Origin of the sequence: Saccharicrinis aurantiacus, from assembly GCF_001660705.2 — a bacterium.
GTDB classification, from domain to species: Bacteria; Bacteroidota; Bacteroidia; order Bacteroidales; family Marinilabiliaceae; genus Saccharicrinis; species Saccharicrinis aurantiacus.
In genome coordinates, this window is sequence record NZ_LYBV02000020.1 from 57,672 (window position 1) to 115,342 (window position 57,671).

Consider the following 57,671-nt stretch of genomic DNA (forward strand, 5'->3'; position numbering starts at 1 on the left):
AATAAATGTAAATTATTGCTATTAACAGTTGTATTAGGGGCATTTATGACCTTACATGCTCAAAATCTTGAAGATTTTATATCAAAGTATACTTCAGAGAATGGGCAAAAATATATGCAGCCCTTTGCTGATGCTTTCTCCGCTAATCTTAATAGTGGACTGTACCATAATTCGAGTATTGAGAAATGGGGTTTCCAAATGTATATAGGAGTTGTTGCTCAATCAGCAATTATTCCTACCAAATCAAAGTATTTTATGGCCAAATATGACGATCCATCTTCAGGACTATCAGGTGAGATTGAAGCGCCAACTGTTTTTGGACCTGCTGAAGGACCTACTGTGACACACCCGGATAATGGATTAAGTTATGTTCTCCCAGGAGGATTTGATGTAGATCATATGCCCTTACTGATGCCACAACTCACCATAGGGTCGGTATATGGTACAGACTTAACAATTCGTTATACCAAAATGAATATTGAAGATGCAGGTGAGTTAGATGTATTTGGTTGGGGAATTAGGCATAGTATTAATAATTATCTCGATAGTATTCCTGTTGATATAGCAATTGGTTATTACAATCAATATTTTAAAGTAGGGGAGTATCTTGATGCAAGTTCTAATATCATTAGTTTGCAGTGTAGTTACAATACCTCGTTTGTTACTTTTTATGGAGGTTTATCTTATGAAACAGGAAAGGTAAAGGTTCAATACGATTATAGTGGAATAGAACCAGAAGTGAATTCTGAGTCTACAGAACCTGGAGATAAGGTGGAATTTGATATGGATGCAGCTAATACCATTAGAGCAACACTTGGTATAACCTTAAATATGGGGCCTTTTAAAGTTAATGGAGATTATAATTTTGCTAAACAGAATACTGTTAACGTAGGAATAGGGTTTGGAATAAATGAACGGGAAAGATATAGGAAATCTAAGGAATTAAAATAACTCCCGATTTTCACGGGGGTAAGTATAATTAGTTGAGTTAAATAATTTGTAAAATATAATGCAATGAAAAAGTTAGTAAACTTATTTATAATTTCCATCCTTTTAATTGCTTGTGATGAAAAGGAGATAAAGCTATACCCAACAATTGAGCATGACGCAACAATTATAGTTGCAGATAACGGAAACTTTGAAAAACAAGCTATAATTTATGCTAGTACTATTAATGAAAGTATTCAAGATTTGGAGTTTGAAGATGCAGGAATAGAAGATGTTTACATTGAAGGTGTATGGATTAACGTAAAAACACTAGGTATGAATGAGGCTGATACAATAGCATTAGATCTTACGATTAAAGAAGACAATCAGCTTAAGTACTTATTAGATAATTATGAATTAGTTATTCCAGATGATGAGGAAGAAATATTTCTACCCGACTACCTTCAAAAAGAAGGGGTGGATGCATTACATAATTTATTGAAGGATATTGTGGTGAGCGGTGCCGCAGATACAGATATTGAATTTCTGGCAATGGGCAAAGCAAGTCCTGAGGATAGTTATATTAATGTAGAATTAGAGATTCATATTAAGGGAACTGTAGTTTTCTCGCAAACAATTGGATTAGAGGAATAGTCTCTGATATTGAGTATTGTCAAGTGTAAGTGATTCATTTGCAGGATTAGGTTTAATCTAAGTAATTCGAATATTATGATTTTAGGTGTATCTGAATGGCTAAGTGGTAAATTGGGTTGGAATGTTAAAGGCATACGTATTGCATTTATTTTATCGGTATTAATTTTCGGAGCAGGAATTGGCTTGTACCTAATGCTTTGGATTGTTAAGATGTTTTCGAAGTAGTGCTCTTGCAGGATCAATACAGCCTAAATTAATTGTATATCATTACCAATAATTCCATGGCAAATCTATTTTTATCAAAATAAGTTATGGATAAAGATTGCGGATATAAAAAATATTCGTATATTGCGGTGGGTTAGGTTTGGTTAAAGATTGAAAAGCTGCTATCGTTCTCACGATAGTGGCTTTTCTTATTTTATACCCATCAGTGAAAATAGGTTCATTAGCAATAGTTTTGTTAAAACTTAATTTTAGCCTTAAATATATTTGAGTGACTCGCCTGTTGAATATATAGCTCTCTATCAACACCATGTATGCCAAGGTCTTCTGCTTTATCTTCTTTGCGTAAATATCTTTTTGATTCCTTAACAAGTTGTTTTCTTTCTTCTTCAGTCATCCTATATTCTGGAGCCTTTTGATTAGCAGTAGTAGTGGATAATAATATCTGATTTTGATTAAGGGTATCTGATACATTTAGATTTGAATAATAGAGTATCAGTTTTTCTATATTTTGCTTATACTGATTTAGAATGGTTGAATCTATTGATAAGTCATATGCTCCTTTATATTTTTCAATAATATTCACCTTAAGAGCTGAATCCTGATAACAGATAACTCCTTGTACATAACAAGAATCACTTATTTCAGGGAAGAGATAGAAAGCGACTTTCTCAGTATAGCTAATAGTATCTCCAATTAGTGGGTGCAGTTGAACGGGTTTCTGCGAATTTGCGCTATTGCTTACACATAATAATGAAACGAATAACGATAATTTTAAAAATAGATGCTTACGCGGATAATTGCAAATTTTGTGTGACACATTGAAAAAGCGCCTATCTTTTCTTGTTTCGTTGATTTTCATAATGTTTGATGTTTAGGTTTTAGGGGATTTGTATAAAAAAATATTACCACATCAAAAGTATTAATATTATGTACGTAATCAAATTATGAGATTTTATTAAATAAAGTATCAATACACAAGTTCCAATATGATTTAAAGCTTGGTTTGTTCCAGCGTTATAATTAAATCAGCAGGCCTGATTTTTTTCGCTTATATATGTTACTATCTAGATTTTTTTACTATATTTGTGTGGGTTAGGTTTGGTTAAAGATTGAAAAGCCGCTGTCGTTCTTATGACAGTGGCTTTTTTTACTTGGATCCTTTAATAAAAGAGTTTAGACTTATTACGAACCCTCAGAGTATGGGGTACAAGTGAGTTAACACGAGATTTTTATGCTTATATGAGGCATTAATTTGTTAAATAGCACATGTCTGTTTTTGAGGTAATTAACTCTATTAAACTAAACAAATCCCTTTCGGAGAGGTTATCTAAGAAGAATAACTGAAGTTATCTTGTCTTTCAATCGAATATATTTTAAGAATTTTAGTATGTGTATTAAAGATACTATCCTCTTAAGATTGTCCGAGGTGGTGTCTGCAATAACCACTAGTATTATTGGTTTTAGATTTGCAGCGGTTGCCTGTGCTCTTGGCAATGCCTTTACATTGCATGGTTGATGTTTTTTTCTTTACTGTTTTGGATTCTGTTGTGTTAGATTTACGTTGCCAATCGTCGATATTGCCTAACTGACTTTCAAGTTGTACTTCTAAGGTGTCATCTAACTGAGAGAAGAAATTGATACCAGTTAAGGTTTCAATGCTGTCTACTGAGATAATGAATTGAGTAAGTTCTTTGTCTGATTTTTGGTTAGGTAACACAAAGCCTATCATTTTTTGTGTTGATGGTTGATATATTACTTTGTAATAGTGACTAGGTACAGTTACTTTATTTGCACCAATACTTCCTTTGTTGTCTTTAAATATTGGCCCTGATACAACATGGGTTTTAGTGTTCCATCCCCACTCTCTTACTAATACTTCTAGGTTTTTCCAAATACCCCTATTAAAATTGGGTTCTTGAGGGCTTATATTGGACATGAAGAATGTTTCGCTCATAGAAGTGTGGTTTAACTTCATGGTTGCAGCTGGACATAGATGACCACGGTCGTATCCTGAGTTTTTATAGTCAGCCAATGTAGCTGATTTTGTGGATACTTTTGGGTCGGGTCTGAAATCATCAGTCCGTGTTTCATTGCCTGCATGGATTGTATAATATACCCATTCGGCTTGTTCGTGGGCTTCAATATATGAAAGTGAGTAATATTGGTGTTCTATTAGTTCTCCGTTAGAGGAGGGATGATATTGCGCAAAAAGAATAAAGGAGTAAAGGCTTAATACAATGGATAGAATATACTTTCTCATAAACATAACTTTTAGAATTGTGTTATGAAGAGTTATGTTTGTATTTCATAGTGTGTTTAGGAACCGCGAAAGTAACAGAATTATTGGAAGGGGGTGCTGTTGTTTGTCATGATGGTGGTTTGTATCTAGCACTCAAGTATGAGGTGAAGTGTTCTGAGGTTTTTGTGTAGATTTTTTCTTAATGGATATATTACTCTAGGTAGTAATTCGATGTTTTTATGATTAAACTTAATAAATATTATTGATGAAGCGTGTTGTGGTTTGAAACTAGTTTACCAACAGTTTGGTGGTTTAGCACTGAGGCTGAAGTGGTTTGTGGTTTTAAGATTTGTAAAAAGTAGCCCCAACAGGACTCGAACCACCACATGTAAATCGCAGAATATCAATGAATAAAGAAAAATTATTTTTCTATAATTCCCGAATTACTCACCAATTATTTGGTTAATATTGAGTTCAATTATAATGCTTTGAATATTACAAAGATACGAAAAACCATACGCTTTGTATACTAAAATGTATCAAATTAAATGGTTTTAGTTATTAGAATATTACCTGGTAATAGTTCTGAAAGCACTTATGAAAATGATAAATTGCCTACTTATTAAGCAAGTTGACAACTGGCATTCCGATCAATTCATAATTCGTACTTCTTCCTCCTGAAGCTTCTTTTTGTAGTATTTCTTTATCTATTAAATCATTAATATCTCTTACCGCAGAATCTTTTGAACACTTTGCAATTTTCGCCCATTTTGAAGAAGTTAATTTTCCATCGAAACCATCCATTATTCGATTAAGAAGTTTCTTTTGTCTTTCGTTAATGATTGTTTTTGCATGCTTTTGCCAAAATTCAGATTTAAATAACACCATGGTCAGTACCTCATTTGTTGATTTGAGTGCATTTATTAAACAGTCCAAAAACCATGTGATCCAATCTGTAATATCAAGATTCCCCTTTTGTGTTTTTTCCAGTAGCTCATAGTATTGTTTTCGCTCATTTCTAATTTGTGCTGACATACTATAAAATCTTTGAGTTGTTTTATCTGATTGTGCTAAAAGCATATCAGTTAAAGCTCTCGTTATTCTACCATTACCATCATCAAATGGATGTATTGTTACAAACCATAAATGAGCAATTGCTGCTTTAATTACTAAATCTAGCTCATTACTATTATTAAACCACTCGAGAAATCTTGTCATTTCCTTTTCCAATAATTCTGAATCAGGAGCCTGAAAGTGCACCTTTTCTTTTCCCATTGCTCCAGAAACTACTTGCATTGGACCTGTTGTGTCTTTTCTCCAATCTGCTACAACAATTTTATACATTCCACTTCTTCCCGTTGGAAATAAAGCTGCATGCCAATCGAACAATCTATCTTTGGTTAATGGCTCAAAACAATTCTGCGTTGCATCCATCATCATTTCAACAACGCCTTCCACATTTCTATCAGAATACACAGACCCTGCTATTTCAATTCCTAATCTTCGTGCAATTGAAGAGCGAACTTGATCGGTATTTAAAAACTCGCCTTCTATTTCAGAGGATTTTATCACATCAAGCGTCAGCGTATCAAGCATAGCTTCACTTCTTAAATCGAAACCTAAAGTCTCCATTTTTCCAATTAGTCGGCCTTGTAAATTTCGCGCTTCACTTAATTGGCTCAAGAATATATTACTGTTCCAAGTAAACTCAGGCCATTTGTCTTGTTGATGTATAAATGCTTTCATTTGATGCATATTTTGCAACGAATATAAAGCTTAATCATCGCAAATAAAAATTAATCGTCGCTATTATTGCATCGATTATGACAGTTATTCGACGCAGCTTCTCATTTTTGCTTGCTAGTATTTTAAAAATACGTACTATAAAAAGATCAAAATGATACAAATTGTATGGGTGAAAGGTGTGTTTATTAATAGGGAGTTGTGGCTTCTTTTCTTAATCCTAGAGATAGTTTTGGATTAAGTGAGCTTCTATTCCTGTATACTTGGCAAACTCCTCTGTAGTGATGTATTGATGAGGTTCTTTACCAAGGCTCTTGCGTATTTTCTGAAGTAACCTCCTGGAGGTCTTCTCACTTTTACCTGTTATGCGCTGTACATCTTTAGGGTAAATACATATGCGTGATAATTTCATCATTGCTTTTATACACTATCTATACTTTATCCATACTTCTAATATACTTAAAGTATACTAAATACGGACATAATTTCCTTTGGGGGTCATATGGGACAGGGATATTTGAAATGCTCTAAAACAGCTATTACATTAGTTCTTATTCATTAAAAAAAGGGATTATGGCAAGGCAAAAGGGAGTTATTAAGTTGGAAGGACGCGTTGGCGATTTGTCTTTTTACAAGAGTGGTGGCGATTATTTAGCACGCACCAAAGGTGGTGTTGATGGTGACAGAATTAAGAAAGATCCGGCATTTGCGCGTACTCGTGAAAATGGGGCTGAGTTTGGTAGAGCTGGTAAAGCCAGTAAATTATTGCGTGGTGTTTTTAAGGCTCCAATAGCAATGACTGCTGATAAAAAAGTAGCGAGTAGATTAACTACTCAGATGTTAAAAGTAGCTCAATCGGACACTACTAATGGTAGAGGAGAACGAACAGTTGCTAAGGGTGACTTAGGTTTGTTGCTTGGTTTTGAGTTTAATGGGCAAGCTAGCCTAGATGAGATTATGTCTGCGAGTTCATCTGTTAATTTTGACCGAACTACTGGGGCTGTTACTGTAGATACTGAGTTTACAAATCCAAAGTTAGAGCTTATTGCCATTGAGGGTGCTGATGTGGCCCGCATGACTGTTGGTATTGCGGCTGTTGATTTTGAGAGTGCAGAATTTGAAGTAAATGTGGCACAGTCTGATGCTATTGATATTACTTCGAAGGATGCTTTAACTTCATCTGTATCGGCGAATATTTCTGCTGATAGTACGCTTCCTGTTTTTATTGTTTTAGGTATTGAGTACTACCAGAAGGTGAATGACGAATTATACCTCATCAATAACCAGGAGTGTAGAGCTTTGACAATTGTGGCGGTGGATACTGTATAGGCGTTAGGTTTTAGTTATTAGTAGCTAGGTTTTTTATTTTATGGAGGATACGGCAATTTCACGGAATGGGAAAGCAGGATTTTTAGGAGGCACTTTTGTGAGTGTGTTGCATGGCGTTTCGATTGGGGGCATGGTGGAAACTATTGTGTATACCGTTTTGGGAACCGTGGTGAGCTTTGGCGTATCGTGTCTTCTGAAATACATTGTTAAAAGGTATCTCAAAAGAGGAGTTTAAAAATTTGATTGTTTGCTTAGGTTGATTCGGTGGTAATGACTACTGATGGTGTTTGGTGTAGCCCTTGGATTCTCAGTCCGGGGGCTGTTTTATTTAGTCAGAAGTTTTTAGTCAGTGGTGAGTAGTAGTTTAGGCTGAGGGCAGCAGGGATTTACAGCTTGGTTATTTAGTATCAGGTATCAAGACACAAGTATCAAGATGATTTACAGCTTTTAATTGTTCATGACGCCTTGAGATTGCTTTGCTGCGCGCGCAATGACGCAATAACGTGGATTTGCAGCTTGGGGCTTTTTTTGTTCTAGCTCTTAGGACGCTAGTCTTTAGGTATGATTTTAGAGTTTTTAAGGTTTGATTATGAAATTATTTGAGAGGATAAGTGCTTTGTTGGGCGGTGGATTGGTGAAGGACGTTGGAGACCTCATCGATAGGTTTGTGACAACGGGTGCTGAAAAGCAAGAGGCGAAAGCGTTGCTTTTGGAACTGCAGCACAAACAGGAAATGGAAGCTTTGAAACTCTCTTTGGAAACGGAGCAGGAGTTTAACCAACTAATAAAAGATTTGGAGGGTACTGCGAGTGATTTAAGCCAATCGGGTTGGTTAGGAAAAGTAGTGCTTTTCTTGCGTGGAGCGCAGCGACCAATGTGGGGTTACTTTGTGGCTTTTATGGATTACATGGTATTTGCAGGACGTTGGAGCTTGAACGAAAATGAGCGTTTGGAATCAGCTTTTTGGATTATCAACTTTTTGGTTCTGGGCTTTTTATTTGGTGAGCGTGCCGTGAAGAATGTGGGACCATTGGTGAGTAAGATGATGAAGAAGTAGGTGCTAGGACGCTGCGCTTTAGGTGTTAGGCTTTAGGTATTAGGATGCTTTACGGCTTGCCTTGAGATTGCTTTGCTGCGCGCGCAATGACGCAATAGCGTGGGATTTGCAGCTTGGTTAATTAGTATCAGGTATCAAGGCACAAGTATCAATAGATTTTGCTGCTTTAAAAGAACACGTGAGGACACGTGCACTAGCGATACGCTGAAGGCAGAAGTGGATTGAAAAAATTGTGTGTTATGGAGTTAAAGGTTTTACGATATAGTGATTCTAGGGGAAGTACATTGGGACTTTTGTTTATTGATGGTTTGTTTGCTTGTTATACTTTGGAGGATGAGTATAAGGCTGTAAAGGAATACGGTAAAACAAGGATTGCTGCAGGCAGGTATCCAATCCGATTACGTTGTTTTGGTGGGCACCATTGGAAATATTTGAAACGCTTTGGTGCAGTTTTTCATAAAGGGATGCTGCAAGTAATGAATGTGCCGTTATTCTCAGATATCCTCATCCATATTGGTAATGATGCGGATGATACAGCAGGTTGTTTGCTCCTAGGAAATGTGGCCAACAATAACCAGGTAAAGAATGGGTTTATTGGAAGTAGCACAGCTGCTTATTTACGTGTTTATCCCATTATAAGAGATGCTTTGCTTAAGGGGGAAGCCGTTTATATTAGTTATGTTGGTGAAATATGAAAATAAAAACTAGACTACTATAGTGCTCTTGACTAGGATTAGTAAATAAATTGAAAGTACTGAGCTATTCTTAGTTTAATATCTACAACGTATAGTGCTATGAATAGTTGCCGCTTTCGGGTTGTTTCCCTGTCCAGTTACTCCGAACTTAATGCGAGCTACAACCCTTGAATAATCAACAAAACGGCAATTATTTATGAGTATGTGTTAGCTTTTGTTATTACAATTTTAAAGCAAGTCCTATACTTGTTACATCAATATCCTCAAAATTAGGAGACATCGAACCGTTCTTATATTCAAAGTTTAAACCTAAATGTTCAATTAAAAAGAACTTAAAATTAATTTTTATATAATTTATTGATTCATTGGATGTAACTCTTTCATCTTGTTCTAGAAAATTATAATGAATATAATTAGCACCAAAAGAAAATCTATAAAAACCTTTATTTAAAAAAACAGGATTTGTCTTGTTTTTAATTGGAGATGTCCAACCAAAATCCCAATTCAAACTTGGACTAATTACTATTCGAGAGATTTCTTCATTTTTATTTTCAATTATATTCACTCCATAATTGTAGTTGAGACTTAAAATAAAATTAACATTTCCAATACTTCCTTTTTCTAGCATCCATTGATAATAAGTAAAGCCTATTTTGCCTAATATTTGACTCATAACAAAATCTTTGTCTGATGAAAATTCAGGCGAAACTATGTTATATTGAATAGTTTGTTGGAAACCTTTAATTTCTGTAGCCTTAAAGCTTAATTTTTTTTTGATAAATGATTCTGCTTCAAATTGTATGTTGTTTTCTGATGTTTTAGTTCCTGAACCAAAATGAGATTCAAAGCTAGGTTTTATGTAAAAAGGAGAATTTTCCTTGTTATAGAAATATTTATATTCTTCTTTGGGATCTGAACCTTTTGTTTTGTTCAAATTAATATCTAAAGTTCCTTTGCCTTCAGTAAAATTGTAATTATAATTCACAAAAGTTGATTGACTATATATTGCAATATTTGATAAAGCAACCAGCCATAAAAAGATAAATCTTTTTTGTTTCATAGGTTAGGCTAATTTTTTAGTTATATAGTTAATTAATTTTTCGACTGTTTTGTTTTTTGTAAACATTGTTATTTCTAAATCTTTTTGATTCAGTGTTGTAAATTCAATACATATCTCTTGACTCAACACATTAAAGTGAGATGATAAATAAATATCTGATAAATTTAGTTCTGTATCATCTGAATAGTCTATGAATTTTGCCAATTTCTCTTCAGTGTAAGCTGTGTTTTCGGCCAAAACTTTCAGCAATTTCTTTCTTACCTGTTCTTTTGTCATAATTATTTGTTTTAGGGTGTTAATTTTTAATAAAAGCTAACTATTCTGTATCCCATCAAATATGAGAATACATATATTACTTTTAAGTCATTTAAAGCTAAGTTAGAATAAGTCTTAGAAAAAGTAAAGTAGGTTATTTAGACATTTACTATACAAATATCCCATGTAATTAAAAAAATCTTGTTTGTACCAGAAGAGAGCATCGTAAATAATATGTGTTTCTTCGAAGATATAGGGAGTTTGTTTTCTATATATCTAAATATTATTTTGAGCTTAAAGGCTTAAACAACCCCTTTTTACAAGTTGATAAATTGAGTCAAGGTTGGAGGTGCTATTTTTTGATGCCCTAACAGGGGTTAGTGCATAGATGGTGGCTATTAGGGGTTTTACAGTTTGCTTTTAAAAAGTTGCCGATGGCTTCAATAAAATGGTATCTGCACCCGCAGGGCTTGACCTTTACTATTTATCGGCTTGGGAGAATTTTGTGAGAGGATTTATGCTTTTGGTTTAGTCTGTATTTAGAGTCAGTAGGTTGTTTTTAGTTTGAAAGCTGAAGAAATTTGCGGCTTTGTCTATGGTATTAGGTTTTAGTTGTTAGCTATTGGGGATTTAGGTTTAATACAACTGTTTGTTTGCGGAGTTACCCGAAGGGCCAGGTGCCTACAGCTAGCGGAAGGAATGGAAGCGCAATGAATGGAGTGCAGCGGAATGGGTTGCGGCGGAATTGTGCGTCGAGCCGGCTGCGAGTGGAGCAAGGGTGGCAGATTGAGAATGACCGCAGGGAGTGGGAAATGGCATATGTTGCCGCGTTAGTTGGCGTGTGTTTTTGTTTGAATAGTTGCTGGTTAGTAGTTATTAGCTGTTAGGGATTTACAGCTTGCTTATGATTTTATTATTACCACACAAAAACCATGACAACTAATGCGAGCCACACGAGGGGTACAATAGTTTGAAATACAATGGAGGCTAATGGAGCTGCCCAAAATATAAAAAAGGGTGTTTTTTCACGCTTTTGTTTTGGGATGCTGAAAGCTGCTGAGAATAAGTGAAACGTAGTGGTAATGATGCTTGCGTTAGCAAAGTATGATTATCATGGAGTAGAACGTTTAGAAGCGACTTGAGGCATGAACAGTGGAATAGCAGGAATGTAGTTTAAACTATTGTATCACGAAGCCCGCAGCGACTAGCAGGCGAGCCTATATGGGGTAGCGATAAACTGGAGGCTTTTGTTTTGGGAGTTTACGGACAAAGCAAGTGCCTACTGGATAGAGTTAGCTACCCGTGAGGAAGACCGTGGGAACGCAAAAGGCATGACAGGCTAGTTTTTTAGTGCTTAGTTTGAAGGCAGAAGCCAGTAGTTGGATTTATGGCTTGCTTATGTGAATATACTACTTTAGTGAGCAGCTTTATTTAAGTGCCTTAGGGTATGGACTTTTTAAATAATGCTGCGAAAGCCTGGCGTGACCTTTTGCTGACGAGGGATGAGGAACACCGATGGACCTTTTTTTATTTTTTTTAGTTAGTTGTATATGTTACTATCTAGATTTTAATTATATTTGTTAGGGTTAGGTTTGGTTAAAGATTGGAAAAGCTGCTGTCGTTCTCATGACAGTGGCTTTTTTTTGTTTTATGTAGGAGGATGTTTTTTTATTCGCTGTTATTATCAGTATTTACTTTAACAAAATCAATAATGGAGTATTCGCCATTGTATTTCCATTGGTTATCTTCTTTAGATGGAATATCTTTTTCTTTAAGACCTACTATAACCTCTGATTTTAATACCCGAAGGATTAAGGCATCAGTTGGCAGATAGTTTATTAAATCGTCAGTTGGTGTTAAGCAATCCCACATTCTATCATCTACTAATTTACGGTAGTTTAAATCACCTTTGAACACTAATAAATCTGATTTACTCAATTCCTGGCTTAAAGCTTTTGGCATCTCTCTAAAGAGTAGGCCGCTTGACCAAAATTCATCATTAGTAAGTATTAATTTATTATTATTCACAAGCATTTCAATCTCACTTGCAAATTGGCTTAAGCCACTATTGCGCTTCAGAGAATTAATGAGATAATCGTAATCTGAGATTTGTGCATCGGAAACAAAGTATGGCATTGTTTTAAAGTGCAAAACTACCTTTTTAGTATTAGCTGTAGTAAGTAAGCAATGTGCCAATAAGAGGTCGGCAAAGAGTTCTTCTCCCGAATTATCCAAGATAATATCCACTTGTTTTAAATTGGGTAATTGGTCGACTATATTTTGTGATTTATTAATAAGTATGTGATGCTGTTGTTTCTGAGAATAGGTATCTGTACTTTGACTTAAATCAGCTTTATTACCCATAAGGTTAAGTTGTAATAACAGCGGTAAAGATTTAAGTTTGGGCAGCTTGCATATGTTATTATACTCGCTATAAGTTGCGAGCATAGTTGGCATAGAGTTATCTACTGCAGCATTTTTAGTATTTGCAAAATAGTCACCTTTTATTTCATCTTTGAAAGCTAACTCTGCTAATTTATGGTATAGATAATTTTCGAGGAATAAAAAGGGTGCATTATCCCAGGAGTAATTATTAGCACTTAATTCCTCATTGATAGCTCCAATATAAATACTCCTTTGATTTGGACAACTATTGTAAGATTCAATGGGCACTATTGGCCCATTGGATATGCTTTTTATAAATAGACCAAGGGCTGAGTTAGATGGCAAGTCGTAATAATTTATTACCTGCTCTACAATTTGTGGTATCCGATTTACCAAAGTAAAGTGAGCAAAGGATAATTTATTATTAGTGCTAATTAGTGTTGACATCTTTTATTCCTAATTGTTCCATGAAATATGTATCAATATCCTCATTCCTAGAACTTGTTATTTTACGAATATCGTTTAAGGTAATAGCGTAAGGCACACAACTAAGCACTACCTTTATAAGCTTTTGTATTTTTATATTAACTTCTTCAATCTCTTTACGTGATAGATGCATTTTAGGGCTAGATAATGATTCGTTATTTAAACACCTTACATCATAAAAATCTTTTAAAGCTCTTCTTATTTTACCTTCATCTAATTTATCAGATTTGATATTATTTTTCTTAATAATTTTTCCCAAATCATTGGCTAAATCTGATTTTATTTCTAGATCTACTTTAGATATATCATTAGCTTTGGCAATCTGATTTAAAATACTTATTTTTTGTTTAACCGTAATTCCACTTAATTGTTTTAGATTTTTTTTAGATATAATTTTGTAAAAATAGCTAAGAAGTTCGTCTTGGATTTTATCGAATATTTCACCAAGTTCACCCTGTATTAAATCCGTATAATCAGCAGTAAAATCTTCTTTACAAATTAGTTTTAGGTATTGTTTATAAGATTTTGTCGCCCAACCTAAAGCCCATATAAATTCATCATGTTTAAGCAAAAAGTAGGCATTCATCCTGTTGTCATGCGCTTCAGTTTTTAGTATTTCAATATCAATATCATTTTTATCATAATCAAGTTGATCTTTCATTTTATTAACCTCATCTTTAACCGTTTGCTTAAGCGTAAAACGCGGCAAGAATACTGAGGTTGCTACAAAGATGGCATAAGATGTAATTATCAATGTAAATATTGCTATTGCGTTAGGTTCAGGTGGCTTATCCGTATCTTCTAGCTTGCCAACTACCTCATTTGAATCAGCAACAACTATTTTACTTGAAGAGTTCTCCCAACTATTTATTGTTCGAATAGAGATCAGAAGCAATGAACCTATTAAAAGAATTACGCAAATAGAGATAATTGCTTCCCAATTTACCTTTCCTTTAGACCTTTTAATGGTATATTGAATTAACTCTATTGTGAATAGAGAAATAAGTATTAATTCATAATTTAAAATATCTTTTAAACCTAGATAGGTAATTAGTATAGCTGTTACAGAATAGATTACCAAACGTAGTTTAATATTACGCAGAAGAACAAAATGATCTATATTTTCGCTAGCTGAATGAAAAATGTTCCTAAATTTAACTTTAAGATTTTTCTTCTTATTATCGGCCTTTGATATGAATTGAGACTTCTTATCTATTGATTTATGGATAAACTCAATTAATGACACTGTGAGAATCAGAATAATAAAAATGATGATAATGTTCTCAGTAATAAAATCTATCATAACTAGGAATTGAAATTTACACTATTGTAAAAATACTTATTAAGTTAAACTAAGCAAATAGAAATGCTCTTGATTTATGAATAATATTGTCCTAAATAACTTTTCACTCGAGCCGTGTAGGTTCTTCCTTTTTTAGTTCACACAAATTCAATTTTATATTGTGTTCATGATTTTTCAATTCTTCAGTCAAAAAAGGAAGCAAAAAGACCGTCGACTGCACCCACTTAGTTCACGAAACTAAACTTTTGAGAAGTGGTAATGATTTCCGCTATACTCCAATTCACTCAAAAAACTATAATGGTGATGAAACAATTAAGAATACTCAATTTTTAAATTGTTCCGATGTTTTAAACTCACCCTTTTTCGTGCCTTAAAGGACTCAAACAAAAAACAATTCTTAACCGTCATTTCAATCCTGTTTTTTTGGTTCACTGGCTGAGGTCGAGACTAAACAAGACGTATAGATCATTACTCTAAAACTTTTAGCACGCTATTGATTTATGAAAATACAATTGCTTTAATTAGTTTTGGATGAGAATAGAAGAAGTATGATAAGATACAATAAGACAGTGCTGGTTGGTATGCCAGGTTCAGGAAAAACAACACTGACAAACCTATTGGCTAAGCGACTGGATAAGAAGATTATCACTGGTGATCAGTACTATGATTATATACTACAAAATCCACAGTTGACTATATCCCGTTTGTTTTGTAAAGAAAGCAACTTAGGTAAGGATCAGTTTATCCCTTGTCTTGGCTCGGAAGAATTTATTAAAAACTATGGTGAACAGTTATTTAGGGATTTTGAGGCTTGTGTAAATATCGACTTACTGGAAAAAAATAGGCTGGGGAAAAGTTTATTGGATTTAGGAGGTAAGGTATTTATAAATACAGATGTGCGCAAAAAATTAAAAGAGCTAAACTACACCTCTGTATATTTGCATGTGGATAAAGATTCACTTTTGGAACGGCTTATAGTAAATGATAACTGGAAGAAACGCTCTGTATATCGAATTGCTGAAGAAGAAGGGTTTGGTTGGAAGACGCGTTTTTTAAAGGATTTTGAAGAACGGAATGTTTCCTATAAGATGGCAGATATTATCTATTCTATAAATAGCAGTGAGCTAGCTGAAAAAACATTATCGAATATTCTTAAACTTATAAAGTAAAGGTATTAACAACAATCCTTATGAACTATGAGATTTTTAACTACTATTATAGTAATTCATGTTTGTATACAAGCAGTTTGTTCTAGACCACTTAGTGGGTGGTACGATTTTGAAGGCAGCATTGGTGGTGTAAAAGTATCGCTTACACTATATCCGGATAATGAGGGTAAACTTAAGGGTAGTTACTACTATAATAAGTATGAAACTAAAATTGACCTAAGGGGAGAACTAGATGGTGGTGACCTAATTCTTGAAGAATCGATTAATCAAGAGATTACAGGTTTTTTTATTGGGACTGTGTCAGAACGTTTCTCATCAATAGAGGGTGAATGGATAAATGCCAATAGTGCTAAGTCACTTCCCTTTAAACTGAATTCAACAGGATATTATTACGGATCAAAAGAGTGTCGTTACTCGCCTGCTTTTTATGATACTACCGAGGAAGTAGAGCAGTTTGCCGCTGCCATAAAAAAAGCTATTGTGGATGAAGATTATAATTGGATTGCTGAAAACATAGCATACCCTATTACAGTGCATCTTGAAGGGACGAAAGAGCATACTATAAAGACTGCAGATGAGATGCTTCGGTATGCCGGTAAAATATTTTATTCTGAATTTATCGCATACATTAAAAAGCAAGTTACCATTAATATGTACTGTAAAACTGAGGGTGCCATGATAGGAGCAGGGATGATCTGGTTTTCGGGTTATTTTGATATGGATACTGAAAAATATAGTAAAAAAATAATAGCCATTAACAATGCAGATATATATTAGTAATGGTATTTTACTCCTATACTTTTTGATTTAGTTCAGCACCATTAGATGAATTTAAGATTACAATATTATTGGTTACATGTGTTAGGCAGGTTAAAGATTGGAAAAGCTGCTGTCGTTCTCATGACAGTGGCTTTTTTTTGTTTTATAGGATAATGAACATTATGGTTTTTTCTTTACTTGCATTAGTTCTGATAGTGTTGCTGTGAATGGTTTTGCTGCAGCATTTTTTGATTGATAGTTATTGAGTTTGCTAAATATCCAATGGTGTGCAGTAAGTTCTGGTTCGTCCACTTTTTCAATGTTTATTACCAAGTAACTTTTTTCGTATTCTTTTGGGTCTTTTGGGTCTTTTGCTTTTGGGTATCCTAACTTTTCAAGATTTCTTCGTGTGAATACTCTGGGTCCCTTGCTGGTGATTTTCCAAATGTCGTTGCTTGTTTTATCTTTATGGGTATGTAATAGTAGGTATCTTGCAGATACTGTTTCGGTATCTAATATCAGTGAGCCATTACCTGATCCCATTCTAAAATTATACTGACCTTTTTTTATCCAATCGTATTGTTCTTTTGTATTATAAAATCCTACTAAAACCTGAATATCATCCGGAATTAGATTGCGATTGTTACCGTACACTTCGGGTAAAAGATCGTTTACCTCATCACTTGATTTTGGTTTATCTTTATAAACATCAAATGTACGATAGGCTATCTTCTCGCGTTGAGATGCTCTATTGATAAAGTGATTGATTACTTCTAGAATAAAATTCTTTAGTTCACTAATGCCGTCGTCTGTTTTAGAAGGACGAACAGGAAAGGCTCCTAGTCCGGGTATAATTTCGTGAAAGCCTTTTTTGTTAATTGAGGTCTCACCTGGATAAAGAACATATGCCCCACCTGTTCTTCTGATTGCATCTTTGTAGGCATGCATCTTTAATAGGTCGGCATTTTTATAAATACCTTTGCGGTTATTTTCTTTTTCTGTGGTAAGATCGTCTTCTGAGGACTTATTGAGCATATCCGTTAGGTTGGCAATTTTATACTTGGCATCGAAATGAATATGTACAATGAGCTCTTGTGTTTCGGCTTCACTTTCGGAAATACCGAATGGCCAAAACGATAAGGTATAATCAGGGCGCATTGTTGTTGTCCAACTGCCTGATTGTGGGTAATTATTTTGCCCCCTGAAGGATCTGTTATAATTAAAACGGATATTTAATTTACGTGTGCCAGTATTATAAACTCCCCGTAATGCAGTATGTGCACCCTGTTTTAGTTGCAAACTCAAACCATCGGAGGTTTCCTTTATCAGTTCAGAAATATCTTTGGGTGTAATTTCGAAAGCCGACTCAAATAGATCGAGCAACTTAAAGAAAAGCCAATACTCATAAAGGGTAGCAATATCTTTCTTCCCTCCTTTGTAAATATCGTCTCCTCCTTCCCAAACCAATTTAGCCGCTAGGTCGAACATTAACCAAACTCGCAGTACTTCGCGATAGCCTTCTTTACGTTGTAGAACAGGACTGTTTAATTTTAAGGTATTTGGACGTGAAACCTCTTTAAATATGGTATGGTGTAAAAATGATTCTAGCTCTTTTTCAAGCTGATCTGATTCTTTCCATAAGCGTGAACCATATTTTGCAGACTTATTAATGTCTGAGGCAAACTTTAGGAAGCTTTCAAGCGCAAATTTAACGAACCTATTTTCGGCGGTATCAACAGTATCTACTTTTCGATTCGAAGACACTTTACCTGGTAAACTATTTAAGCCATAAGTTTGCAGATAATGCTTGTTAGATAATGGAGTTCTGTTGCTCCCTGCAATAAGTTCCTTGATATTGGAATTTTTAAATCGCCTGATATTTCTTATGTCTTTTTGCTCAGACTTCTCTTTCCATTGTGTAACGGGTGAGGAAACTATGCGATGTACAGATTCTGCAAATTCATCTGTTGCTAATATTGATTTTATGAAAGCAAACTTTTGATATAGGGTTTCATTGTCCTTTTCAAAGTCGGTTTCAAAATTCTGAGAAACGGGAGCGTTGGCTTGCATGAGCAAGTCGGTACATTTTTCAGTAATCAACTCCAACATATCACGATAATCATCACGGTATCCAGTTTTGACAGATTGTACTTCGACAAATATTTCTTCAGTAAAATCGGGTTCCGAGAGTTTCTTGATATATAGACCTAATGTACCTACATATATATTTGGAGAAATAGTACCCGTACATTGGTTGCGTTTATGCGGAACTACATGACTTTCTTTCTGCAAGGCATAGGCGCTTGCAAAATTATTATTGAGTAGAAAAGTATAGTCGTAGGAAAAGCCCTCCACTAATTGAAAACGTGCCTCTCCGTATTCTTCTGCATCTGAATCTTCGAATAATGTGTTTTCACATTTTGCGTCGATGCAAAGTTGAAGCCCCTCTTCTATGTGATTGAGGTTGATATTTACAAATGATTTATTTTCCATTGCTTAAGCTTCTGCATAACTGGCAAATCCATTTTCAATAGCTCCTTTGTACATTCTTGTGATTTTCTCGAGTGATATGGCGTATTTAATTCCATCTGACTCGAAATCGAAATCGTCTTTGGCGAAGATATCCTTTTCAATATTCTGAAATTTTTCTTTGTCTACGCAAAAGCTAGCTAGTGTAATGAGTACTGGGCATAACTTACGGCGTGAGCCGTGAAGCTTTGGTAATAGTTTTTGCATAATGGCTATATCAAGCTTTTGATTATTGCTTAAACTAGGATCAATTACCGTTAATTGATTAATGAGACGAACAATTTCTGTCGCACTGCGGTAACCAAATTCTGCACCTGTTTTTTTGAGTTGTTCAAAAAAGTTGATTAGCGTTTTATGGGTTTCGTTTAAATCTTGCTTTGTAAATTCCTTGTTTGCTGCTAGTGAGAGAAAACTTTTCGCCATGGATGCTCCCTTGGTTTGTAATTTACTCATATCAACATCTTGTTGATTGGCAAAGAACGACTCCATCTCGGTTTTTGTTACCCTAAATTCTATTGCATTTGCACGATCGAGTACTTTAGGACTGAACATATAAGTGGTTTCGTCGATATTAACGGTGCCAATAATGAATAAGTTATCGGGCAAACTCAAGGTTGCAGGTACGCCATGGCATTCTGCTCCTTCGGCATAAAGAGAAAGTTTACCTTTGGATTCCATAAGGCTTAAGAAATCGGCAAAGTAACGCTCCACATGACTTAGGTTCATTTCGTCTAGGATAAGGAAATGTGGTAAATCGGGATTGTTATTAGCACTAATAATAAGATCAAGTGCCCCATTATCGGGTTTTACATATTCGTCAGTTTTTAATGCGTTGGGGTAACCGAGCAAGGGCTCTCTGTTTGTCCAATCGGCACCAACGGGTACAATGCAATATTGACTCTCGTCTTGACAGATCCATTGGGTAAAAGCTTGTGCTAATTTTGTTTTTCCGGAACCGGAAAGGCCAGAGAGTATAACAAAGGGCTTGGTGAGTAAGGATGCAACGAAGCGGGTTAGTAGTGTTTTGCTAATTAATAATCCGGATGTTTGAATTCCCCTAATTAGCGAATCAATATCAAAAGAGATATCGGAATTTACATTACTATCATTTTTAGATAATTCACCAATATTTATAGGACGCATAACTTTATTGCTCAAAAACGATTTATAAGAATTTAGTGCTGCAGAGAAAAACCCTTTCTCTATATAGCTTTTGGTAGACAAATCATTAAATTCTCCATAGTCTTCTGAAGAGGCATTTGCTTTAACCCAAGCTATTATTAGTTCTATGTGTGAAGTTTGATAAACCGTATAAATATTTTCTAATTCAGCAATGTTCTGTTTTTTACTTTGTGGTATATATGTGTTTAAAATTTCAAGTGATCTTATATAAGACTGTGCCTTACCACTATTCTTTTTATTTTCTGAATTAATGTACTCTGCATATGCCTTTTCAAGATGTCTGGGCTTTTTAATTATCTGAAAGTCATTCTCCATTAATAAGCCAAAGCATGGTGTATTGAGTCCGCCCTCAAAAGAGGTTCTCTCTAACTCTTCATTATTTCTGAAATAGTTGGCATAGGAAACTATAAGCTTTGGAGGTAGTAATTCATTTTTATAGAATACATCGTAAGTTGTGGATTGGGCTCCTTTGGGAATTCCTTCTTCAATTATTTTATCGGCTGCCTTTATCAGATCAGCCTTTGTAATATTTTGAGGGATTTTCATTTCAATTTTGCTTAGTATTTGTTTGACTCCTTAAACCTATACGAAATTAAAAAAAACAATCACTAAACCACTATTTTAAAGAAAGACTGGTTGGTTTGAGTTTAGTTTTTAGGCTGAAGTGATTTGTAGGTTGGTTGTTTTGTATAAAGCTGTCATGCAGCTTGGGCGTCCAGTTAGATATGTTTTATTACCAAATAACTAACAGTAGCTTTTTAAATCATTGACTCTTGTTTTTAGTCAATTCCAAGTTCTTTGTTCTTCTCCCACTCTTTTTTACAGAAATCTATATATTCCTGCACTTCTTTTCGTTTTTCTTCTGGTAAGCATTGAATACAAGTTGGGTATTGAATTCCTTTGTAATGACTCTTACATTTTGGGCACAGCTCCATATTATTTAAGTCAAAGTTAGAGGCACATTTCTTACAAGCAGTAATTGTATCTTCAAAAGAAAGGTATTTAATATTGTCGTCTAAATAAAGTAGGAAAGCTTTTTTTTCAATTGTTTCAGATTCCATCTTCTTTAATTGTTCTCTTTGAAACCAATATTTAATATTTGCCAGCTTTTGTTTATTACGCCATTTGTCTTTTGTTATAAAGCACTTGTCTTGAACCTCGTACCTATATTCATCTTCAAAAAAAATAGTAATGAGTTCGTTCGCTGATTTGTACATTGGTTCTTCAAATTCAAGTTTACAAGTTGTGCACCTAAATTTCGGGATTTTTGTTACTCTCTTACTAGGTCTTTTATTTTTACAATTTGGGCAAGTTGGGACCGGCACATAATCGTGGTTTTTAAGCACATGTTCCGTAAATTCTGCTTTATTAATTTGGTAATTATTATCAATATAATTTTTAGTAAACTCTGTTGTTAACTCACGGGAATATTCTGAAAATTTCTTTGGATGAGATAGGTGTTGCAGAGTTAGTGTATCTTTACTACTACATATTTCACATTTCTCTTTAATGATCTTTACTCTTCTTTCTTTCCAATCTTTTGTATGCCACGAACGTTGTCCTTTCTTAAAGTCTTTCCAACATTCATTTTTCGCTTCCTCTATTCCAATCTCATTTTTTATGAGTTTGTTTTTTAATTCTATAAGTTCATTGTACGTTAACATTTTAATCATTACTTATGGATAATAATTTATTTTTCTCTTATTCGCAGTGTTCTTTTAGAGAAGTAATTATAATCATTATTTCGCACATTTGTCAGTGATGTGTTGCTTAGTTTTAATTCCAAATAACTTGTATGGCGCTTTGAGATTGCTTCTTAGTACCTCATCACAATGACGCAATAGCGTGGGATGCGAAAACAAATTACTTTCTTTTATCCGGTGCTTCCTTCGGAAAGGTGATTACATTCATCATTTCGCGCATGCGGCTTCGGACGCGTTGGCCGTAGAGTTTTTCGATGTCCTGGGCATTGAGATTGGTGGTGGCGTGGGTAATGAGGCGATTGTTGATGAAGAGATCATAACGACTGAGTAATACTTCGGCCAACACATTACACTCGGTACCGAAGTGCTTGATGTTGGATTCTGCTCCTAGATCGTCAAGGCATATGGTTTTGGGGATTCTTCGCCCAGGAACATTGGTGAAGCTTTTTTTGCTGTATCGGTGAATGGCTTCGAATCCATCTTTTTGAAATTCGAAGGTGATATCACGACATGCCTTGAGGGCATAGCGTTGGTGTGTCTGAAGTATAGTTTGCATGAGTTTCATCAATGCTGTTTTGCCACAGCCTACTGGTCCGATGAGGAGGATTCCCTTGCGGGGATCCATATTGTGTTGTTGGCAGCCACTATGGTCGTTAATGAAATAGACGAATAGTTTTTTGATGATGTGCATGTCTTCATCGTGCAAACGGAAATGTGAACCGTAGGTGAGCTTGCCTTGATTGGTGATGTGGGCAAGGGACTTTTGGAAGTCGTAGATGATGGTGTTGTTTTGGATGGTATAAAATTTCATTTTAGTGATAAGTGTTAAATGATAAGTTATAAATGGGATTTGCAGGTTCGTTTAGTATCAGGTATCAAGACACAAGTATCAAGATGATTTACAACTTGGTGTTTGCTCTAGCCGCAAGGCTTTTACATTTTAGCTCACGCTATTTTGTTTTGATTGGTGTTCGTGATTTACGCTTCGCTTCAATTGTCAACAGCAAAAAAAGTAAACAAAAAATGCCGCCACTGTATCGAAAAACTAAAGATTCGTTTCACTGTGCTAAATAAAAAGAACTCGTTTTACTCAAACAACTTTTTATTCTTAACGCTCCATTCACTAATCTTCTTAACGTTTTTAGACGCTAGGTGGGAAGAGTGCGTAGTTTAGTTTTCAGGCTGAAGACTGAAGTGATTTACAGCGTCGTTTAGTATCAGGTATCAAGACGCAAGTATCGAGATGACTTACTGCTTTAATTGATCGTGGCGCCTTGAGATTGCTGCTGCGTGCAATGACGCAATGGCGTGGGATTGTGGCTCAGAACAGCTATTGCTAACACGTGGGGACACGTGCACGAGCTCTTCCTTCAGAGGGGGTCATCGTAGTTGTTGGATGAGGGCGGTGGTGATATGGGTCGGAGTTTTGCTTTTTGGGTGCCGTTTGGGTTTTTATTTTGGTTTAGGAAGCGTTGTTGGGCTACTTCCTTGGCTTTGGTGGCGAACTTTTGAATATTGAGTATCCAATTGCGTGCGGATGCTTTCCAGTCTTTCATGGGTGATTTGCCTCCTACTAACCATCCGTTACTTTCGTAATGGTTGAAGAAGCGTTCGGCTTCGGAATCGGATTGTGCTTTTTGTTGGAAATAGATTTTGATGTGCTCTAAAGGCGGTGGTGTGAATGGTTGTTTTTTCATATCGGTATTTTCTTTTTGTTCTGCTCCATCAGAAATAGAAACTTCATTTTCTTTAATAGAGAGTGTATTGTTTATATGTTTATTAAAAGGTATCACTTTTGATACAGCGAGTGTACAGGTACCTGTATCAAAAGTGTACATGTCGACCTTACTTCCCAGACGTGCATCGAAGGATGGATGATAGCGTATAAAACCATACAACTGGAGCTCTTTAAGTATTTTTGAATAGGTATTTGGAGAACCGATTTTAGACATTTGCATCATCTCTAAACGGGTAATGGTTATGGGGTTCACAAATCGGTTCCGATTCCAAATTCTAAACAAAGCCAGGTAAAGGCTAATGTGTAATGGTTTTATTTTGGCATTGGCATCCATCAAAGCGAAAACGTGATTTTGATGCTTGATGTAGTTCATGTTTTCTTAGTATCAGGTATCCAGATGCAAGTATTCATTATTCGCTGGGTAATTCCCTGATTTATTGTCGGCCAATATTTTTTGGATTTCACTATGATCGTAGTATATCGTACCACCAATTTTGGTGTAAGGAAGAATGCCTGATACGCGTAGGTGTTGAAGTGTTCCTGGAGAGATGTTTAATAGCTCTTTAACCTCATAGGATTTGAGCCATTTTTTTTCTGTGCCACTAGCGTTCAGTTTGAGTAGTTTTTTAATTTCGTCTAAGAGCTCTATTTTGAATTCTCTTAGGTCGTCTGTTGTGATTACTTCTAATGCCATAATTTTTGATTGATATTGATTTGTGACAAAGGAAAATAGAATATCAATACAAAAACAGTGGTAGGGGGTGGTACCACCCCCGAACCACCCCATGATTATCAGTCACTTATATGGGGTAATTATTTTTTCATACTATCTGCATTAAACGATTTGTAGAGGTTTAGTATCAAATCTTTTACCACTTGCGCGGAGTTATCATCAATATTATAATACTTCTTATAAAGGCTCTTTTCTGAGACTTGAGAACTGGATGTTGAGCTAAGTATTTGTGAAAACATCTGCAGGGTGTGCTTCTTGGTTTTACCTTGAATAACATTGGCTTCGATAAATTGTCGCAACAGACATGCTAATTGTGGAACAGAAAGGTTGGTTTTAATTTTGTGCTTTATTGGTTTGTGATCTACTTTGTTGGGTATTGGAGTAGATACCATATTCATTTTATAGACATTGTATTTTAATTCTTGTTGTACCCATTTTAATACGTTTGATTTTAAAGATTTGTATTTATTAGAGTATTGCTCGGTGGTACACTGCGGTAATTGTTGGATTCTTGTTTCATATTTCTTTAGTTTATTGATTTTGCTTTGAAGTGAATTTTCTTCCTCCAAACGCTTTGTCATTTTATCTGTAATAAAAGTATAGCAGGGCGGATAGTTGTAATTGTAAACCAGAAAGGTTTTTATTAACTCTTTAAACAGCTGATCCTTCTCAGTATATCTATACAACACTTTTTTAAGCTTGGTAGCTAAGGTATTTAGGTAAGTTATTCTATTGTCAGTAAACTTATTATTCTCACAATCATTTAGTTGAATGAATGGCTTTAATGAAATTTGTAAATCGTTATAGTACTGGTTGTTAATGATTAACCAATTTTTATCAATTACACTCTTACTCAGCTCGCGTTCTACGATAATATTGGGCAACTTTAATTTTGCATCAAAGTAGTTTGGAAATCGGCTTTTGATAAAGTCAAATAGCTTTATCAATATTTCGAGATGGGGGTTCTTTATTAAATCAGCACACAGTGTTTTATACTTACAATTGCTTTGGCTGTTAAAGAGATTATTTAATGTATCAATAATGCTCAGTTGTAGTACTCTCATTTGCTGCTTTACATTCCCAGTATTGTCATTCTGCAATACGTAATCAAGAATCAATTTTTTCCAAAATGAAATACCGGGAATGTAGTTGTGTAACTGCGTTTCGTAATCTTTGGTCTTCAATAATAAGTAAAAATTACAAGCATTATTTACACATGATGAGCAAGTTAGTTCTTCTAAGTGATGTAATAATTTAATCATATTGAGTTTGGCTTTGTACAAACGTTATACAACTAAATTAATATTATCACATAAATATTGTATCGATTCGTTACACTTTAACTAGTGTTTAACCTTCTGATAATTATTTTCTTCAGACTTATTATTGAGCCTATTTCTAAGTTCTTTCATATCATCACTAATCTTATTTTCTACTACTCGTGCGTAGATTTGTGTTGTTGAAAGCTTGGTGTGGCCTAGCATCCTGCTTACCGTTTCAATAGGTACTCCATTACTTAGGGTTATGGTAGTGGCAAAAGTATGTCGCGCTAAGTGGAAGGTGAGGTTTTTATGGATGTCGCAGCGATCGGCAATTTCCTTTAAATAGCTATTGATTTTTTGATTTGAGATGGAAGGAAAAATTGTTCCTCTATGCACCGCTTTGGGATGCTCTCGATATTTATTAACGATGCTTAAGGCTTCTGGGAGCAGGGGGATGCTATAGGTCTCGTGTGTTTTTTGTCTCTCATTTTTTATCCAATTTTCACCATCAATTCCTAACACAATATTATCGGGCTTTAGTTGGTGCATGTCGATATAGGACAAGCCAGTGTAACAGGCAAAAATAAATAGGTCGCGTACCAATTGTAGGCGCTCCATTCGGAGCTTTTTGGTCATAATAACCTTGACTTCTAAATCGGTTAGGAATCCTCTGTTCACTTTGGTATAGGATATTTTGAAACGATCATATGGGTTCTTTTTAATCCAATCGAGTTTATGGGCCAGGTTAATAAGTTTTTTGAGTTTTGTGAGGTGTTTCATTACTGTATTGTTGCTCATCTTTCGTTGGTGATCGACAGGTTGGAAGGCTCTTAAAAAGGCCTCAAACTCGGTTAGGAATTTGAAATCGATTTGATCGATGTAGATTTCATCTATTGATTTAGATTGCTCCATAAATAGGTATAGGTAGCGCCTCAGGGTTTTATATTGCTTAAAGGTGGCTTCGCTAAGTATGTCGGCTTGTGTCTGATTATGATAATCGATGAGGTAGCTCAAGGTCTTGCGATCGTTAGATTTCCCTTGGAATATGTTCTTGATGATTTGTGGAGAGGATATCTTTTTAGACAATACTAATTCACGATGTATCTCGGTGATTCGTGCTCGAACTTGTTCGATATAGAGGTTCGATTTTCTGAAGTCGGGATAGCTTGAATTGAGCCTTTCTTTGGATGGCATCCATGCGCCTATAGGTATATTCTTTACTACGGAGAATTCAGTACGTACTCCATCTACTGTAATCCTGCAGCAGATGGTCACTTTCTGTTTATTTCCTTTAATTACTCGTGGAGTAAAAATAACGCTAAATGTTGTTGTTGGTGTCATGCTATTTGTTTTTGATTGTGAATAATTGCTTCAATTCGGTGTGTTTTTACTCACCTTTTAGCATTAAAATTCAATCAATATCAATCAAAAAAAACGGCCTCATTTCGGATTTTGACCTCTGTAACACATTGTATTTGTGTTGTTAAGGCTTCCATTCGGGAATCAAATGTAATGATAAAAAATGATTCCCGAATTACTCCCGATTGAATTCAATATATATTGGTTTATATTGAATTGCTAAAAAACACAAAACCCTGTAAATCATACGATTCACAGGGTTTTGTATTCTTCCTTTTGGGTAAAAAGTAGCCCCAACAGGACTCGAACCTGTATCTAGTGTTTAGGAAACACTTGTTCTATCCCTTGAACTATGGGGCCAAACAATTATGGCTGCAAATATATAAAAATTGACTAAAAAAGAAATTGGTAGCTTAAGGTTTATGTAAGGGTATTTTAATTAATAATAACATTAACTCTTGCTAGTTATCATAAAATATTCCGTTCCTTTGCACTCATGGCAGACATTATCAATCCATTACAATCAGATTGGCTTACTTGGGGTATCACTCTTTTTTGTGCTTTTGTTAGCGGTATTAGTAAAAGCGGCTTAAAAGGTTTTGCTATGATTAATATTCCTATTCTAGCCCACTTATATGGGGGGATGGCATCGGCAGGTATTTTGTTACCCTTCCTGATTTTTGGCGATCTTTTTGCTCTAATAGTTTACCGTAAAAAGATGGAATGGAGTTATATATCTAAACTTCTGCCATGGGCATTAATCGGCATTACTGTCGCAACCTTTACGGGTAAATATGTTTCTGATGATCAATTTCGCTTTACTATTGCCATAGCTATATTGGTCTGTTTGGCCATCATTATTTATAAGGATATTAAAAAAGAAGAAGGTGGATTTACTGAGAAAAAGTGGTTTTCTACTTCCTTAGGATTATCGGGTGGTTTTGCCACTATGATAGGAAATGCAGCTGGCCCAATCTTTAATTTGTATTTAATGACGATGCGTTTACCTAAAGAAACGTTTATCGCTACAGGTGCCGCTTTCTACTTGTTATTAAATACTTTAAAAGTACCAATCCATGCTTTTTACTGGCATTCTATTACATGGCAAACTATACAGCTTAATTTTGTATTGCTACCGGCCTTATTGGCTGGTGCATTTTTGGGCAAACGTTTAGTAAAAATAATACCAGAAAAGGCTTATCGCAGATTTGTGATTGTGGTAATTGGGCTATCAGCTATTATGTTATTCTTTTAATAGGCGCGTAAAAAAAGCATCCTGTAAATAGAATGCTTTAATAATTATCGTATTTAGGATTATTCAATCACAGTAACCAAATCCTTTTTACTTTTTCGAACTTTAACTAGGTTAGCTAGCCAATCATTCTCAGCATCTCTATAGCCAATTGGTAATAGCAGAGTGCTTCGTAAGCCTTTTTCGCGCAAGCCTAAAATTTTATCTAATGCATCCGGATCAAAACCTTCAACAGGTGTAGAATCTACTCCTTGGAAAGCAGCAGCATTTATCGCGTTAGCAAATGCAATATAAGTTTGTTTAGCAGCATGATTAAAGTTGGTTTCTTCATCGCGTTGTGGGTAAGTACCCAATAACATCTGACGATAGTCTTCCCAACCTTGATTTTTAAAACCACGTACATCGTTTGTTAGGTCAAACATTTTGTTGATGCGCTCTGGCGTATAAGTATCCCAAGCAGCAAACACTAATAGGTGTGAACAATCTGTTATAACTGACTGATCCCAGGCAATAGCTCTTATTTGCTTTTTTATTTCATCGTTAGTAATAACTAACAATTCAAATGGCTGTAAACCGCTTGAGGTTGCCGATAAGGAAACTGCTTCAATAATATTATCAATTTTCTCTTGTTCTACTTTTTCGCCATTCATGGCCTTTGTTGCATAACGCCACTTTAATTTATCTAATAATTCCATTATATCTTATTTTTATTATTTACTGAATGTTCATTCTTTTTTTAACCAAACACAAAATATCTAATTAGGTTTAGTGATTTGCAATAAATTTTATTTCATCCGATTCAATTATTGTATGATCTCCTTGAGAATTGCTGAGTTTATACATACAGTTTGCAATATCTTCGGCATTTATTGATCTATATTTTTTTAATTTTCCAATCATTAAAGGAGCCATAATACGCATAACAACCGACGCAAATCTTTCTCCTAACCTAAATTCAGAGCGTTTACCAACAATTAAAGATGGTCTGAGAATATAAGTGTTAGTGATTCCGGCTGAAGAAACGACGGCTTCCATCTCGCCTTTTGTTCTATTGTAAAATACACTGCTATTTGAATCAGCACCAAGAGCAGAAACTACCATAAAGGTTTTTATATGATTCTTTTTAGATAATAATGCAGCCTTAGCCGGGATACCATAATCAATAGCTTTGTAAATACTTTGGTCTTTTGTTTTTGCTTTGGTGGTTCCAATACAGCAGAAAACAACATCTCCCTTAAAGTCACTCTCGTATTGATCAAGATTAATAATCTCTCCAATAAATTCTTTAACTTTTGTGGATGAATGATTTATAGATCTCCTCGAAAATAGTTTTATGGATTCATATTGATCGTCTTCAATTAGCTTTTGCAGTAAAAGTCCTCCTGTTAAGCCACTTGCCCCTATTATTATTGCCGTTTTCTTTTTCATCGTTTTAAACTTTAATACTGTCCCACGCAGCCTGAAAAGCTTGTGTTAGTTCTACCTTATTTATTTTACACAATGATCGTTGCTCAATATTTGTTAAGAAAGATTGAGGATATATGGTAAAAGCATAAATAATATATGGCGAAACATCTTTGATAATTCCCTCATTTTTTCCTTTCTCCCACAAATCGAATAATGGTTGCAGAAAGCTCAAACCTTTTTGCCTCGTTTCTTCTTCAATAATAGGTGTATTATCGCATTGAGATAGAAAGGAGGATTCTTCAGGGTTGTCTTTTTTAAACTGAATCATGTTTAACCATATCTGCTCATAGCTTTTTTTAACTGGCTTGTCAGCGATATAGTTTTTAAAAGCAACAGTAGCATAGTGTTCTTTTACAGATAAGTATAGCTGGTTAACCATATCTTGTTTATTCTCAAAATACAGATAGATTGTAGCAGGAGAGACCTGTGCCATTTTAGCTACCTTGGCAACAGAGGCCTCTTGTATACCTCCGCTATTCACCAAGCAGAGTGTCGCTCTTAATAAGGCGTTTCTTTTTTCAATACTTTTCTGCAGTTTAGCCATATTGTTTAATTTATCGTACTTCTATTTTGAGTGATAATCGTTTATCAAATTTGCGATAAACGAATTCTCAGACTATAAACCACAAATAAAAGTGAATGTTCATTCTCTTTTTGATTTATTTAAATATTTATTGATAATTGTTGAGTTCAATATTTACAATATTGAATTACAGGGATTCTGTTCTTTTTGATTAGATTTGTGCTGAAATAAATAATTGCTAGAATATAGATATCATGTACAAAAGAGTATTACTTAAACTGAGCGGAGAATCGTTAATGGGCGACCAAAATTATGGCATTGATCAGAATAGATTAGATGAGTATGCAACTCAGATTAAAGAAATTGCTGAATTGGGTGTTCAAGTTGGAATTGTTATCGGTGGAGGTAATATTTTCAGAGGTTTAAGTGGTGCTGCTAAGGGTTTTGATAGATATCAAGGCGACCAGATGGGCATGTTGGCAACCGTAATTAATAGTTTGGCATTAAAGTCGGCTTTAAATAATAATAGTGTAAAAGCACGCGTTTTAACGGCTATCAGAATGGAGCCTGTTGGAGAGTTTTATTCTCAACCTAAGGCGATTGAATGTTTGGAGTCGGGTGAAGTGGTTATTTTATCAGCAGGTACAGGAAATCCTTATTTTACTACAGATACAGGTTCTTCATTAAGAGGAATTGAGATAAAGGCAGATGTGATGCTAAAGGGTACACGCGTGGATGGTATTTATACTGCCGATCCAGAAAAGGACCCAAGCGCTACAAAATTTGATGAGATTACTTTTGATGAGATTTATAATAAGGGATTAAAGGTGATGGATTTAACAGCCACAACGATGTGTAAAGAAAACGATTTACCAATTGTAGTTTTCGATATGGATACTCCAGGAAACCTTGTTAAAGTTATTAAGGGAGAGAAAATTGGCACTTTAGTTAAAAACTAGAGGCTATCATAAAGGCATTATTACGCAATAAGCAACTTTGTAAATCAACTATTTAGCCATATATGTGCAAAACTACTTCAATATCTTTGGTACTTCTATTCTTGTTTTCAGGAATGCTTAGCGCTCAAAAAGAGGAATTTAAACGCTATAGCGAGATAGCTGTTAAAGGAGGAGTTTATATAAAAGACCATCAATTCAACTTGCCAGAGAGTGGTTATGGTTTAAGTCATCCGTTTATTGGGACTACTTTTGGTCTACAATTTATACATATGGAGCAGAAGAATTTAGGTATTTTGGTTGAGGCTAATTATAATAATGAAACATTCAGTTCAGATACTCTATCTTCGTCAGCTAGTTCTATACAGATACCATTATTAACCCATGTAGCATTTAATATTGGAAAAACTACATTAGCCTTTAATGCAGGTCCTTTTATTACAGCTTACTTGTCTAAACCCGAGGAGTTTGTATTGGATAAGGATATTTTGTATGGTATGGCCGGAGGTTTAAATTATTCAATACCTTTTGGTAAAGTTATATTAGGCTTGCAAGGACGCTACTATTACACATTACCACTTAATAGTGATGATTATAACGGTTCAATACGAGGTGCTTATGCTGAGGTAGGTATAACACTTGGTTTAAGAAATTATAAGGATTAAGGTATATAAATTAAAATATCAACAATGGCTTGCCTTTTCATTTAGGCAGGCCATTTTTAGTTCCAAAGGAACCATTCTGCTTTAACACCAAAATATAAACCAACACTTTTGGGTCCTACAAATTGAAGGTGCGGAGAGTATAGGTTGTTTTTTGTAGCCTCGTTATAAAAAGCAACGGAAGTAATTAAACGAAGGTGAGGTCTTGCCCAATAGCTCCTTTCGCCTGTAGGTGCAAGTGTTGGAGCTAATGATATCTTAAACATTGAGTATGTTGGATCTTCACCATCTTGGCGTTGAGAATAATGCATTTCGCTGAGTAAATGGAAAATATCGCTTATGTAATAAGTTTCTCTAAAACCTATGGTAAAATCTTGCTTATAATTATATACTTCTTGTTCGTGATAGGTTTCTGCGAGCCCTTTTGTTTTGGCACCCCCTTTACTCTGTGTATATACTACGTATGCACTTAAACTATGATTTTTATTGATGTTCAGAAGTACTTCATCCACCAAAGAAATGGAGTATGCTTTGGCAAAATCCTGTTTCTCAAGATTAGGTGCACCAAAAGTTAACCATGTTCTTGCCATTCCACCATCCCCACCATTGGCTATTCGTCCGCCATACCTAATGGCTAACTTATTAAAACCGCCAGGCGCGTAGCCTTTTAATTCAGTAACCAACCGGGCACCAAGCACAAAACCATAGTCAGCAGGGTAGTCATGCTGTAGCTCACTATCCAATAATTCTTCATCAGGATCTCCTTCTGCTTTTCCCATATGATGATATTCTCCAAGTAGGGTAAGTGTATTTTTCTTTGAAAGGAGAATATCATGTTCTAATATGTTTACCACTCGTTGCCTTAAAGCCAACGTGGCTGTTCCGGATTCAATATTAATATAAAAGTACGGTGGAACAGTAGCTGTAGTATCTGTTGTTGCAATAAATAAAGTACAAAAACGGGTATTCTTATATTCTACACCGAATCCCTGTCCCGAATGATCGTTAAAATAGAAATGGTCAATAACATGCACATCAGCTCCTCTGTATAGTCGCGACCCTACCCATGCATTAACACCAGAGTTGGCAATATTTCGTGCCTCAGCATACATTTCAGGAATGGCAAAGGTAAGGCCTTCGGGACTGCTAGTTGATGAATTCCCCATTAAAGTGAGACTTTTTGAGTAAGCTGCAAATCGAAACTGAATGTTGATAATGGTTGAATCTCCTTCTTTAAATGGTAAAAAATGTATGGCAGGTACTAATTCTAAATAATCTTGTTCTTCGAGTCTCCCGCCAATACTACCCATGTTATTTAGGTTAAGTCGGCGGCCAATAGCACTTCCTTCGTTAAATGACCAATCTGCGCCAATTCTTCCATATGATCCTAGCGAAAGATTTTTATTGCTCACATTTTGGTACATGATTTGGGCCAAAAGAGACACAGTGCTATAAATAAGAATGCAGAGAGTTAGGATAGTTTTTTTCAAAATCATTAGGTTTTTGAGATTCACATTCACCAATCTCAGTTATTAAATAAAGGGAATAAATAAATATAAAGAAGAGCTATTTAGAATCAAAGTTTTATCAATGTTGATTTGATTAATTTGTTGTTTTATAGCACACTATAAATTGGATATATTCAAATTATCGTTCTATATTTAACGTAGTATTACTTAAATTCTAATCAAATATAGTAAATATGAAAAAGTATGTTGCAGAATTTTTCGGAACCTCATGGCTTGTTCTTGGAGGTTGTGGAAGTGCTGTTTTAGCAGCTGGTTACCCTAGTTTAGGAATTGGATTTGTTGGTGTGTCCATTGCATTTGGATTAACCGTATTAACAATGGCTTACGCAATTGGCCATATTTCAGGATGCCATTTAAATCCTGCAGTTACTGTTGGTTTATGGGCCGGTGGACGACTAGAATCAAAGGAGATTTTTCCGTACATTATTTCGCAAGTATTAGGTGGTTTGTTTGGCGCGTCAATATTATATGCAATTGCCAGTGGTAAGCCAGGTTTTGAAATTGGTGGATTTGCATCAAACGGATTCGGTTCGCTATCTCCAGACGGTTATAGTATGACAGCTGTATTGATTTGCGAAATTGTTATGACTTTTATGTTTTTGTTAATCATTTTAGGAGCAACCCATTCAAAGGCACCGAAAGGTTTTGCGGGTATCGCAATTGGTTTAGGTTTAACCTTAATTCACTTAATAAGTATACCGGTTTCTAATACATCGGTTAATCCTGCGCGTAGCACTAGTCAGGCTATTTTTGCTGGAGGAGATTATTTAGGACAGGTTTGGTTGTTCTGGGTAGCACCGATTATAGGAGCCTTAATAGCAGGGTTTGTATATAAATACCTTTCGCCAGAAACAGAATAATATACCCAATCAGATTTTTTGTTAGCAATAGTCCTACGCTTTAGTTTGCGTGGGACTTTTTATAATACATAAAGGTATACCGATAAAAAGTGAAGTATACTACCAATTAAAACAAAAAAGTGAAAGATAGCATGATTGTAAGGGATGTTTTTTACTGCATATAAAACAGCACCAACAGTATAGGCAATACCTCCAGTAACTAAAAGTATAAATCCATTGTAATTTAAACTCTCATAAAGCGGTTTAATGGCAAACATAACCATCCAACCCATTACTACATACATTGCTGTAGATAGTATTCTAAACCGGCCCGTGTAAAAAAACTTTAGTATAATGCCAACTAAGGCCACAAGCCAAATAATCCCGAAAACCAACCATCCAATTTGTCCATGAAGTGTAATTAGTGTATAAGGAGTATATGTGCCTGCAATAAGTGCGTAAATAGCACTATGGTCGAATATGTTTAAACGTATTCTAAGCTTTGGTTCCTTAGCGCTATGAAATAATGTTGAGGCTGTATATAAGGTTACAATGCTAAGTCCATAGATAATTACCGATACTAGTTGTAAGCCATCTTGTTTTGGGATAGACTTTATAAGCATCAGAATAAAACCAATAACTCCTATTACTATCCCAAATCCATGTGTAGCAACATTGATTTTTTCTTCTAGCGGAGGATAGTATTTAAGACTTGGTTTTTTTGTTAAATCGTTCATAACGGAGCTCTTCTTTAAAACAATATACGATTCTGATTGTCATAAGGGCAAGTTTTAATGTTATAAAATGTCAAAGTGGAATAATGTTGATATAAAATCGATGGCGCGCAATGTTTTATCACTTTTTTGAAAAATATCATGTCTTTTGAATAGTAAATCTTTCATCTTTGCAGCATGGTATAATAATTGAGGATGTATCTAGATTATTACATACATGCACAAAACGAATATTAATAGAACGTCTAAAATAAAAGTCACACAATAATGAAAACAAAACTAGCATTACTGATGCTCTTACTAATGCCGTTCACGGTTCTATTTTCACAAATAGAGCAGCCTGTGAAATGGACTGTTAGCAAAGAGAAATTGAGTGAGAATACTTATGAACTAACTTTTAGTGCCACTATTGAGCAAAACTGGCATTTGTATTCTGTTCATTTGCCAGAAGGCGGCCCTATTGCAACAAGCGTTAACTTTAGCGATGCATCAATTTTTGAATCGACTGAAGATATTGTTGAAGTACCGGTACCCGGTAAGCACTTTGATTCTTCATTTCAAATGGAATTGGCTTATTGGTCAAATGAGGCGACTATAAAGCAGGTGGTTACCGTTAAGCCCGGAACAGAATCTATTGAGGGTTATGTTGAGTTTATGGCTTGTGATGATGAACGCTGTTTACCACCTGATCAGATAGATTTTAATTTTAGTTTAAAAGAAAAGCCTGTAGTGGTTAAGGAAAGTAAAACCACAGATGCAGCTTCGGGTGAGAATAAGAGCTATTGGAGTATTTTCGCGTTGGCTTTTATTGGCGGATTAGCAGCACTTTTAACGCCTTGCGTTTTCCCAATGATACCAATGACGGTTAGCTTTTTTACAAAGCAGAGTACCAATAAGTTGGTTGGAATTAAAAATGCAATTCAATATGGTATATTTATTATACTAATATATGTTGTTTTAGGTTGGTTAGTAGTACTATTATTTGGTGCTGACGCCTTAAATGCCTTGTCAACTAACCATTGGTTCAACTTATTCTTTTTTATACTATTGGTGGTATTTGCCATCTCCTTTTTAGGAGCTTTCGAAATAGTATTACCGACATCGTGGGTTAATAAAGCTGATGCTGGAGCAGACAAGGGTGGCTTAATAGGTTCTTTCTTTATGGCATTAACTTTGGCTTTAGTGTCGTTCTCATGTACTGGGCCAATTGTTGGTTCTTTATTAGTAACAGCTGCTTCAGAAGGGGGTATGGCTCCATTAGTAGGAATGTTTGGCTTTAGTTTAGCTTTGGCCTTACCATTCTCGTTATTTGCAATGTTTCCGGGTTACTTAAACTCATTACCAAAGTCAGGCGGATGGTTAAATTCAGTAAAAGTTGTACTTGGTTTCTTAGAGTTAGCTTTGGCATTTAAATTCCTTTCAAATGCTGATTTAGTACTTGATTTACACCTCCTAGAGCGCGAAGTTTATATTGCAATTTGGATTGCTATATTCGGAGCCCTTGGTTTTTACCTATTGGGTAAGTTGCGCTTACCACACGATTCTCCATTGGAGTTCTTGTCGGTACCACGCTTGCTATTAGGTTTGTTAGTATTGTCATTTACAATTTACATGATACCAGGTTTATGGGGAGCTCCACTTAAGCTAATTAGTGCATTTCCTCCTCCATTGGAGTATTCAGAATCACCGCAAGGGGTTGGTTATAAGTCACTACACTCATCAAGCTATGTAATGCAGCAATCATCGAATAAAGATATTGCTATGTTAGAACAAAAGATGGAGGTAGGGCCACAAGGTTTATCTGTTTTTCATGATTATGACGATGCGCTTGCTTATGCAAAAGCGGTTAATAAGCCTTTGTTTATCGATTTTACGGGTAAGGCATGTGTTAATTGCCGTCAAATGGAGATTAATGTATGGAGTGATCCAGAGGTAAATTCACTCATGCGTAACGAGTATGTAGTTGTAGCTCTCTATGTTGATTATAGAAAAAAGTTAGCAGAAGACGAGCAATATGTTTCTGAAACTACCGGAAAAAAGATTAGAACTGTAGGTAATAAATGGAGTGATTTTCAAATTTCTCGATATAAAATTAATAGTCAACCCTATTATGTTTTAGTAGATAATGAGGAGAATGAATTGAATGCTCCAAAGGCCTATGAGCCTAACATCAAAGCCTATTCAGAGTGGCTGCAAAAAGGTGTAGACAATTATAAAAAATAAGGAAATTTTTAAATTTATATAAAGCCTGATGAAACTTTTCATCAGGCTTTTTGTTTTAAAACCAATTAGTTATCTGAATTTGGGTTTGCATTTTCAATATTTAACATATATTGGCTCTTTATATAGCTAATATTATCTAGGTTTGCAAATTCATTTTTATGTTCAGCGACAAACATTTGTTGTGTTTAATATCCAATTCATCACTTTAATAGTTGGGTTGGTCTAAATTTGAAGAGTTCATGTTGTTAAAAGTGTAAACTTTACGACGATTATTAACGAATACGATTTGTATGGTTAGGCTAAAATTTTTAGCATCAGTTTTATTAGTAGGACTAACTTTCTTCTCCTTTAACAATCGCTCACCTGAGCCTGTTGTTGGTGTTGAGATCGGAAATAAAGTTCCTAATATTGAAACATCTTTATTAAATGGTGAAGAGTTTAACTTGGAATCATTAAAAGGAAAGATGGTTCTGTTGGATTTTTGGGCATCTTACGATGGTTTATCACGAATTGATAATCATGAGAAAATGCTTATGCAAAGCAAATTTGCAAACAGTAAATTTTATCGAGGAGAAGGATTTGTAATCGTATCTATTTCTTTAGATCAATTTAATTCTCCATTACAAAAGGCCATTAAAGAAGATGGTTACGTAAAAGCCTTGCATATTTGCGATTTTAAGGGCGATGAATCAGATATTGCTTCTGCATACAGTGTTCATGCACCAACTAACATTTTAATTGACGGTGAGGGCCGCCTTATCTCCAAAAGCACTTCAATTTCAGAAGTACATTCTGCCTTAGAGTATCTCTACGCATACTCAAATTAATAAAATCCTATTATATTTATCGCCTCAAACGTAACGCAACATTGTTGTGCAACGTACGTTATTTAATTTAAAGTAAACTGCATTATTTAGTAATAGCAGTTGTTAATAAAGGAAAATATGATGAGGAAGTATACATTATTGGTAGCTGTATTTTTTGCAGCCATCGCTGCGGTAAGCGCACAAAAAGTAAAGATTGGCCTAGAGGTAGGTAACAAAGCTCCTGAGTTGAAGTTTTTATCACCTGATGGCGATGTAATTGCATTATCTGACCTTAAGGGACAGATGGTTCTAATCGATTTTTGGGCTTCATGGTGCGGACCATGTAGAGCAGAGAACCCAAACGTGGTTAAAGCCTATAAAAAGTTTAAAGACGAGGAGTTTAAAACAGGCAATGGATTTACTATTTATGGTGTTTCCTTGGATAAGGATAAAGACCGCTGGAAGAAAGCCATTAAAGATGACAATTTGATTTGGGAAAATCACGTTAGTGATCTTATGGGTTGGAAATCAAGAGCAGCTGAAATTTATGCAATCAGAGGTATTCCAGATAATTTCTTAATTAATGGAGAGGGTATCATTGTTGCAAAAAGATTAAGAGGTGATCGTTTAGAAGATGCGCTTAAAGCAGAAGCTAAGTAAATCAGTTACATAATACTATATAATGGCAGTTCACTATGGTGGACTGCCATTTTTGGTTTATCAAACTGTCACTTTAATCTATAATTATTCAATTATATGTCAGAATGACCAATAATATAACATTGGCAAAATAATTGTTATCAGCTATGCTGATTGCTTAAGAAATTAAAAAACAATAATATAATGACTAAGAAGAGTTCAAAAAAAGGCGAAAAGGAAGAGGTTGTTGAAGAAAAGGTTGTAGGTACTGAAGAAACACAATCTACCGAGGAAGCTACAAACGAAACTGCTGCAGAAGAGCAGGAAGTGGATGAACGTTCTGAAGAAGAAAAAAAGATTGAAGAACTAGGTTTAAAGGTTAGCGAAATTAACGACAAATACCTTCGTTTATCAGCTGAGTACGATAACTATCGCAAAAGAACTTTAAAGGAGCGCATGGAACTTCAAAAAAGTGCTGGTGAAGGACTTTTAAAAGGAATGTTACCTGTTGTTGATGATTTTGATAGAGCCTTAGCTCACTTAACTGAAGCTAGTGATTTAGAAGCAGTAAAAGAAGGTATAGGATTAATCTATAATAAACTTCAAGAGTATTTAAAGCAAAACGGCGTTACTGAAATTGAAGCCAAAGAAAAAGAGTTTGATACAGATTTACACGAGGCTATTACAAACATTCCTGCTCCAACGGAGGACTTAAAAGGAAAAGTAATTGATTGTGTTGAAAAAGGATATATGCTGAATGATAAGGTAATGCGTTTTGCCAAAGTTGTTGTAGGCGAATAATTATAATTTGTTATGTCAAAAAGAGATTATTACGAGGTACTAGAAGTATCCAAAGGAGCAACGGCTGCAGAAATTAAAAAAGCTTACCGTAAAAAAGCCATGCAGTTTCACCCGGATAAAAATCCAGGAGATTCTTCGGCTGAAGAAAAATTTAAAGAAGCAGCTGAGGCTTACGAGGTACTTAGCGACGATAACAAAAAAGCACGTTACGATCAATACGGACACGCAGGTGTTGGTGGCGCAGCAGGTGGTGGTTTTGGTGGCGGAGGTATGTCTATGGACGATATCTTCTCTCACTTTGGCGATATCTTTGGCGGCGGAGGCGGTGGCTTCGGCGGTTTTGGTGGCTTTGGTGGTGGCGGAAGCCGTCAGCGCGTTAATAAAGGATCAAACCTTAGAGTTAAAGTAAGCCTTACGCTAAACGAGATTTTAAACGGCGTTGAGAAAAAAATCAAGGTTAAAAAATACGTTTCTTGTTCGCACTGTAGCGGTTCGGGTGCAGAGGGCGGTGCTTCGCATAGCACTTGTACCACTTGTAACGGATCAGGCCAGGTAACCCGTATTTCAAACACCATTTTGGGTCAAATGCAAACTGCATCACAATGTCCTACTTGTAACGGTGAAGGAAAAATAATCACCAATAAGTGTAAGCATTGTCATGGAGAAGGTATTGAGAAGGAGGACGAAGTAATTACCATCAACATTCCAGCAGGAGTTGAAGAAGGTATGCAACTTTCAGTTTCAGGTCGTGGTAATGCAGCCCGCAGAGGCGGTGTTAATGGCGATATGTTGGTGTTAATTCACGAGGAAGAGCACGAAGATTTAGTTCGCGACGGAAGAGATTTACTATACAATGCCTTTGTAAGCATTCCCGAAGCTACTTTAGGAGCTCCAGTTGAGATTCCTACCTTAGAGGGTAAAGTAAAAGTGAAAATAGAAGCTGGAACACAACCAGGTAAAGTTTTACGCCTACGCGGAAAAGGTTTACCAGAAGTGAATGGATACGGCCGCGGTGACTTATTGGTACAAATCAATGTTTGGATACCAAAGGCACTAAGCAAAGACGAGAAAAAGGCCATGGAAAAAATGGGCGAGTCTGATAGTTTTGCGCCAAAACCAAGCTCGCAAGAGAAAGGTTTCTTTAGTCGCATGAAAAACATGTTTGAGTAATATATTCAATCCATTATATGAGGGACTGCATTTATTTGTAGTCCCTTTTTTTATACTTAGGCGGCTCAATCTTGCTTTCCGCTATAGCACATTACTTTTGGGCTATGTTTAGCTAAGCCGTGCGTGTGCTTCCTGCGGTCGCATCCGCCAGCCAAGCTGCACAAAGCCCCAAAGCAATGCGGCTGCCGCTTCAATCCAGGCCGACGGAACCATACCTTTGGCTCGTGTGCGAATTCTTTTCCTTCGTTTCAATAATCCGAAGTAGTAATGCTTTACAATTTTGCCTCATCGCGCGGAACAAAGCAATCTCAAGGTAAGCAGCAAAGCAAGGTGCCTTAAGATGGCCGCACTCCTCGCCATGATGAGTGTAGGTAAATATCTCAGACCCATAATTCCAACCTTTACTGTGTGCAATACTTTCGATAAAGCCAACAATTCATCAGAAGCAATACACAAATGCTACGAGTAAATTATTATCACTAAAGATGCGTTGCGCTGGGTAAAGAGTCGATTGTTTTGGTCTCCGAACGCTTTTTTTACCTGCCCGAATAAAATGTTTTAATAAAAGATGCATTGCGCAAATGCCACGATTGATAATTATGTTATTCGGACAAAGAATTTTCACCTGCGACTAAATTATTATCGCTAAAGATGCGTTGCGCTGAGTAAAGAGTCGTTTATTTCTGTCTCCGAGTAGTTTTTTACATGACTGGAAGGAGAGTGTTCGAGAATAATTTAAGTTAATTAGTATTACACAAAGCTAGTGTGCTATTATTTTGATAAATGTGTAGAGCAGGGGAAGCTCTAATTATAGTAATTATAAATATCGGCACAAGGTAATAGGCTGCCTTCATCAAAAATTTTATGTGTATCGTTAATATCAAATGAAAATATGTAAACTACTTCGTTTTTTAATAATGCGCTATTTTGCAATGCATCAATTGCTATCTTGAAATGTTGATAGCGATCGTTTTCGTTGTTTACACGTTTTCGGCTTATACCAAATTCACTAATCAATATAGGTTTGTTTGTGTTCTCAGTTATCTTAGAGAGGATGCGATGGGGTATTTCATTGGCTTCAGATTGATCGTTTACAAGTTTAGGATAATAGTGTGTGCCTATTTTGTCGGCATATTGTAAGTAGTCGGTCTCATTTTTGTTGGTTTTACCTGCGAGAAAGCGTAAGAAGTATCCTGGATCAACCACATTTACACGTTTTCGTCTGCCAAATTCCCAGTTGCTTAATTGATTATCTAATGATAAAGAAGCAGTAATAACCTTTGGAGCTTCTTGTCCTTTAAAAGTTGCGTTAATTTGCTCCTTAGTAATTTTTAATAACTGTCCGTATTTATTAAAACCTTCTTCAATTTTATTTAAGCCTTGCATAAACACTACATCCTCTGATTGGGTGTGCTCATTGATAATAATACCAGGTTGCTTGTTTTTATTAATTATAATATCGCCATTAAAGCCGAAATTAGGTTCGTTAAAAACTTCTATGCCTAATAATTTAGCATCCTGTGCTTTTACTTCGGCTAAAATATTTTTTAGAAATAGGGTATAGCTCTCTAAATCAATGCTCGAGAAACGATAACTCGCCTTGGTGTTTAAAAATGGAACTTTCCGCTCGTTAGGGGGGAATAGCTCTTTGGCTTTATACAAAGCTATATATACTTGCAATCCGAGACAATTGGCATATTTTATATCATCAATAACCTGTGGAATGGCTTGGCTATTTTTAGGTCCACTAAGTCTCACATACTTAGCTCCGGACTCTTTAATTAAACGGAGAATCTGCTTACGATCATCAGCTTTCTTTTTAAAATCGAGGTTCATTCGGGTAACTCCGAGTTCAAAATCGATCTGTTTTTGCGATACCGCTTGCTGCATTAATGCCCAATAGCAGCAAATAATAAGAAGGATATGTTTATGTGATACCATACTTTGTGCCTTAATATTGTTTATGCTAAAATAGCTGTATTTTTTATGTCATAAATGTGTTGCAGGACTCTTGTTGTGCTTGGGAGTTTTTATATTTGTAGAGTTTGTCTATCTAAGTAGATGTGTTCAGAAGAAGGAACTGAGCACGTGGCTTAGGGGTTGAAGCGGCATCCTTTGCGAGCCCCTTATGGCGAGTAAAGATATAGCGGAAAACCCGACCCCGATTTTATAGTGGTATTATTTGAATAGTTATTGTTGGAGGGGGAAGCCCCAAAAAGAAAAAAGCTACCTCGGAGTGAGATAGCTTTTGGTTTCATCTATGAAATATATTTTATAGCTGTTTTGTAGTTAGTGAGAAGCGGCTTCTGGCTACTAACAAAAAACTACCTAACTATTTAATTACTTTTAGCTCTTTACCTATTTTAATGAAAGCGGCAATGGCTTTATCGAGGTGGGCTTGCGTGTGTGCTGCCGAAATTTGAATTCGGATGCGGGCTTGATCTTTAGGTACCACCGGATAAAAGAAACCGATTACATAAATACCTTCGTCTAACAACTTAGCGGCAAACTCTTGCGATAGTTTTGCATCGTAAAGCATTAGGGCAACAATGGCTGAGTTGGTTGGCTTAATATCGAAACCGGCTTCAACAATTTTGTTTTTAAAGTACGATGCATTGTTAATTACCTGATCGCGAAGCTCGGTTGATTCGCTTAACATGGTAAATACTTCGTTGGCTGCGCCTACAATGGCAGGGGCCAATGAGTTTGAGAATAAATAAGGGCGAGAACGTTGACGAAGCATATCGATAATTTCTTTTTTACCGGTTGTGAATCCGCCTAAAGCGCCACCAAGTGCCTTACCTAATGTGCTTGTGATGATATCAACGCGATCCATAACATTGTGGTACTCGTGTGTTCCGCGGCCAGTTTTACCAATAAAACCAGAACCATGACTATCGTCGACCATTACCAAACAGTTGTACTTATCGGCCAAATCGCAGATAATATCTAACTTGGCAATATCGCCGTCCATTGAGAATACGCCATCGGTAACAATAATACGGTAACGCTGATCTTGTGCTTTTATTAATTGTTGCTCCAAATCATCCATATTAGCGTGCTTGTATCTGTAACGCGCAGCCTTACATAAACGAACGCCATCGATAATTGAAGCGTGGTTTAATTCATCAGAAATAATGGCATCTTCGGCAGTAAATAAAGGTTCAAATACTCCACCGTTAGCATCGAATGCAGCAGCATAAAGAATGGTGTCTTCCATACCAAAGAAATCGGCAATTTTAGCTTCGAGCTGTTTGTGGATATCTTGAGTACCACAAATAAAACGAACCGACGACATACCGTATCCGTGTGTATCCATTGCTTTTTGGGCTGCACTTACAATGCGAGGATGCGAGGATAAACCTAGGTAGTTATTGGCACAAAAGTTAAGAACCTCTTCGCCAGTGCTTACTTTAATGGCAGCGCCTTGTGCAGTGGTGATGATGCGTTCGTTTTTATACAAACCTGATTCTTTGATATTATCGATTTCGGTTGATAGGTAATCTTTAAAATCTCCGTACATATCTGATGTTATTAATTTTAATTTGCAGCAAATTTAGAAAGCTTAGTCTTAAAAAAGAATGACTTTTAAATAATTATTTACGTGTATTGTTGTTCTTTTTTCTAAATCGTTTTCGCCACAAAAGATAACCACTCAATACGACCAAAGCACTAATTAAACCCGATAGCGGTACAATTAAAATATAAAACATACCCAATACATCTTGGAATATTCTGCCGGTGTGTATTTCGAGCGATAAGTTCCATAGCGATATTGGTGAAGCTTTTAATATCTTATCGGGCATTGGAGGAAAGGCCTTGTTATGATGCAAGGGTAGGGCGCCTTTATCGTAGTCGATCATGTACTGCGAGCCATCAGTATTGGTAATTACTCCTGTTATTTTATGATCGCCCACAGGACGACCCGAACTCTTACCTTTATATAGTTCCGATTTTGTATAGTTATAAATATCAGGATGGGAGGGATGCCATAAATATAAACCACTGAACGATGCGATTAAATAAGCCCCATTTCCAAACGGTTCAAGTGTATTGATGCCCATAACGCTAACTGGTGGCTGCACTTCAAAAGGACGTGGTAGCCACTCGTTGGCAAACATATAATGGGTGCCTTCGGATGTTGATAGTATAAATATACCTTCTTGCGTATCATAACAAAAGTCTCTAAGCTTATCGTGCCAAGGGTTGGGCTGATCGAGGTGGGAATACCTAATGGGTTTTGTTTTGCTACTTACAATACTTATTAATAATGGCGGACGTAAAAACATGCCGGTAATAAACAGTATCAATAATGCAATATAAGTCCACCTACCTAAATAATTGTGCCACTTTAACGACCATCGATTGGTTTTAACCAGTGTAGTCACAGATTTTTTATTACGCTTCCTTTTCTTAATCCAGTTAGGAAATAAAAAGTATACAATGCCCGTAAGGGATAAAACTAATGTGATGAGGCCTAATAAATCTACAAATAGTTTGCCGGGTAGTCCCAATATTTCGCCAGAGTGAATTTGCCACGTAGTTTTGAATAGGCTGACTTCGTTTTTGTAGTTAGGCAGTTCGTGTAATTGTTGTTTGTTTAGTTCTGTGTAGATGCCTTTATCTGCTCCCTTATAGAGATGAGATCGGGTTAAAGCAAATATGGTATCGCCTATGCTTTCAATGGCAACAAATCGCGCGTTGCGGTCTTCAGTATTCAGTTTGTGCCATGCCTGCTTTTGCTTATTGTATGTATATAGTCCAAACAGGGTAGCGGCATATAGTTGATTGGTACTGGTGTAATGTATATCAAAGATCTTTTTGTTATCTATCCCTTTAGGAAAGCCTGAGTTAAAATTGCGATAATTAATAAGGGTTGAATCGGTAAGCCATACGCCTATATTGCCGTACACCAAAATACTATCGGCATTAATAATGAGGTTGCCTTTTAATGCTGCATTGTTCCAATTGGTGTAATTAAAACTTTTTGGTAACAAATTTCTGTTCACATCTATTGATGAGAATACATCTCGATGATTCATGAATATACCCGTAATGCTATAATACAGTAACAGGAACGAGATGATTAAGCCCGGCCATTTATGGCATTTCTTATAAAACTTAGTGAATCTCTTATTGAATTCTTTCATTGAGCTTATTCTAAAAATATATGCCCAAAAGTACAATTGCTTTATGGAATTGTATTACTGAGTTTTATAAAAAAGCACTCTCTTACTTAAAAGGAGTGTTTTGCATTTGTATATTTTACTTAACTTTTTTTAAGTGAAACTTAACTTTTTGTTAACTATATTTATTGTGTTGCTATTAATTAATATCTCTAGAGACCAGATTGTATTAATACCATAGAAACGTCTATCCCTAATGCAATTGTACTTCAATGGCAATTAAATTTTATTAATCGTCTTTCTTAAAAGACCTAAAAAATTTAGTTATGGAAGTAAAAAAAGCACCCCACGCAGATTTGGAAAAACGTAAATCAATGTTTCTTCAAATAGGATTTGTTCTTGTATTAGCATTAGTATTGGTGGCCTTTGAATGGTCGTCGTATAGTGTGAATGTTCCAGATGAATTTGAAGTGAATGGTGATGAAATAGCTGATGTTATCATCCCAATTACATATCCTAATGATGCAACTCCGCCACCGCCGCCTCCCAAAACAATTATTGATATCATAAACTTAGTTGATGATAATACCATTATTGAGGATGATAATTTAGAATTTACTACAGAGTCTAACGAGGATATTGTGTTTGACATACCAATAATTGAAGAAACTCGCGATGACAGTATTTTTATTATAGTAGAGAAAATGCCAAGTTTCCCGGGTGGTAACAGTGCATTACGACAGTATTTAGGAGATGCCGTTCAATATCCGAGTACAGCTATTGATAATCGGATACAAGGAAAAGTATACGTTTCTTTTGTAGTAAGTAAAACCGGAGAAGTTAAAGATGTTACCCTATTAAGAGGAATTCACCCCTCTTTAGATACTGAGGCGCTTAGGGTAGTTCAATCAATGCCAAGGTGGGAACCAGGAGAACAGCGAGATAAAAAAGTAAATGTGTCTTATACTGTTCCAATAAACTTCTCATTAAGATAGCTTAACATTTTTTAAGGAATTCAATATAGCCTTGTTTACCTGATGTTTGAGTCGTAAAATAGTGTATTATTAAATTCTGAATCCTTGATTTGGAAAAAATTAGGTGTCTATTGTACTTTTTTAAATAGAAAGTTCTATTTTTATGACCTGAAATTTTTTTAGGGTAAAATAAAATTTACTAAATGAGCTGTTATAGCTTATTTATAGGCATCAAAAAACAAAATTAATTATGGAAGTAAAAAAGTCGCCAAAAGCGGATCTTGAAAACAAGAAATCAGTTTTCATGCAGGTCGGTTTGGTAGTCGTTTTAGCCCTTATTCTTATTGCGTTTGAGTGGTCTACTACAGATGTAGATGCGAGTCAATTTGCAATGATGGAAGATGTAGAGGCTGAGGAAGAGATTGTTCCTATCACTAGACAGGAAGAAGTTAAACCACCACCACCACCACCACCACCAAAAGTTACTGATGTATTAAACATTGTGGATGATGATGTTGAGCTTGATGAAGAGCTTGATATTGAAGATTCTGAGGTGGATGAGGACATGGAGATTGAGTTTGACATGGACCTAGAAGAAGAGGAGACAGAAGATGCTCCAGTATTCTTTATCGTGGAAGAGATGCCTGAATTCCCAGGTGGAGACTTAGAATTAAGAAAATATATTGCTCAATCGGTTAAGTACCCAGTAATTGCACAAGAAAACGGTATTCAAGGTCGTGTTTATGTACAATTTGTTGTAAGTACTAAAGGAGCAGTTGAGCAAGTAAAAGTTGCCCGTGGTGTTGATCCAAACCTTGACAAAGAAGCTATTCGCGTAGTTCAGTCAATGCCGAAATGGAAACCAGGTAAGCAACGTGGTAAAGCTGTAAAAGTATCTTATACTGTGCCTATTAACTTCGTGTTACAATAGTAATAAGATTCACAATATTTAAAAGAGGTCATCCTAGGATGACCTCTTTTTTTATGCATTTATATTAAAGTAAACCGGAAAGGTATAAACAATAGATTTTTAGTATTTTAAAAACACTATCTTTGCTGTGATTTAAAGAGATTAAATGGGAAAACACATATCTACATCTCAGGAAAGAGAAAAAGTAATTTTAGTAGGGATCAAAACCCCTGATATAACAAGTACTCAGTTAGAAGAGTATTTGGATGAATTGGCATTTTTAGCTGAAACCGCAGGTGGAATACCTGTGAAAAGATATACTCAGAACCTAACCATGCCCGACAATAAATATTTTGTGGGAAGTGGTAAGTTGGATGAAATACTTGAAGGAGTAAAAGTGCACGAGGTAGCATCGGTAATTTTTGATGATGAATTAACACCATCGCAACTCCGTAACTTAGAACGTGAACTTAAGGTGAGAATATTAGATAGAACAAATCTTATTCTCGACATATTCGCGAAGAATGCAAAAACAGCAGCCGCAAAAACGCAAGTTGAGTTGGCACAATATCAATATTTATTGCCTCGATTAACGCGTATGTGGACTCACCTAGAGCGCCAACGTGGAGGTATTGGAATGCGTGGTCCTGGTGAAAAGGAGATTGAAACAGATAGACGTATTATTCGTGATAAATTAGCTAAGCTGAAGCAAGACCTTGTAAAAATTGATAAGCAAAAATCAACACAACGTAAAAATAGAGGAAAGTTGGTTAGGGTTGCTCTGGTAGGGTATACCAATGTGGGAAAAAGTACTTTAATGAATACGCTGAGTAAGTCTGATGTACTGGCCGAAAATAAGTTATTTGCCACACTAGATACTACTGTTAGGAAAGTGGTGATTGGTAATTTACCATTTTTAGTAGCTGATACAGTTGGTTTTATACGTAAGTTACCCCACCATTTGGTTGATTCCTTTAAATCGACATTGGATGAGGTGCGTGAAGCCGATATCTTAATTCATGTTGTTGATGTATCGCATTCTGGTTTTGAAAATCAAATTGAAATTGTAAATCAGACCCTTCGTGAGTTAGATAAAACGGAGAAGAAGATGATTATGGTATTTAATAAAATTGATGCCTACTCCTATACAAAGAAAGAAGAGGACGATTTAACGCCAGTTACGCAAGACAATTTATCATTAGATGATTTAAAGAAAACTTGGATGGCTAAAGGTGTTGATACTGTATTTATATCGGCAAAGAATAAGGATAACTTGGATGCCTTTAAAGAAATTGCCTACAATGAGGTACGCAAAATACACACGGCTCGTTTTCCATTTAACGACTTCTTGTATCCTAATATAAATCCATTGGATTTAATAGAAGACTAGAATATTTGTCTCATCCCTAAAGTTATAGGGGTGAGATATTTTTTGCGTTTTAGTAAGCATCACTTTTCAACACCTCACTAGGTAATATATTAAAGGTCTTTTTAAATACGTTGGTAAAGTTTCCTATGGAAGAATATCCCAATTTAAAGGCTACCTCCGACACGGGACTTCCTTTAAGTAAAAACTCCATTCCTGCATCCATTTTAATTCTCAGAATATTGTTATAATAGGAATCTCCCATTATAGTCTTAAAAATACGTTGGAACTTGCTCATGCTCATTCCGAGTATTTTAGACGCTTCCTCGATATTAGGAATGTTACCTATGTTGCCATAAATATTTCCCATAAAGTTATTTAGCTTGGCTAAATCATTCGGATGAATTGATGATTTTACTTTTTGGGTATTAATATTTCTAAGCACGTCAGTAAACAGGAGATAAATTAGTTCGATGCTTTTAATTTCCAGGTAAGGCAGTAAAATTTCATCCTTACTATCTAAATGATTTCTAATTAGAGTAGTTACCAAACTAGAAGTTGAAGTTGTGGATATATTCAGATATAGATTGTTGGTATACTTAAGGTTCTCTAATATTTGGGTAGGAAACGATATCGCCTTGTTAATCTTTTCGAACCATGATTTGCTGAAATGTACAAATAATAGATTGCATTGTATATTGGGTAACCAGAGTTTCCGTCGGTAATTATTTCTTGTAAATATTACAGCGCCATGTTCTAAAGTGTTATCATCGGAATTAGTTTGGTTTGCAATGCGTTCAGATATATTATGAAAAAGGAAATATTCAGTAGGCTCTGTATCATTAAATCCCCATTGAATAAGTAAGGGTTGGTTTAGAATGAAATCAAAAATATATAGGTGTAAATCAACATGCAAATGATAGGTTAATATTTGGCCAGTGCCATATCGGGATTTAATGTTATGTGCGAACTCATCCGTACTATCGCACATTTTGTCTAAAAAATGACTTAAGCTATTCTCCTCATTAAAATGGAAGTTCATATTTATTCAGTGAAATTATATAATGACATGATTTCATAAATATATGAACAATCTCCATAAACCTCAAGGAGGTGAAACCCCATATATTTGTAATGTAAATTAAAACGAGGAAATATGAATACTAAAATTTTATTATTCAGTTTGCAGGTCATGATAGTAATGCTTACCTCATGTACTAGCACAAAAGTTGTATCAGATGTTAACGATACTTATGATTTTAACAAAGTTAAATCGTTTTCCTTGGCATACAATGATGAAAAAAGTAGCCAACAAACAAATGATCTAAATAAAGATCGTATTGAGAAAGCTATTATCAAAGAATTAGAGGGTAGAGGCCTTAAGTTCGTATCAGAAAATCCGGATGTAGAATTGCATTATTTTACAAAAGTTGAGTTAGAAAAAGATGTGTATGTAAGTGGATCAATGACTGGCAGTGGTTATGGTAGAGGTGCATATAGAGGTATGAATGCAATGGGGTCAAAATCCGCATCAGTAGAAACCACAACGCATGGTTTTATAGTAGTGGAAATGATTGACGCTGAACTTGGCGATATGATATGGTACTCTTATGGAGAAAGAGAAGTGAATAGCAACTCTGTTGGAAAAAATGCAACTGAAAAGATTCAGACGGCAGTAGAAAAAATTATGGAGCCGCTTCCAATAAAGAAACTGCAGTAATGTAGGTTGAATGAGCTACTCGTATCTTTTTAATTAGTGAACAAACTATTTGTTTTTTAGTTAAAAGTATAATCGAAAACTTAAATGATAACATATAATGAAATACAATATTAGAACCATATTTATTGCTTTAACTTTTGTGTTATTTGCAATAACAGAACTAAGTGCTCAACAAGATACGTCAGCTGCGCCAGTTGCTGCAAGTACACCAGGTCAGCCAGCTGCACAGCCAGCACCAGTTGCCACTACTACTTCTATTGCAAAGGGATTAGGATTATTTGTTTTTCCTGGAGAAGGGCAAACACAAGAAATGCAAGATGCCGATGAAATGTCGAGTTATAAGTGGGCTATGGAGCAAACTGGCTATGATCCAATTAATCCGCCTCAAATACATGCTAAGGAAGCCGATACTTCATTGGATGGGTCTGCAGTAGTAGGTGGTGCAAAAGGAGCCGCAGCAGGAGCGGCAATCGGCGCAATTGCAGGTGATGCTGGTAAAGGAGCTGCTATAGGAGCCGTTGCAGGAGGTTTAGCTGGTAGAAGAGCCAGGAAGTATGGCGATCATGTTGAAAAGCAGCATAATGAACAGGAAGTAGCTGCTCAGAAAACTAAAATGTTAGATGATTTTAAAATGGCATTTTCAGCAAGTATGGAAGCTAAAGGCTATACAGTTAAGTAATATTTCAGTCCTTACATAAAGGGTATAAAATAAGAAAGGCTCACATAATTGTGAGCCTTTCTTATTTTATTATTCTGAGATAGGTTTACTTTACTAAACCTTCTTTAATCATATATTCCGCAATTTGAACAGCATTTAATGCAGCCCCTTTTTTAATTTGATCAGCTACACACCAAAATGCAATACCATTCGGGTTTGAGATATCTTTACGGATACGACCCACAAAAACATCATCACTTCCTGCTAAATGAAGCGGTAATGGATATTCGTTTTCCTCTGGTTTATCCATAACAGTGATACCTTCTGTTTTTTCACATTCAGCTTTAAAAGCTTCAGGAGTAACAGGCGCTTCTGTTTCGGCCCAAATAGCTTCAGAATGCGCGCGCATTACTGGTACACGAACTGTTGTAGCACTTACTTCAATATCCGAATGCATAATTTTTTTCGTTTCATTATACATTTTCATTTCCTCTTTTGTATATCCATTATCGGTAAATACATCCACATGAGGAATTACATTGAATAGCAACTGGTGGGCAAATTTGTCAATAGTTAAATCATTACCAGCTGCAAAATCTTTTACTTGCTGCAATAATTCTTCCATCCCTGATGCACCTGCACCACTAGCCGACTGGTATGATGAAATATGAACTCGTTTGATATGAGATAAGTTCTCTAATGCTTTTAGAGCAACCACCATTTGGATAGTTGTACAATTGGGGTTTGCAATAATATTACGCGGACGATCCTTGCAATCTTCAGCATTTACTTCAGGTACAACCAATGGCACATCAGCGTCCATTCTAAATGCACTTGAGTTATCAATCATAACTGCTCCGTGCTTTGTAATGGTATCTGCATAATCCTTTGAAATACCACCTCCTGCTGAAGTTAAAGCAATATCAATGTCTTTAAAATCATCATTGTGCTGTAATTCTTTCACAGTAATTTGTTTGCCCTTAAATGTATAAACGTTTCCTGCACTTCGTGCTGATCCAAAAAGAACCAGTTCGTCTAACGGAAAATTACGCTCTTCCAACACCTTCAAAAATTCTTGTCCTACTGCGCCACTCGCACCAACTACTGCTACTTTCATTTTCTGACTACATCTTTTTTAAGTTGAATTATTAAGTATAATCTTTTGATTATTAATCAATATCAACTATTTTAAATTATTAATTGATTTTTGTTGTGATTATAAAATGGGAATAAACTCATTTTATGTTGGTGATGATGATGATATTTATCATGCAAAAATAACTATTTTACCTTAAACCTAAACCTATGAAGCTTCTTTTTTTCACGCTTTTATTTTTCCCGTATATACTTAATGCCCAATTTTTAGAAGCATGGAACTACCCTGATTTATCAACACAAACAAATTGGACTGGCGATCTTGAAAAGTTTAAAATATATACAACAGGAAAACTTCAATTAGATGCTCCAGAAGCTACCTCAGATGCTTATATATCTAGATTAGGAGAAGCAATTAATAATGCCAAATGGCAATTTGGTGTTAGTATGGATTTTAATCCATCGGCATCAAATTATATGAAAGTTTATTTGGTGAGTAGTACTCAATATATTTCTGAGAATACTGAAGCGTACTATGTAATGATTGGTAATACAGAAGATGAAATATCACTTTGGAAATTAGTGAATGGTGTAAATACTAAAATTATTGATGGATTGGATAAAATAATTGCAGAAAACACGAATGATATATCAATAACTGTTGAGCGCGATGCTATTGGTAATTGGAATTTAAGTGGAAATGTTAATGGTATAAAAATAGATGCTTTACAAGTATTTGATGATGAAATTAAACGTAGTTCCTATTTTGGTTTGTACTGTAAATATACTTCTACCCGCAGTGCAAAAATGTGGTTTGAGGGTATCGAAGTGGAAGGGGATGCTTTTGTAGATGATGAAAAACCGTATATCAAATCTCATACCGTAATAAATGGAACTACTATTCAAATCATTTTTAATGAAAGTATTATATTGCCAAGTGAGTTATCTGACTTATTTGTATTACCACATCAAATTGAAGTAGAATCTTATACAATTGATTCTAACATTTTGACCCTTAAATTAAATGATTATCTGCCTGACACTAAAGATAGAAGTATCACTATAAAAGGGATACAAGACCTGTTTGGCAATACAATGAATGAGGAATATTTGGCCTATTCATATAACAGAATTGCGGTATCTGGTACCGAGGTATTAAATTCCAAAGCACTACTTATATATTTTTCACAAAGCTGTGAGCTTGATTCTATCCCACAAATTATTTCTAATGACTTGCAGTTTACAGCTGAATTCAGTTCAGATACAAGTCTGCTTTTGAACAGTGCGAATCAATTCACATCAGATTTTAATTATGATTTCTCAATTGACAAGATATATAGTACCAATGGGGATGTAATACTACCATCAACTATTCAGTTCAACTATTATCAGCCCAAGCGATATGATGTTGTGTTTAACGAGATAATGATTGACCCAAGCCCTAGTATGGGGCTGGCAGAGGAAGAGTATATTGAACTTTTTAATAACACAGATAAAGAAATAAACTTAAAAGGATGGACTTTATATATCAATGATAAGGAAAATATTCTGTCGGATTTTATTATCCTTCCAAATCAATATTTACTGTTAGTGGATAATGAAGGTGCTTATGTAACATCAGATAATATTATAGGAGTTAGTAGTATGCCTAGTCTTAATAATACTAGTGGTGAAATTGTTCTTAAACATAGGGAAGGTTTAGTAGTGGATGCCATAAGATACCCTTTTGCGAAAAAAGAGGATACTTTCAAAAATGATGGCGGTTGGTCCGTTGAAAGGGTTGATGTAAATAATTACCAGAATTATGGCGATAATTGGTGCTATTCAACGGCCTTGAATGGTGGAACTCCAGCGGCGCAAAACTCTATGTTTGATAGTAACCCTGATCATATTTATCCATCAGTTAAAAATATAGCTTGGCATAATGATACGCTTTTTAGTATCACTTTTTCGGAGGCAATGGAACTAGAAGCGATATCAGAAATTAAAGTCGCAAATATTGAGTCATATTCCACAAGTTTAGATTCAGTATTTATGGATAGATTAGATATCCATATAGAACAAAAACTAGTCTCGAACGAGATCTACTCCCTTAAATTTGAAAATCAACCAACAGACTTGGCAAAGAATAAACTGTTAGATCTCTATAAGTTAAGATTGGCAGTTCCTGTAATGCCCGATAGTTTAGATGTTATTTTTAATGAGATTTTATTTAATCCATTTACTGAAGGCTCCGATTTTGTAGAGGTGTTTAATAATAGTAATAAGGTATTTAATCTAGATTCGCTTAATATAGCTCGCCTAAATGCGGATGGTGTGCCTGATAAGTTGTATTCTATCGCAGATAATGGAAAACTTTTCTTCCCAGGTGATCACTTAGCAATATGTAACGATTCATCAATGATTAAATTGCAGTATAAAAACGTAGATGCAGAATTGTTGATAGAAACATCTATGCCTAGTTTACCTGATGATGGAGGTGATCTTGTATTGTGTAACTATAGGGGAGAAGTGATTGATGCTTTTAGTTATACAGAGGATATGCATTTTGCATTACTGAGTGATAATGAGGGTGTATCTTTGGAGCGGATTAGCTATGCAGCACATACCAATGATGTAAATAATTGGCACTCGGCTTCAGGAGAAAGTGGTTATGGCACCCCAACAAAAGTGAATTCTCAGATGTTGACAGAGGCGGTTTCAGATAGTGAGAAAACCTTTTGGTTATCTGAGCAAGAATTTAGCCCCAATAGCGATGGGTATAATGATGTTTTACAGATAAATTACAATGTTAAAGATAATGGCTGGATGGCTTCGATTCGTGTTTATGATGATATGGGCCGTTTGGTTGATACACTTATTGATAGCGATTTAATGGCTCCTAATGGATTTGTAACTTGGGATGGAATAGATGCTAATCATTATAAATCACAGCTTGGTATATATATCATATTTATTCATTTTTATCATCCCGATGGCAGAGTGGAGTTAGAGAAACTAGTGGCTGTTTTAACTGCGGGCGTAATATAATATTTAGTGCTTATTCTTCAGCAATAGGACCTATATAGCGAGTGGCAATCACAATGTTATCTGCAAAACGTTTCATTGTTTGAGGAAAATTTGCTGTTGTTCGGTGTAAGTTTAGTTGTACATATTGAGGTTTTAAATCCTCGATGTTTCTAAAACGCATATTGCTAGCTCTAGATTGTAAAATTCCATTAATCCAGAAACGGACTTCACCATTACTTTTACCAGGAGTATTTAGGTATAAACCAATTTCGTAACAGTACCATTGATCGAATTTAATATAAAGATATGGATCACCATAAATTGAAAAGCGATAAGGTTTATCACCTGTTTCAGGATTGCTCACTGTAATTTTACCCAACTCAGCAACTGATTTATCAGCTTCTGGATGGTAGCTATAAAGATGTCCGAACCATAAATATCCATCATTCGCTTCAGGCTTTTGAGAAGGGCCCCAGCCTACAAATTGACAAGAGGCTGCATACCAATTGGTACCATCGCATGGTTCATTTAGTCCTGATGCCCCCTGTTCATTGTATATGCCAAATCCTTTTACACCAACCCCTTCCATTCCATCTCCAGGGTGAAAGCTTTTATCGTACTTTAAATACATCCGAATAAAATATCCTTGTCTCACTTCTTTGTGGGCGGCATCAGGAATGGGGTATCTGCATGTTGGTCCATTTTCTCCTTCTTGCCAGGTGTGCAATGCTCCATATTTGCTTTCTAATGCAGCACTAGCAGTTATATCAACATTGTTTTTGTACCTATCCTCTTCTGTGTAAATATTTACTTCGCCATTTTCGAAATCATCTGCGCTAAGCACGTACTCATTACTTACAATGTCTACATCGTTATTATAGCCCGCAGCAATGCCATAATTAATCCCTGTTGACAAGCCTTCATTGTAAAAGGGAGGTAGAGGAGTATTTGATTTACTCTTTTTACAAGCTGTTAAGGCAAGAAAACTTAGAAAGACTAATACTATAATATTTGGTGCAAGTTTCATCTTAATAAAATAATGCTTTCGCGCTTGTTTGTCAACTAATAATATATTGGTGTTATATTTCGCTGTACGTTATACATGCATGGCACGCATTGTTAATATATTTAAAAGTACTTTATCCACTTGTTGCTACTTTGGCGTTTGTAGTTAGAGAAGTATTTAGTAGGGAAATATAAAGCAATAGATAGTGTAATTGTAAGTGCCCATATTTGCCAAATATGGTTAAACCCAAAATATTCTCCTTGCTGGGTGCCATATATTGCAGTAAGTATTTTATACAATATTAAGAGTACATATAAATGAAATATGTAAAAGAACATTGGTGCTGAGCCATATGTTTTTAAGGCCGTGGTAAACTTATTATTCATGTTTTCAAACAACGCTAAAAGTAAAAAACCAATTCCTATGGTTAATAATAAGAAGTCGAGTGAGGGTGGATATTTGGTATAATTTATAAACGACATAAGAGTTTTAACAAACGTTTCTTGAAATTCAAAAGGAAGCGTTTCTCCATACAGATTAAAATACCTGAATACAAAAAGCACTAATAAGCAGCTTAAGCCAATATATACTAGGCTAATTTTTCTTGTATTTGATGTTATGGTTTTACCAAATAAAGGTCCTGCAAAATAACCTAATAGAATTACGCCAATCCACGGCAGCACAGGGTACGATGCTTTAATAGTTAATATCTCATTGTTAATTAAAAATCCTCTATCGTGTAAAATTGTCCATATAGTATATCCGGTTTCATCAGGAGAAAATGAAATAGGAACCAATAGATTATGTCCAAAAACTATTAGGGCGCCTACTATACCAATCCATTTTCTATCTAGTTTGCACAATGCAGCAAGGCATATCATACTAATACCTATTGCCCAAATAACTTGTAGGTACAATACCTGATAGTCTCCAAACCAAGAGAAGTTAATAATAGTAATCTCTAGTAAAACCAAAAATAACCCTCGTTTAAATAAAAAGGCACTAGCTGAGCGCGATGGTTTTTGAGCAGGATTGGCGTATAGCCATGCAGATAATCCTGTTAAGAAAACAAATATTGGAGCGCATAGGTGGGCCGTTATTCGTGTAAAAAACAATGTTGGATGTGTATCGTCAATATCTAATGGGTCTAGAATTTTCACATGGTAAAAGAATCGCTCTCTTACGTGGTCTAATAGCATTAGTAACATTACTAAGCCTCTTAATATATCTATTGAAGAGATTCGGGAAGAGTGTGTTTTTGTGCTTGTATTCATTTAATACTTTCCATAAAATAAGACAAATGTTATTGTCTAAATCAGTTAGTGGTTAAAGTACTTCTATTTCAATCAAAGCACTATCTGTTCGGTTTGTGTTGAAACAAATATTAGACCAATTAAACCATATCATTCCATAA

Annotated in this window: 51 protein-coding genes and 1 tRNA gene (1 of these 52 only partly in view); 23 read left to right on the forward strand and 29 right to left on the reverse strand. The window is 35.4% G+C overall.

Annotation, left to right across the window (positions count from 1 at the left end; all coding sequences use genetic code 11):
* The 3 genes from A8B35_RS07555 to A8B35_RS23155 all read left to right on the forward strand — a co-directional run.
* On the forward strand, positions 1-951 hold the 3' portion of the coding sequence (locus A8B35_RS07555) for a DUF6588 family protein (protein WP_068472048.1). Its footprint begins 3 nt before the window's first position; the window shows 951 of its 954 coding nt (coding positions 4-954); its start codon lies off the left edge, out of view; it ends in the stop codon at positions 949-951.
* A 63-nt stretch (positions 952-1,014) separates the two neighbouring features.
* Positions 1,015-1,581 (forward strand): hypothetical protein, encoded by a 567-nt coding sequence (locus A8B35_RS07560; protein WP_068472050.1) that lies wholly within the window; start codon positions 1,015-1,017, stop codon positions 1,579-1,581.
* A 72-nt stretch (positions 1,582-1,653) separates the two neighbouring features.
* The gene (locus A8B35_RS23155; RefSeq protein ID WP_262506901.1) at positions 1,654-1,806 is read left to right on the forward strand and encodes a PspC domain-containing protein; all 153 of its coding nucleotides are present in this window, start codon (positions 1,654-1,656) and stop codon (positions 1,804-1,806) included.
* Positions 1,807-2,041: 235 nt separating this feature from the next.
* Here A8B35_RS23155 and A8B35_RS07570 read toward each other — a convergent pair whose 3' ends face one another.
* The 4 genes from A8B35_RS07570 to A8B35_RS07585 all read right to left on the reverse strand — a co-directional run bounded on the left by A8B35_RS07570 (position 2,042) and on the right by A8B35_RS07585 (position 6,203).
* On the reverse strand, positions 2,042-2,665 hold the full coding sequence (locus A8B35_RS07570) for a hypothetical protein (RefSeq protein WP_068472052.1): 624 nt from the start codon (positions 2,663-2,665) through the stop codon (positions 2,042-2,044).
* 552 nt (positions 2,666-3,217) lie between these two features.
* Entirely contained in the window at positions 3,218-4,066 is an 849-nt protein-coding gene (locus A8B35_RS07575; RefSeq protein ID WP_068472054.1) for a DNA/RNA non-specific endonuclease, read from the reverse strand.
* A gap of 594 nt (positions 4,067-4,660) precedes the next feature.
* Positions 4,661-5,791, reverse strand: a complete 1,131-nt coding sequence (locus tag A8B35_RS07580; protein WP_068472292.1) for a Fic family protein — start codon at positions 5,789-5,791, stop codon at positions 4,661-4,663.
* A gap of 217 nt (positions 5,792-6,008) precedes the next feature.
* Complete coding sequence (locus A8B35_RS07585) at positions 6,009-6,203, reverse strand: hypothetical protein (protein WP_245820777.1); 195 nt, start codon at positions 6,201-6,203, stop codon at positions 6,009-6,011.
* A 158-nt stretch (positions 6,204-6,361) separates the two neighbouring features.
* Between A8B35_RS07585 and A8B35_RS07590 the strand changes: the two genes are divergently transcribed.
* The 3 genes from A8B35_RS07590 (at position 6,362) to A8B35_RS07600 (ending at position 8,869) form a co-directional block, all read left to right on the forward strand.
* Complete coding sequence (locus tag A8B35_RS07590) at positions 6,362-7,117, forward strand: hypothetical protein (protein WP_068472056.1); 756 nt, start codon at positions 6,362-6,364, stop codon at positions 7,115-7,117.
* A 589-nt stretch (positions 7,118-7,706) separates the two neighbouring features.
* Entirely contained in the window at positions 7,707-8,174 is a 468-nt protein-coding gene (locus tag A8B35_RS07595; RefSeq protein WP_068472060.1) for a hypothetical protein, read from the forward strand.
* 239 nt (positions 8,175-8,413) lie between these two features.
* Positions 8,414-8,869, forward strand: a complete 456-nt coding sequence (locus A8B35_RS07600) for a DUF5675 family protein (protein WP_068472062.1) — start codon at positions 8,414-8,416, stop codon at positions 8,867-8,869.
* A 220-nt stretch (positions 8,870-9,089) separates the two neighbouring features.
* Here A8B35_RS07600 and A8B35_RS07605 read toward each other — a convergent pair whose 3' ends face one another.
* The 4 genes from A8B35_RS07605 to A8B35_RS07620 all read right to left on the reverse strand — a co-directional run bounded on the left by A8B35_RS07605 (position 9,090) and on the right by A8B35_RS07620 (position 14,358).
* The gene (locus A8B35_RS07605) at positions 9,090-9,929 is read right to left on the reverse strand and encodes a hypothetical protein (RefSeq protein ID WP_068472064.1); all 840 of its coding nucleotides are present in this window, start codon (positions 9,927-9,929) and stop codon (positions 9,090-9,092) included.
* A gap of 3 nt (positions 9,930-9,932) precedes the next feature.
* Complete coding sequence (locus A8B35_RS07610) at positions 9,933-10,205, reverse strand: hypothetical protein (protein WP_068472066.1); 273 nt, start codon at positions 10,203-10,205, stop codon at positions 9,933-9,935.
* A 1,647-nt stretch (positions 10,206-11,852) separates the two neighbouring features.
* Entirely contained in the window at positions 11,853-13,016 is a 1,164-nt protein-coding gene (locus A8B35_RS07615; RefSeq protein ID WP_068472068.1) for a damage-control phosphatase ARMT1 family protein, read from the reverse strand.
* Positions 13,000-14,358: a hypothetical protein gene (locus A8B35_RS07620; protein WP_068472070.1), complete on the reverse strand. Its 1,359-nt coding sequence runs from the start codon at positions 14,356-14,358 to the stop codon at positions 13,000-13,002. The genes A8B35_RS07615 and A8B35_RS07620 overlap by 17 nt, the downstream gene beginning before the upstream one ends.
* Before the next feature lie 548 nt (positions 14,359-14,906).
* Here A8B35_RS07620 and A8B35_RS07625 point away from each other — a divergent pair.
* Both A8B35_RS07625 and A8B35_RS07630 read left to right on the forward strand, forming a co-directional pair.
* On the forward strand, positions 14,907-15,527 hold the full coding sequence (locus tag A8B35_RS07625) for a shikimate kinase (RefSeq protein WP_068472072.1): 621 nt from the start codon (positions 14,907-14,909) through the stop codon (positions 15,525-15,527).
* A 27-nt stretch (positions 15,528-15,554) separates the two neighbouring features.
* Entirely contained in the window at positions 15,555-16,304 is a 750-nt protein-coding gene (locus tag A8B35_RS07630; protein WP_068472074.1) for a hypothetical protein, read from the forward strand.
* Positions 16,305-16,466: 162 nt separating this feature from the next.
* On the opposite strand, the gene A8B35_RS07635 is transcribed toward A8B35_RS07630, so the two are convergent.
* The 9 genes from A8B35_RS07635 to A8B35_RS07675 all read right to left on the reverse strand — a co-directional run bounded on the left by A8B35_RS07635 (position 16,467) and on the right by A8B35_RS07675 (position 27,152).
* Positions 16,467-18,779: a DUF2357 domain-containing protein gene (locus A8B35_RS07635; RefSeq protein ID WP_068472076.1), complete on the reverse strand. Its 2,313-nt coding sequence runs from the start codon at positions 18,777-18,779 to the stop codon at positions 16,467-16,469.
* 3 nt (positions 18,780-18,782) lie between these two features.
* A complete protein-coding gene (locus tag A8B35_RS07640) occupies positions 18,783-20,543 on the reverse strand; it encodes an McrB family protein (RefSeq protein ID WP_068472078.1) in 1,761 nt (586 codons plus the stop codon).
* A 233-nt stretch (positions 20,544-20,776) separates the two neighbouring features.
* The gene (locus tag A8B35_RS07645; protein ID WP_068472080.1) at positions 20,777-21,670 is read right to left on the reverse strand and encodes a hypothetical protein; all 894 of its coding nucleotides are present in this window, start codon (positions 21,668-21,670) and stop codon (positions 20,777-20,779) included.
* A 190-nt stretch (positions 21,671-21,860) separates the two neighbouring features.
* Positions 21,861-22,511: an AAA family ATPase gene (locus A8B35_RS07650; RefSeq protein WP_068472082.1), complete on the reverse strand. Its 651-nt coding sequence runs from the start codon at positions 22,509-22,511 to the stop codon at positions 21,861-21,863.
* 559 nt (positions 22,512-23,070) lie between these two features.
* On the reverse strand, positions 23,071-23,811 hold the full coding sequence (locus tag A8B35_RS07655; RefSeq protein ID WP_068472084.1) for a hypothetical protein: 741 nt from the start codon (positions 23,809-23,811) through the stop codon (positions 23,071-23,073).
* A gap of 12 nt (positions 23,812-23,823) precedes the next feature.
* Positions 23,824-24,132: a helix-turn-helix domain-containing protein gene (locus A8B35_RS07660; RefSeq protein WP_068472294.1), complete on the reverse strand. Its 309-nt coding sequence runs from the start codon at positions 24,130-24,132 to the stop codon at positions 23,824-23,826.
* Between the two features lie 119 nt (positions 24,133-24,251).
* Complete coding sequence (locus A8B35_RS07665) at positions 24,252-25,433, reverse strand: hypothetical protein (protein ID WP_068472086.1); 1,182 nt, start codon at positions 25,431-25,433, stop codon at positions 24,252-24,254.
* Between the two features lie 81 nt (positions 25,434-25,514).
* A complete protein-coding gene (locus A8B35_RS07670) occupies positions 25,515-26,774 on the reverse strand; it encodes a site-specific integrase (protein WP_068472088.1) in 1,260 nt (419 codons plus the stop codon).
* Positions 26,775-27,080: 306 nt separating this feature from the next.
* Positions 27,081-27,152 (reverse strand) — tRNA-Arg (locus tag A8B35_RS07675).
* A gap of 136 nt (positions 27,153-27,288) precedes the next feature.
* Here A8B35_RS07675 and A8B35_RS07680 point away from each other — a divergent pair.
* The gene (locus tag A8B35_RS07680) at positions 27,289-28,047 is read left to right on the forward strand and encodes a sulfite exporter TauE/SafE family protein (protein ID WP_071792528.1); all 759 of its coding nucleotides are present in this window, start codon (positions 27,289-27,291) and stop codon (positions 28,045-28,047) included.
* Between the two features lie 59 nt (positions 28,048-28,106).
* On the opposite strand, the gene A8B35_RS07685 is transcribed toward A8B35_RS07680, so the two are convergent.
* The 3 genes from A8B35_RS07685 to A8B35_RS07695 form a co-directional block, all read right to left on the reverse strand.
* Positions 28,107-28,739: a nitroreductase family protein gene (locus A8B35_RS07685; protein WP_068472090.1), complete on the reverse strand. Its 633-nt coding sequence runs from the start codon at positions 28,737-28,739 to the stop codon at positions 28,107-28,109.
* A gap of 70 nt (positions 28,740-28,809) precedes the next feature.
* Entirely contained in the window at positions 28,810-29,472 is a 663-nt protein-coding gene (locus tag A8B35_RS07690) for an NAD(P)H-binding protein (protein WP_068472092.1), read from the reverse strand.
* A 4-nt stretch (positions 29,473-29,476) separates the two neighbouring features.
* Entirely contained in the window at positions 29,477-30,055 is a 579-nt protein-coding gene (locus A8B35_RS07695; protein ID WP_068472093.1) for a TetR/AcrR family transcriptional regulator, read from the reverse strand.
* A 233-nt stretch (positions 30,056-30,288) separates the two neighbouring features.
* Here A8B35_RS07695 and pyrH point away from each other — a divergent pair, with 233 nt between their 5' ends.
* Together pyrH and A8B35_RS07705 are read left to right on the forward strand one after the other, a co-directional pair.
* Positions 30,289-30,993 carry a UMP kinase gene (pyrH, locus tag A8B35_RS07700; protein WP_068472095.1) on the forward strand — a complete coding sequence of 235 codons (705 nt, stop codon included), beginning with the start codon at positions 30,289-30,291 and terminating at the stop codon, positions 30,991-30,993.
* A gap of 62 nt (positions 30,994-31,055) precedes the next feature.
* On the forward strand, positions 31,056-31,655 hold the full coding sequence (locus tag A8B35_RS07705) for an outer membrane beta-barrel protein (protein ID WP_068472097.1): 600 nt from the start codon (positions 31,056-31,058) through the stop codon (positions 31,653-31,655).
* A gap of 56 nt (positions 31,656-31,711) precedes the next feature.
* Here A8B35_RS07705 and A8B35_RS07710 read toward each other — a convergent pair whose 3' ends face one another.
* Positions 31,712-33,064, reverse strand: a complete 1,353-nt coding sequence (locus tag A8B35_RS07710) for a carbohydrate porin (protein WP_171973171.1) — start codon at positions 33,062-33,064, stop codon at positions 31,712-31,714.
* A gap of 290 nt (positions 33,065-33,354) precedes the next feature.
* Between A8B35_RS07710 and aqpZ the strand changes: the two genes are divergently transcribed.
* Entirely contained in the window at positions 33,355-34,041 is a 687-nt protein-coding gene (aqpZ, locus tag A8B35_RS07715) for an aquaporin Z (protein ID WP_068472100.1), read from the forward strand.
* 59 nt (positions 34,042-34,100) lie between these two features.
* On the opposite strand, the gene trhA is transcribed toward aqpZ, so the two are convergent.
* Positions 34,101-34,757, reverse strand: coding sequence for a PAQR family membrane homeostasis protein TrhA (trhA, locus tag A8B35_RS07720; protein ID WP_068472102.1), 657 nt, complete (start codon positions 34,755-34,757; stop codon positions 34,101-34,103).
* A 264-nt stretch (positions 34,758-35,021) separates the two neighbouring features.
* Between trhA and A8B35_RS07725 the strand changes: the two genes are divergently transcribed.
* The 5 genes from A8B35_RS07725 to dnaJ all read left to right on the forward strand — a co-directional run bounded on the left by A8B35_RS07725 (position 35,022) and on the right by dnaJ (position 40,393).
* Positions 35,022-36,977, forward strand: coding sequence for a protein-disulfide reductase DsbD family protein (locus tag A8B35_RS07725; protein WP_068472104.1), 1,956 nt, complete (start codon positions 35,022-35,024; stop codon positions 36,975-36,977).
* 290 nt (positions 36,978-37,267) lie between these two features.
* On the forward strand, positions 37,268-37,804 hold the full coding sequence (locus A8B35_RS07730; RefSeq protein WP_068472106.1) for a TlpA family protein disulfide reductase: 537 nt from the start codon (positions 37,268-37,270) through the stop codon (positions 37,802-37,804).
* A 117-nt stretch (positions 37,805-37,921) separates the two neighbouring features.
* A complete protein-coding gene (locus A8B35_RS07735; protein ID WP_071792529.1) occupies positions 37,922-38,443 on the forward strand; it encodes a TlpA family protein disulfide reductase in 522 nt (173 codons plus the stop codon).
* Positions 38,444-38,626: 183 nt separating this feature from the next.
* Positions 38,627-39,223, forward strand: coding sequence for a nucleotide exchange factor GrpE (locus A8B35_RS07740; RefSeq protein ID WP_068472108.1), 597 nt, complete (start codon positions 38,627-38,629; stop codon positions 39,221-39,223).
* 12 nt (positions 39,224-39,235) lie between these two features.
* The gene (gene dnaJ / locus A8B35_RS07745) at positions 39,236-40,393 is read left to right on the forward strand and encodes a molecular chaperone DnaJ (protein WP_068472110.1); all 1,158 of its coding nucleotides are present in this window, start codon (positions 39,236-39,238) and stop codon (positions 40,391-40,393) included.
* A gap of 804 nt (positions 40,394-41,197) precedes the next feature.
* On the opposite strand, the gene A8B35_RS07750 is transcribed toward dnaJ, so the two are convergent.
* The 3 genes from A8B35_RS07750 to A8B35_RS07760 form a co-directional block, all read right to left on the reverse strand.
* Positions 41,198-42,334: a hypothetical protein gene (locus tag A8B35_RS07750; protein WP_139314843.1), complete on the reverse strand. Its 1,137-nt coding sequence runs from the start codon at positions 42,332-42,334 to the stop codon at positions 41,198-41,200.
* Positions 42,335-42,725: 391 nt separating this feature from the next.
* On the reverse strand, positions 42,726-43,916 hold the full coding sequence (gene kbl, locus A8B35_RS07755; protein WP_068472114.1) for a glycine C-acetyltransferase: 1,191 nt from the start codon (positions 43,914-43,916) through the stop codon (positions 42,726-42,728).
* 73 nt (positions 43,917-43,989) lie between these two features.
* A complete protein-coding gene (locus A8B35_RS07760) occupies positions 43,990-45,579 on the reverse strand; it encodes a PepSY domain-containing protein (protein ID WP_394365397.1) in 1,590 nt (529 codons plus the stop codon).
* 266 nt (positions 45,580-45,845) lie between these two features.
* Between A8B35_RS07760 and A8B35_RS07765 the strand changes: the two genes are divergently transcribed.
* The 3 genes from A8B35_RS07765 to hflX all read left to right on the forward strand — a co-directional run bounded on the left by A8B35_RS07765 (position 45,846) and on the right by hflX (position 48,793).
* Positions 45,846-46,514 (forward strand): energy transducer TonB, encoded by a 669-nt coding sequence (locus A8B35_RS07765; protein ID WP_068472118.1) that lies wholly within the window; start codon positions 45,846-45,848, stop codon positions 46,512-46,514.
* A 229-nt stretch (positions 46,515-46,743) separates the two neighbouring features.
* Positions 46,744-47,424, forward strand: coding sequence for an energy transducer TonB (locus A8B35_RS07770; protein WP_068472120.1), 681 nt, complete (start codon positions 46,744-46,746; stop codon positions 47,422-47,424).
* Between the two features lie 145 nt (positions 47,425-47,569).
* The gene (gene hflX / locus A8B35_RS07775; RefSeq protein ID WP_068472122.1) at positions 47,570-48,793 is read left to right on the forward strand and encodes a GTPase HflX; all 1,224 of its coding nucleotides are present in this window, start codon (positions 47,570-47,572) and stop codon (positions 48,791-48,793) included.
* Positions 48,794-48,842: 49 nt separating this feature from the next.
* On the opposite strand, the gene A8B35_RS07780 is transcribed toward hflX, so the two are convergent.
* Complete coding sequence (locus A8B35_RS07780) at positions 48,843-49,811, reverse strand: helix-turn-helix transcriptional regulator (protein WP_068472124.1); 969 nt, start codon at positions 49,809-49,811, stop codon at positions 48,843-48,845.
* A 114-nt stretch (positions 49,812-49,925) separates the two neighbouring features.
* Between A8B35_RS07780 and A8B35_RS07785 the strand changes: the two genes are divergently transcribed.
* Positions 49,926-50,489 carry a DUF4136 domain-containing protein gene (locus A8B35_RS07785; RefSeq protein ID WP_068472126.1) on the forward strand — a complete coding sequence of 188 codons (564 nt, stop codon included), beginning with the start codon at positions 49,926-49,928 and terminating at the stop codon, positions 50,487-50,489.
* A 97-nt stretch (positions 50,490-50,586) separates the two neighbouring features.
* Positions 50,587-51,168, forward strand: a complete 582-nt coding sequence (locus A8B35_RS07790) for a glycine zipper domain-containing protein (protein ID WP_083634363.1) — start codon at positions 50,587-50,589, stop codon at positions 51,166-51,168.
* Positions 51,169-51,253: 85 nt separating this feature from the next.
* On the opposite strand, the gene A8B35_RS07795 is transcribed toward A8B35_RS07790, so the two are convergent.
* On the reverse strand, positions 51,254-52,264 hold the full coding sequence (locus A8B35_RS07795; RefSeq protein WP_068472128.1) for an aspartate-semialdehyde dehydrogenase: 1,011 nt from the start codon (positions 52,262-52,264) through the stop codon (positions 51,254-51,256).
* A gap of 188 nt (positions 52,265-52,452) precedes the next feature.
* On the opposite strand from A8B35_RS07795, the gene A8B35_RS07800 reads away from it, so the two are divergent.
* Positions 52,453-55,272, forward strand: a complete 2,820-nt coding sequence (locus tag A8B35_RS07800) for a lamin tail domain-containing protein (RefSeq protein WP_068472130.1) — start codon at positions 52,453-52,455, stop codon at positions 55,270-55,272.
* A 10-nt stretch (positions 55,273-55,282) separates the two neighbouring features.
* On the opposite strand, the gene A8B35_RS07805 is transcribed toward A8B35_RS07800, so the two are convergent.
* Together A8B35_RS07805 and A8B35_RS07810 are read right to left on the reverse strand one after the other, a co-directional pair.
* Entirely contained in the window at positions 55,283-56,278 is a 996-nt protein-coding gene (locus A8B35_RS07805; RefSeq protein ID WP_068472132.1) for a hypothetical protein, read from the reverse strand.
* 101 nt (positions 56,279-56,379) lie between these two features.
* Positions 56,380-57,531 carry a DUF1624 domain-containing protein gene (locus A8B35_RS07810; RefSeq protein WP_068472134.1) on the reverse strand — a complete coding sequence of 384 codons (1,152 nt, stop codon included), beginning with the start codon at positions 57,529-57,531 and terminating at the stop codon, positions 56,380-56,382.
* Positions 57,532-57,671: the final 140 nt, after the last annotated feature.

Excerpts from the sequence above, each read along its gene's own strand:
- A8B35_RS07590 (WP_068472056.1), top strand. The coding sequence starts at position 6,362 with ATGGCAAGGCAAAAGGGAGTTATTAAGTTGGAAGGACGCGTTGGCGAT.
- dnaJ (WP_068472110.1), top strand. The coding sequence starts at position 39,236 with ATGTCAAAAAGAGATTATTACGAGGTACTAGAAGTATCCAAAGGAGCA.
- A8B35_RS07580 (WP_068472292.1), bottom strand. The coding sequence starts at position 5,791 with ATGAAAGCATTTATACATCAACAAGACAAATGGCCTGAGTTTACTTGG.
- A8B35_RS07630 (WP_068472074.1), top strand. The coding sequence starts at position 15,555 with ATGAGATTTTTAACTACTATTATAGTAATTCATGTTTGTATACAAGCA.
- A8B35_RS07595 (WP_068472060.1), top strand. The coding sequence starts at position 7,707 with ATGAAATTATTTGAGAGGATAAGTGCTTTGTTGGGCGGTGGATTGGTG.
- A8B35_RS07735 (WP_071792529.1), top strand. The coding sequence starts at position 37,922 with ATGATGAGGAAGTATACATTATTGGTAGCTGTATTTTTTGCAGCCATC.
- A8B35_RS07650 (WP_068472082.1), bottom strand. The coding sequence starts at position 22,511 with ATGAAATTTTATACCATCCAAAACAACACCATCATCTACGACTTCCAA.
- A8B35_RS07805 (WP_068472132.1), bottom strand. The coding sequence starts at position 56,278 with ATGAAACTTGCACCAAATATTATAGTATTAGTCTTTCTAAGTTTTCTT.
- kbl (WP_068472114.1), bottom strand. The coding sequence starts at position 43,916 with ATGTACGGAGATTTTAAAGATTACCTATCAACCGAAATCGATAATATC.
- A8B35_RS07795 (WP_068472128.1), bottom strand. The coding sequence starts at position 52,264 with ATGAAAGTAGCAGTAGTTGGTGCGAGTGGCGCAGTAGGACAAGAATTT.
- A8B35_RS07585 (WP_245820777.1), bottom strand. The coding sequence starts at position 6,203 with ATGATGAAATTATCACGCATATGTATTTACCCTAAAGATGTACAGCGC.
- A8B35_RS07740 (WP_068472108.1), top strand. The coding sequence starts at position 38,627 with ATGACTAAGAAGAGTTCAAAAAAAGGCGAAAAGGAAGAGGTTGTTGAA.
- A8B35_RS07645 (WP_068472080.1), bottom strand. The coding sequence starts at position 21,670 with ATGATTAAAATGTTAACGTACAATGAACTTATAGAATTAAAAAACAAA.
- A8B35_RS07770 (WP_068472120.1), top strand. The coding sequence starts at position 46,744 with ATGGAAGTAAAAAAGTCGCCAAAAGCGGATCTTGAAAACAAGAAATCA.
- A8B35_RS07600 (WP_068472062.1), top strand. The coding sequence starts at position 8,414 with ATGGAGTTAAAGGTTTTACGATATAGTGATTCTAGGGGAAGTACATTG.
- hflX (WP_068472122.1), top strand. The coding sequence starts at position 47,570 with ATGGGAAAACACATATCTACATCTCAGGAAAGAGAAAAAGTAATTTTA.
- A8B35_RS07635 (WP_068472076.1), bottom strand. The coding sequence starts at position 18,779 with ATGGAAAATAAATCATTTGTAAATATCAACCTCAATCACATAGAAGAG.
- A8B35_RS07790 (WP_083634363.1), top strand. The coding sequence starts at position 50,587 with ATGAAATACAATATTAGAACCATATTTATTGCTTTAACTTTTGTGTTA.
- A8B35_RS07620 (WP_068472070.1), bottom strand. The coding sequence starts at position 14,358 with ATGATAGATTTTATTACTGAGAACATTATCATCATTTTTATTATTCTG.
- A8B35_RS07750 (WP_139314843.1), bottom strand. The coding sequence starts at position 42,334 with ATGGTATCACATAAACATATCCTTCTTATTATTTGCTGCTATTGGGCA.
- A8B35_RS07610 (WP_068472066.1), bottom strand. The coding sequence starts at position 10,205 with ATGACAAAAGAACAGGTAAGAAAGAAATTGCTGAAAGTTTTGGCCGAA.
- A8B35_RS07670 (WP_068472088.1), bottom strand. The coding sequence starts at position 26,774 with ATGACACCAACAACAACATTTAGCGTTATTTTTACTCCACGAGTAATT.
- A8B35_RS07615 (WP_068472068.1), bottom strand. The coding sequence starts at position 13,016 with ATGTCAACACTAATTAGCACTAATAATAAATTATCCTTTGCTCACTTT.
- A8B35_RS07695 (WP_068472093.1), bottom strand. The coding sequence starts at position 30,055 with ATGGCTAAACTGCAGAAAAGTATTGAAAAAAGAAACGCCTTATTAAGA.
- A8B35_RS07665 (WP_068472086.1), bottom strand. The coding sequence starts at position 25,433 with ATGATTAAATTATTACATCACTTAGAAGAACTAACTTGCTCATCATGT.
- A8B35_RS07690 (WP_068472092.1), bottom strand. The coding sequence starts at position 29,472 with ATGAAAAAGAAAACGGCAATAATAATAGGGGCAAGTGGCTTAACAGGA.
- A8B35_RS07785 (WP_068472126.1), top strand. The coding sequence starts at position 49,926 with ATGAATACTAAAATTTTATTATTCAGTTTGCAGGTCATGATAGTAATG.
- A8B35_RS07800 (WP_068472130.1), top strand. The coding sequence starts at position 52,453 with ATGAAGCTTCTTTTTTTCACGCTTTTATTTTTCCCGTATATACTTAAT.
- trhA (WP_068472102.1), bottom strand. The coding sequence starts at position 34,757 with ATGAACGATTTAACAAAAAAACCAAGTCTTAAATACTATCCTCCGCTA.
- A8B35_RS07605 (WP_068472064.1), bottom strand. The coding sequence starts at position 9,929 with ATGAAACAAAAAAGATTTATCTTTTTATGGCTGGTTGCTTTATCAAAT.
- A8B35_RS07705 (WP_068472097.1), top strand. The coding sequence starts at position 31,056 with ATGTGCAAAACTACTTCAATATCTTTGGTACTTCTATTCTTGTTTTCA.
- A8B35_RS07655 (WP_068472084.1), bottom strand. The coding sequence starts at position 23,811 with ATGAACTACATCAAGCATCAAAATCACGTTTTCGCTTTGATGGATGCC.
- A8B35_RS07640 (WP_068472078.1), bottom strand. The coding sequence starts at position 20,543 with ATGAAAATCCCTCAAAATATTACAAAGGCTGATCTGATAAAGGCAGCC.
- A8B35_RS07810 (WP_068472134.1), bottom strand. The coding sequence starts at position 57,531 with ATGAATACAAGCACAAAAACACACTCTTCCCGAATCTCTTCAATAGAT.
- A8B35_RS07780 (WP_068472124.1), bottom strand. The coding sequence starts at position 49,811 with ATGAACTTCCATTTTAATGAGGAGAATAGCTTAAGTCATTTTTTAGAC.
- A8B35_RS07560 (WP_068472050.1), top strand. The coding sequence starts at position 1,015 with ATGAAAAAGTTAGTAAACTTATTTATAATTTCCATCCTTTTAATTGCT.
- A8B35_RS07730 (WP_068472106.1), top strand. The coding sequence starts at position 37,268 with ATGGTTAGGCTAAAATTTTTAGCATCAGTTTTATTAGTAGGACTAACT.
- A8B35_RS07680 (WP_071792528.1), top strand. The coding sequence starts at position 27,289 with ATGGCAGACATTATCAATCCATTACAATCAGATTGGCTTACTTGGGGT.
- A8B35_RS07660 (WP_068472294.1), bottom strand. The coding sequence starts at position 24,132 with ATGGCATTAGAAGTAATCACAACAGACGACCTAAGAGAATTCAAAATA.
- A8B35_RS07575 (WP_068472054.1), bottom strand. The coding sequence starts at position 4,066 with ATGAGAAAGTATATTCTATCCATTGTATTAAGCCTTTACTCCTTTATT.
- aqpZ (WP_068472100.1), top strand. The coding sequence starts at position 33,355 with ATGAAAAAGTATGTTGCAGAATTTTTCGGAACCTCATGGCTTGTTCTT.
- A8B35_RS07765 (WP_068472118.1), top strand. The coding sequence starts at position 45,846 with ATGGAAGTAAAAAAAGCACCCCACGCAGATTTGGAAAAACGTAAATCA.
- A8B35_RS07625 (WP_068472072.1), top strand. The coding sequence starts at position 14,907 with ATGATAAGATACAATAAGACAGTGCTGGTTGGTATGCCAGGTTCAGGA.
- A8B35_RS07725 (WP_068472104.1), top strand. The coding sequence starts at position 35,022 with ATGAAAACAAAACTAGCATTACTGATGCTCTTACTAATGCCGTTCACG.
- A8B35_RS07570 (WP_068472052.1), bottom strand. The coding sequence starts at position 2,665 with ATGAAAATCAACGAAACAAGAAAAGATAGGCGCTTTTTCAATGTGTCA.
- A8B35_RS07685 (WP_068472090.1), bottom strand. The coding sequence starts at position 28,739 with ATGGAATTATTAGATAAATTAAAGTGGCGTTATGCAACAAAGGCCATG.
- pyrH (WP_068472095.1), top strand. The coding sequence starts at position 30,289 with ATGTACAAAAGAGTATTACTTAAACTGAGCGGAGAATCGTTAATGGGC.